Raw genomic sequence first — 54,981 nt, 5'->3', positions numbered from 1 at the left:
GCCACGATCGCCGAAGCACAGCGTTTTCCCGAGTTGAGCCGCAACGTCCACGACGCCGCGCGCGATCGCTCAGTCAACGCCGTTTCCCAACTCTTGAATGAAGCGACGCAGAAGTTGGCGCGCGCTCCCAAGGGGCCCTTCAGCGGCAAGCGAAGCCTTGCCACCGCTCAGATCTTCCTGGATCTGATCCTGTTGCCGATGCTGTTTCGTTCGTTGGTCGGGGAGACACCGAAGGAGCTGAGACGGGAGCTGCCATCCTTCATGCGCGAACGTGTCGGCTTCTTCCTTGCGGCCTGTGAGGCAGACTGGACGCCGTGAGCCGTCGAGCTCCGGGCTCAACAGGTGGATTTGTGGCGCAAACCGGTCTGAACGTTGATGAGTTGAGGAGGCACCGGGCCAGCGAACGCCTTGTTGCCAAGCGCCCCCCCGCAAAAGCGCATCATCTCGTCGAACGCAGGCCGAAGCGCGGTCGCCCTGACACGGGAGGGATTGAGGTAAGCGTCCATCGCGTCCAGCAGACAGCAGGCGAGCGCCATCGGGCTGCCGCCCCGGAACTCCCCGTTCACCTGCCCGGCCGCGATGATCGACCGCACGACGCCGCGAAGCCGATCCGCATGAGACAGGCAGGCCAGCCAGTTCGCCTGTCCTGCGGCCACCACCAGTTCGTGCAATCGGACATCGTTTGCCAGCCGGTGTTCATGCATCCGGGAGATCGCACCAAACGCTGCATTCAGACGGTCCAGGCCCGAGCGGCCGCCTCGCGCTGCACTTGCGGCCGCCGCCGACACCTCCTCGAGCAACTCCGTCACGACGGCCTCTTCGAGCGCTCGGCGGGAGGGATAGAACCGGTAGAGATTTGCGGAGGACATTGCTGCGTCGCGAGCGACGTCGGCAACCGTGGTCTTTCGGTACCCGATCTCCCGGTACAAGCGGATTGCAGCCTGCACAATTCGTTCACGCGTGCACGACAATCCAGCCTGGCGGGTCGTCTGCGCCTTCTGCATGCTCGGCCTCAACGCAACGGAATCGCGTGCATTTCACGCCGACAGGCCTCGCCGAATTCACGCAACGGATCCATCTCCTCGAGGAAGCCCGGCAGGTCGACGAACGACGTGTTCGGCGCGAGGTAGGTCTCGATGATCAGCCGGCCTGCCCGCTCCGCGGCATGGACCACCTCATCCTCGGACAGAATCCGCATGCGCCCGATAAGCGCATACAAATTCACCAATGCCGGGATCTCGGATTTGTCGCTGGTGAGCGCGTCCGCGTAAAGTCGGGACGCCTCCTCGATAAAGCTTCGATAGAGCTTTTCACGCTTCGACGTCGCGTGCGCGTGATGGCGCTCGCGGAGTCTGCGGCGCCGGGACATCCATCCCGTCACGATCGTTGAAATCGCTCCGAAGGCCGAACCTCCGAACGCGGCGAAAGCAGGAGCATATATTGTGTTCATACGATCGGTCCTCATTCCTGGCGTCGCGCTATCGGTGCGATCCCACGGTCCTGACCGAAACCGCGGCGGCTGCGTGGTCGAAGACGGCTCTGCAAGCTTCGCTCAGGTCCGACTTTCTTTGCCTGAGGCAGGCTTCCACATTGGTGGGATCGGGGATGTAGCCGGCGCACAGGCGAAACGCGTCAGACGTGCACGCCGCTCTCTGCTCGGCTGTGCCGCGGTCCTCCTGCGCGAACGCAGCGGTGCCCAACGCAACGAGCACCGGGACTGCGAGCACCAACCGGTTCTTGAACATATCGAATCCTTTCTCAGGTTGAGGCATCTGCTTTCAAAGGGACCCTTGGCCTCACTCCGAAGTCTCCCTCGTCCGACCAGGACGAACACGGGCTTGTGAGTCTCGGCTCTTGACACATCCCGCGATCCGCGCTGTATATGAACTATACGGTGTAGTATATTTAGGAGACCGAAGATGTCAAGCTTGTTCCTGGCGCTCGTGCGGGAAAATCCCTGGCCTGCGATTGCCGTCGCGTCGCTCAATCTGATGGTGGCCGTGTCGCTCGTGGGCCTGAGCCTGCTGCTGGGTCTCACCATTTCGGTGCTCGCCTGGGTGCACGCGCTCGCCGGCGGCGAAGCCGCGCCGGTGCGGCATGCGGCCAGCCGGAGGAGCCTCGCATGACGTCGGGGCTGTTGCTTGCTCGCAATTGCATCATCTGCTGGGTCACGGTGTGGCTCGCGCCGGTCGAATCCATCTTCGACGCGATCGAATCCGAACTCGTCCGCAGAGGTGTCGCGCTTGAAGGCGTCGAGCCCCCTTCCCCGCCCGCCGCGTGAGCATCCCGGAAGTCCGACATGCTCAACTTCATCGAAGTGTTCGACGTCATGAACGTGGAGCCGGCCACCGGCTCTTCAGTCTGGACCGGACTCACCGGCACGCGAACGGCCCTCGAGCGCGACGGGCACATGGTCGACCCGAAGGCGATGGTCTATTGCCCGATCGAATGGCTCGACGAGCGCGGCTATCTCGACGCCGAACGCGCGTCCCGGCACCCGCGGCCCACGAGCTTCTGAAAATGAGACGGAATCATTTCATGTCCGGGAGCTGGCGACCGTGAGCAGGAGATCCGTACTGTCGCGACGTGCGCGCGGCGGCGAGCCCGAGCTGCCTCTGCGGGTGTATTTTCTCTCGGTTGGAGGCGCGCTGCTCCTGCTGCTTCTGGCGGCCGACTGGGTGTTGCCCGCACCTTCGCCGAGCCGGCTCACGGACTCGCATTCCGCGTTGCCGCCGATCCGGATTCACTCGGACCGGAGGGGACCCGAAGCGGCCGTCATCGACACCAGCGGGTTCGGACCGCATCCCGCGCCCGCCGAGCACGATATCGCCCAGGCGCAGCTGCCCGAGACTGAAGTCGGCGACGCCATTGTGCACGACGATGACGGTAACCCGGCGGTCGCGGCGGCCGACCCGCGCCTTCGCGAAAGCCTGGCCCAGTTGCAGCCCGCCGTTCACGATCAAGCGGGGCGGAGGAGCCCGCACGAGATCGCGGCGCGACGGCGCAAGCTCGCTCCGGCGCGGAAGACGCCGAACCGTCCAGAGTGAGTCCTCATGAACGGGACGCAGCGGACCTCATATGCGCCTTGACTGCTGCGCGGTTGTTTCCGGGAACGGCGCAAGGGCAGGCTGCGGCGCCGACAATTCCTGACAATACATCCGATCGATCTTGTCCTGCATGAGCGCATAACAATCGCATGCAACGCGCTCGAGCCGCACCCGGTCGATCTCGACAAACCCGCGCCGGTCGGACGGGACGGCGCCGGCCGCGCGCAGCTTGCTCATCGTTAGGGTCGCCGTTGTCCGCCGCACCCCAAGCAACTGCGCAAGCGCCTCCTGCGTCACCGGCAGGAGGTCATTGGGGACGCGGTCGTGGAGCTGCAGGAGCCACCGCGCCATGCGGCCATCCACCAGGTGCAGCGCGTTGCAGGCCGCAACGTGCTGGAGCTGCAACAGCAACGCGCGGACGTGGACCTGCACGACATTCCTGATGGCCTCGCTTCGCGCATAGGCAGCCCGAAACCTGGCGGCGGAGATCTGCGATGCCGTGCCGGCCACGCGAGCAACCGCGGTCACGGATGAGAGCGACGGGCCGAGCGCGGAGAACGAGGCCAGAGCGCCTTCCCGTCCGATCAACGTGGTTGCAACCGTTTGCCCGTCCGGCATATCGAGCATGAAGGCGATTGCGCCGCTATGGGGAAAGTAAACCGGGTCGAGCTCATCGCCCGACCGCACCAGGACGGTATCGGGTTCGAACGAGACCTTCTGGAAGTGGGGCGTGAGCAAGGCGAGATCCGCCGGCGGCAACGCCGCCAGCAACCGGTTGCCGACGCCAGTGCGGGGGACGGTCGCGATGCTTTCCGGTGCACGAGCAGTCATGAACAACGGTATCCACTTCTCTTATTCATTTCGATTACCCGAAATTCGAATTGGCGAACGAAAATATCCAAACAGAGCCCTGAGGGGAGATCAAGTACGGACTATTGCGGTCCCAACCGGCATTCTTCCCGCGCAAACAGGATCTTGAACGCATCATACGGTTAACGACCTCTTGCATCCGTAGGCTTTCGACGAGATGATTAACCAGCAAGGGTTGCGACGGCGCGGGCGTGGGCGATTGGCCCAATGCGGGAAGCCCCGCGCCGCCTATAAGGGTATAAGGGCATGGCGACGTCGAACGTACGCCGCTATCCCACGGCCGCCGCTCTCGCCGGCGCGACGTTGATCGCGAGCTTGCCGTAGCGGTCGGTGAAGGCCTGGGTGTCGATCTCCTCGAGCTTGATCTCGCCGCTCATGACGCTCCTCTTCCAGGCCGCCTGCGCCGGATCGTTCTGGAACTCCGGCATCACCTCGCGGCCGAACAATTCGAGCGACTCGCAGATGTGCTCGTGGCTGTTCTTGCCGGCCTGGTTGAGCAGGATGACCTGGTCGATATGCGAGCTCTGGAAGCGCTTGAGCTTCCTGCGGATCGTCTCCGGCGAGCCGATCAGGCCGCCGCGCAGCGCCGCCTCCTGGGCCTCGGGATTGTCGCGCTTCCACTTGTTGTACTCGTCCCACATGTTGACGGTGTAGGGCGCCGGGCGCTGGCGGTTCTGTGCGGCGCCGTAGAAGCGCAGCGCGAACTGGAAGAAGGTGGCGCCGTCGGCGCGCGCCCGCGCCTCTTCATCCGTCTTCGCGCACATGAAGAACGAGACCAGCGCCATGTTCGGGTTGATCTCGTAGTCGGCGAGCTTGTGCAGCCGCTTGGTCATGGCGTTGTAATAGGCGTGGACCCAGGCGTGGGCGGCGTCGGCGCTGACGAACTGGAAGCCGAGCGCGCCGAAGCCGTGGCGGCCGGCGCGCTCGATGGTCGGCAGCTGCGAGCAGGCCATCCACAGCGGCGGATGCGGCTTCTGCACCGGCTTCGGCACGACGTTGCGCAAGGGGATGTCGAAATACCTGCCGTGGTGCTCGCTGCCGGCGTCCCTGAACATCGGGAAGATCGCGGCGACGGCCTCCTCGAACACTTCCTTCTTTATCTCCATGTCGCGGCCGAACGGTTCGAGCTCGGTGATGGAGGCGCTCTCACCCATGCCGAATTCGCAGCGGCCGTTGGAGAGCAGGTCGAGCACCGCGACGCGTTCGGCGACGCGCGCGGGATGATTGGTGGTGAGCTGGAGGATGCCGTGGCCGAGCCGGATGTTCTTGGTTCGCTGGCTCGCCGCGGCCAGGAACGATTCCGGCGAAGGCGAGTGCGAATATTCCTCGAGGAAGTGATGCTCGACCACCCAGGCATGGTCGTAGCCGAGCTTGTCGGCGAGTTCCATCTGCGAGAGGGCGTTCTGGTAGAGCTTGAGCTCATCGCCCGCCACCCAGGGCCGTGGCAGTTGCAGCTCGTAGAAGATGCCGAACTTCATGACGCCTCTCCCGCTTATTTTTTGTTGCACTCATCTTAGTGAGCGGGACGGCGCTGTCTACGGAATCACAATTCCGCCATGCGGGAGAACGATCTCCTTCGGTAATCCGAACTACTTCAACCTGAGCTCTTTGCGGACCCCAAGTCCGAACGAAGATGATAGCGGCGCAGCTTCGCGTAAACCGTGCTCTTGGCGAGACCGAGCGCAGACGCGGTCGCGGCCACATTCTCGTTGCACGAGCGGAGCGTCCGCGAGATCAGGTCCCGCTCGGCAGACTCGGCAAGCGAAAGGTGCGGTATATGTTCACACAACGGCTCGTGGGGGCGGATCGTGTCAAGCAAATCAGTTGCTTCGATCGCAACACCGACACTCGTCAGCAAGAGGCTTTCGACGAGGTTGCGCAATTCGCGCACATTGCCGGGCCAATCGTAGCCCTGCAGGCGCGCCAGCACCTCCGGCGCAAAGCGACGGGGCGCAAGACCATAGCGCGCCGTTGCCTGCGCGGCGAAATGCTCGACCAGCCGCCGGATATCGCTCGATCGCTCCCGCAGCGGCGGGATGACAACCGGGACGACAGCCAGCCTATAATACAGATCCTTGCGGAAGCGTCCTTCGTCAACCTCGACCCGCAGATCGCGGTTGGTTGCTGCGACGAGGCGGAAATCCACCTTGCGCGCGACCGCCTCTCCGACTCGACTGATCTCCCCACTCTCCAGCGCTCGCAGGAACATGGGCTGGAGATCGAGCGGCAATTCGCCGATCTCGTCGAGAAACAGCGTGCCGCCGGAAGCAGCTTCGATCTTTCCCGCCATGCCGCCGCGGCGTGCGCCGGTGAACGCGCCGTCGATGTAGCCGAAAAGTTCGCTGGCAAGCAAGTCCCGGGAGACACAGCCGCAATTGACGACAACGAATGGACTGTCCCGACGCGGCGATGCCGCATGGATGCCTTGCGCGAACACCTCCTTGCCTACGCCGGTTTCACCGAGCAGCAAGACCGGAGCCGAGGTTGCAGCGACGCGGCGGCTCTTCACAACCAACGCCTGCATCTTGGGATCGCTGTAGATGACGTTTGAGAAAGCGCGGGCCTCGTGTCGGTCCGGAACCGGAAGCGCCTTGTCGGAGGCCGCACGCTTTGGCGCCACCATCACGGTGCCCAGATGCTCGCCATGATGCACGACTGGTCTCAGCCATTCCTTCTTGATCCAGGGCGGGCATGATGCGCCATCACGCTGATCGTCGTGGCTTCCGAGTTGGGGGACGTCGAACTGGCCTCGCGGCGCACCCAAATCATGCATGATCTGCGACATATCGCCATTCGCCTTGAACGGACGTCCGGCGCTGTCGAACAGCACGGCGTGATGCCGGTTCAACGGAGGCAGCATCCAGAAGCATTGATCGAGCAGCCGGTAGCGGGCGTCCAGCTCCATCTGCAGCAGTTGAGCCTCGATGCGCGCCGCCGCTGAAATCGCCAGTGCGAGCGCCGGCCGCCCGTAGGACGAGGACAATCCGGAGATGTCGATCGCGCCGATGACGGCGCCGTCGATCGGATCGCGGATAACGCTGGCCGAGCAAGTCCAGCGGTGGATGCCGGAACAGAAATGCTCCGTGGCGTGTACCTGGATCGGCTGCCCGGTTTCCAGGGCGGTGCCGATCGCGTTCGTCCCGCAGGTCGTCTCGCTCCAGTTGCTGCCTGGCAGCAAATGCGTCTTTTCAACGGCATCGCGCAGCGCGAGCTTGGTGTCGCCTTCGAGACGCAAGACAACGCCGTCAACATCGGTCAGCACCATCACGGTGCCGGTCTCCAGCATGTAGTCGCGCGCCAGCGCCATCGTCGAAGCGCCGGCCAGCACAAGACGGCTGCGCTTGTCGAGCAGGCGCTGCAGCCTGTCATCCCTGATCGGCATCGGGGCCTGACCGCGCCGGTAGTCGACAGCCGATTGCTGGCAGCGCTGCCAGGAATCGGTAATAGCTGATCGTACGACCTGCTGACGCGTGCTGTCGCTTCCGGACAGAAAGCGTTCCCAACTGGTCAGAACGTCGTGTTCGATACCTGGATTGGCGAAAGCATCCTCTGGCGTCTGACCCAACACGTTCCCTCCTTTGACGCGCTGAGTGGTCCAAATGATCTGCCGGACCCCGAGCTTTATCTCCTGATTGTGAAGCCATCCACGGAAACGCGCAACGGGGTATCCCGCCCTTGGTGCTATCAGGCTCGCCTCCGGCTGCACCGCAACACGGTGAGGTCGGAGGCGGATTGAAGGCCTCAAGCCGGCCGAACCTAGGCGGCCTTGCGCCGGCTCAAGCTGTCGTAGAAGGCAGTTTCGAAGCGCATGTATCCCGTAAACGAGGCTACATCGGCAAAGGGCAGGATTTGGGTGGCCCAATAGCCTCCAAAGCCGTTCTGACGGTCGATCCAATAGAACAGGTTCGCCAGCCCGGCCCAGCCGAGCGCGCCGGCGGGCCGTCCGGTCGGAGCCATCTCGTCATTGACCATGAAGGTGAACGCCCAGGACTTCGACAGGCCAGGGAAGAACTCCGCATCGTTCGAGAGCGATTTGATAACGCCCGGCAGCGCCGTGACCTTGAGATCGCCGAGCTGGTTCTTCTCGGCCATCGCCACAGTCTCCGGCTTCAGCACCCGGCCGTGCGGGCCGGCTCCGTCGTTCAACCACATGCGGATGAAGCGCATGTAGTCGCCGACCGTGCTGTAGAGGCCGTGGCCTCCCATATGGACCTCGGGATTAGCAGGCAATTCGAAGTCCATCGGGGTCAGTGAGCCGTCGGCGTTGCGCGCGTGCACGCCGGCCAGCTTGCTGCGCACCGCATCGTTGATCTCGAATGTCGTGTTGGTCATGCCGAGTGGCTTGAAGATGCGCTCGGCGAAGACCTCGCCCAGCCGCTTGCCGGTGATGCCTTCGACGACTTGCCCGACCCAATCGATGTTCGTCCCATATTCCCATTTCGAGCCGGGATCGAACAGCAGCGGCGTCATGATGGCGGCCTTCGACGAGGTGATCACGCTCGGCTGTCCGTGGTCGGTCGCCAGGCGCAGATAGTTCTCGTTGAAGAAGTCGTAGCCGAACCCGCCGGTGTGCAGCAGCAGCATGCGCGTGGTCACCTCACGCTTCGGGGCGCGAAGCCTGGGCTGGCCCTTCGCATCGAAGCCGTCGATCACCTGCAGCTTGCCTATATCAGGCGCGTAGGTCCTTGCCGGCGCATCGAGGTCGAGCTCGCCTTCCTCGATCAGTTGAAGCGCAGCCGTGCCGGTGATCGCCTTGGTCGTCGAGAAGATGGCAAAGCTGCTATCGGTCGTCATCGCCGCCGACTGGTCGATGCGACGCTTGCCCACGGCTCCCTCGTAGATGTTGCCGGTGCGATCTGTCACCATCGCCACCACGCCCGGGACGCCCTGGCCGGTCGTGACGGTTTCATTGAGGACGGCATCAGCCGCCGCCTTGAAGTTCTTCGTCATGTGTTCCTCCGAATTGTTGTGATGATGCGGGATGCGGGGCCGCGCCCGCCAAGAAGCTGGTTGCGCGGCCCCGTGTGTCGTTACTGCTTGGCAAAGCCGGGATAGGCCGAAGAGGCGACCGCATCGCACTTCTGGCGATAGGTTCCGACGCCTCCGATATAGGAGAGCAGACGGCGCGGCTTGCCCTCGACGTTCGAGCCCATGTACCAGGAGTTCGTTTTGGTCACGAGGGTCGTGTTCGCGATCTCATCGTGATGCGCAACCCAGGCGTCCTGCGTATCCTTGGTCGGCTCGATGACGCTCAGATGGTTCTTCTTGAGATAAGCGATGCAATCGCTGATCCACTCGACCTGCTGCTGAAGGCATGTCGTCATGTTGCAGAGCGCCGTCGACGGCGCCAGCGGCGCGCCTGTGGTGAAGAGGTTCGGGTAGCCGTGGACCTGAAGCCCCATCGTGGTCCTGATGTCGCGGCTCCACTCGTCCTTCAGCGAGCGACCGTCGCGGCCCCGGATATCGATGCGGGTCAGCGCACCCGAGCCGGCGTCGAAGCCGGTCGCCAGGATGATCACGTCCAGGTCGTACGCCGTTCCGTCGGTGAGCTCGATACCCTGCGGCGTGATCCGCTTGATCGGGTTGTTCTTGACGCTGACCAGCTCGACGTTCGACTGGTGGTAAGTCTCCAGGTAGTTGGTTTCGAGCGGGACGCGATGCGTGCCGAAGCCGTAGTCGGTCGGGATCAGCGTCTCGCAGAGCTTGGGATCCTTGAGGCGCGCGCGCATCTTGTTGCGGACGAACTCGGATATCTCCTCGCTGACGTCCTCCTCGAAGAACATCTCGACGAATGAGGCGAGCCACAGCCGCAGCGAGCCTTCATCCCAGATCTTCTCCAGAACGGCGTGACGCTGCTCCGGACTGAGATCCTTCCAATTGCCGTTGGTGAAGTCGTATTCGAATCCGGTGAACGAGTGGGGCAGGGTTTTGCGGAATTCCTCGAACCGCGCCTTGTAGCCCTCGACCTCCTTCGGCCCGTATTTCGGGTTCTTCATCGGGATGATGTATTGCGGCGTGCGCACAAACACCTTCATGCTTCCGACCTCGCCGGCGATCGTCTGGATCACCTGGATGCCGGTGGCGCCATTGCCGACGACGCCGACGCGCTTGCCGGCGAGATCGAGCTTCTCCTTCGGATAGCGGCCGGTGTGGACGAGGGTGCCCTTGAACGTGTCCTGTCCGGGAAATACCGACGTCAACGGCGCCGACAGCATGCCGCAACACGTGATCAGGAACTGCGCGTCGATCGTGTCGCCCTTGTCGGTCGTGATCGTCCAACGCTGTGTCGCCTCATTGAAGACGGCGCTTGCAACCGTCGTGCTGAAGCGGATGTCTTTGCGCAAGTCGAGCCTATCGGCGACGTAGTTGAGCCACTTTTCGATCTCCGGCTGACCGGGGAAGCGCTCGCTCCAGCTCCAGCCTTTGTAGAGCTCCTCCGAAAAGAGGTACTGATAGATGTAGGCCTCGGAGTCGAAGCGCGCTCCCGGATAGCGATTCCAGTACCAGGTGCCGCCGACTCCGGTCGCCGTATCGACAGCCTTGACCTTGAGGCCTTGCTCGTCGCGCAGCTTGTGGAGCTGGTAAAGTCCGGCAACCCCTGTGCCGATGACGACCGCGTCCAGGCTTTCATGTTGGCGCACGCCGTTGGTCTTGTGCTCACTCATGCATTCCCTCCCAAGGTTTGTTTTCCTCCCCGCCGCCAGGCGCAGGAGACAATTCGGAGTTACGCATGTTGCGTGCCAGAGCACGTCTCAGGCTCTAAGCGCTTGCAATACTTGAGTTGTCAGGCGCAGTGGCAAGGATGCGCGCGTTCGAAATTCGAACTGCATGGACTCGGCGAGACCGGATTTCGATCTTTCGTGACGAACCGGCCGCTGCATTCCGATGTTGCCGAGAAGGCGCCTCTCCAGTCGCGCCACACTCGGCACCCGCAAGCTACTGGAGCCCGCGGTTTCCGCACGAGTTCGCCGCAACTGGTCCGCGTTGCGTCAAAATGGTACTTTACGGAATGTCGGCCTGTGGCAGGTCAACGACACGATCGGACTAGCTCAACTCGCGCGCGTTAGCACCGCAGCGCCGTCCACGGGGCGTGCTGCGACATCCCTGCAAGTCGACCGCTTGATCCAGATCAACGCATTGACGCCGCGGTTGCAGCACAAGCAGGGCAAGGCAACGGCCCGGATGCCGTCCCAATTCCCAAAATTTCAAAGAGACCGAATATGTCGGCCCCTGACGACACGACTTCGCGCGTGCGCCGTAAGCGCATGGAGATCTTCGCTTTCCTGTTCCTGACCGCGGTCGTGATGCCCGTCCTCGCCGTCGGAACGGTCGGCTCCTACGGGCTTGGCGTCTGGATCTACCAGATGTTTGCCGGTCCTCCCGGCCCACCAGCCTCCCCGCATTGATCCCCAGAGCGAAAGACAGGCATCATGGCCCAAGCCTCACTCAACAAAGCCACGCTCAACCGCCGCGCCTTGATCACCGGCCGGGTGCTCAGCACCGACCGCATCGTGCCGCCGCCGGGCGCCGAGATCGCCAGCATCATCGTGCAGGCGCGCCCCGAGCGGCTCGCCGAGCTCGAAGCCGAGATCACCGCGCTGCCCGGCTGCGAGATCCACGGCCGCGACCCGCGCGGCAAGCTCGTCGTCGTGACCGAAGCGCCTGACGCCGGCAGCCTCGGCACCCTGCTCAACACCATCCAGTCGCTGCCGAACGTCTATTCCGCGGCGCTCGTCTTCCACGCCATCGAAACCGCCTGAGTCAGGAAGAGCCATCATGACATCGCCGAAGCTCGACCGCCGCCAGATGCTCAAGCTCGAGGCCGCCGCCATCGCGGCGGCTGCCGCCGGGCTGCCGGTGCCGGCGCTCGCCGCCAACCTCGCCACCGAACGCGAGGCGAGCGAATTGAAATGGGACAAGGCCGCCTGCCGATTCTGCGGCACCGGCTGCTCCGTGATGGTCGCGACCAAGGAGAACCGCGTCGTCGCGACGCACGGCGACATCAAGGCCGAGGTCAATCGCGGCCTCAATTGCGTCAAGGGCTACTTCCTCTCCAAGATCATGTACGGCCACGACCGCCTGACGCAGCCGATGCTGCGCAAGGCGAACGGCAAATACGACAAGAACGGCGACTTCACGCCCGTGTCCTGGACCGAAGCCTTCGACATCATGGAGGTGAAGTGGAAGGAGGCGATGAAGAAGCGCGGTCCCAACGGCGTCGCCATGTTCGGCTCCGGCCAGTGGACGATCTGGGAAGGCTATGCCGCCTCGAAACTGTTCAAGGCCGGCTTCCGCACCAACAACATCGACCCCAATGCGCGGCACTGCATGGCATCGGCCGTCGCCGGCATGATGCGCACCTTCGGCATCGACGAGCCGCCCGGCTGCTATGACGACATCGAGGCCACCGATGCCTTCGTGCTGTGGGGCTCCAACATGGCGGAGATGCACCCGATCCTGTGGACGCGCCTGGCCGACCGCCGGCTGTCCGCCCCGCATGTCCGCGTCGCCGTGCTCTCGACCTTCGAGCACCGCTCGTTCGACCTCGCCGACATCGGCATGGTGTTCAAGCCGCAGACCGACCTCTATCTGCTCAACGCCATCGCCAACCACATCATCAAGACCGGCCGGGTCAACAAGGACTTCGTCGCCGCGCACACCATTTTCAGGCGCGGACAAACCGACATCGGCTATGGCCTGCGGCCCGAGCATCCGCTGCAGAAGAAGGCGACGGGCGCGGCCAAGGCCAACGACTCCACCGACATGAGCTACGACGAGTACGCGAAGTTCGTGTCCGAATACACGCTGGAGAAGGCGGCCGAGATGTCCGGCGTGCCGCTGAACCGGCTGGAGGCGCTCGCCGAGCTCTACGCCGATCCCAAGACCAAGGTGGTCTCGTTCTGGACCATGGGTTTCAACCAGCACACCCGCGGCGTCTGGTGCAACAACCTCGTCTACAACATCCATCTTCTGACCGGAAAGATCTCCTCGCCCGGCAACAGCCCGTTCTCGCTGACCGGCCAGCCCTCGGCCTGCGGCACCGCGCGCGAGGTCGGCACCTTCTCGCACCGCCTGCCGGCCGACATGGTCGTGACCAACAAGGCGCACCGCGATCATGCCGAGCACATCTGGCAGTTGCCTGAAGGCACCATTCCCGACAAGCCCGGCGCGCACGCCGTGCTGCAAAGCCGGATGCTGAAGGACGGTCTGATCAACGCCTATTGGGTGCAGGTCAACAACAACCTCCAGGCCGGTCCCAACTCCAACGAGGAGACCTATCCGGGTTTCCGCAATCCCGACAATTTCATCGTGGTCTCCGACGCCTATCCCTCGGTGACGGCGCTCGCCGCCGATTTGATCCTGCCGACCGCGATGTGGGTGGAGAAGGAAGGCGCCTATGGCAATGCCGAGCGGCGCACGCAGTTCTGGCATCAGCTCGTCGCGGCGCCCGGCGAGGCCAAGTCCGATCTCTGGCAGCTCATGGAATTCTCCAAGCGCTTCAAGATCGAGGAAGTCTGGACCGAGGAGCTGATCGCCAAGAAGCCGGAGGTTCGCGGCAAGACGCTGTTCGACGTGCTCTACAAGAACGGCCAGGTCGACAAGTTCCCGGTCTCCGACATCGAGCAGGGCTATCTCAACGACGAGTCCAAGGCGTTCGGCTTCTACGTTCACAAGGGCCTGTTCGAGGAATACGCCAGCTTCGGCCGCGGCCACGGCCATGACCTCGCGCCGTTCGACACCTATCACCGCGAGCGCGGCCTGCGCTGGCCCGTCGTCAACGGCCAGGAAACCAAATGGCGTTTCCGCGAGGGCAGCGATCCCTACGTCAAGCAGGGCACGGGCGTGCAGTTCTACGGCTATCCGGACGGCAAGGCGCGCATCTTCGCCCTGCCCTACGAGCCGCCGGCGGAATCGCCCGACGGCGAATATCCGTTCTGGCTCTCGACCGGCCGCGTGCTGGAGCACTGGCATTCCGGCACCATGACGCGCCGCGTGCCTGAGCTCTACAAGGCGTTCCCCGAAGCCGTCTGCTTCATGCATCCGGACGACGCGCAGGAAGCGAAGATCCGGCGCGGCGACGAGGTGAAGGTGGTGTCCCGCCGCGGCTTCATCCGCGCCCGCGTCGAGACGCGCGGCCGCGACCGGCCGCCGCGTGGCCTCGTGTTCGTGCCGTGGTTCGACGAATCCAAGATGATCAACAAGGTGACGCTGGACGCCACCGATCCGATCTCGCTGCAAACCGACTACAAGAAATGCGCCGTGCGCATCGAGCGGGTGAACCTCTCATGATGAAACGATTTGGCATAGCCCTGCTCGCGGTCGCGATCGCCGCGGGCGCGAGCTCTCTGACCGCGCAGACGGTGACGTCGGGCCTGCGTGGCCCGGCCCCGCTCAATGACGAGGGGCCGGCGCCGCCGATGCTGCCGAACCGCAATACGTCCGAGCGGGAGGTGCGCAACTACCCGGAGCAGCCGCCGGTGATCCCGCACACGATCGACGGCTACCAGATCGACCTCAACGGCAACAAATGCCTGTCCTGCCATGCGCGGGCACGCACCGCGGAATCGCAGGCGCCGATGGTCTCGATCACGCATTTCATGGACCGCGACGGCCAGTTCCTGGCCTCGATCTCGCCGCGGCGCTTCTTCTGCACGGAATGCCACGTGCCGCAGAACACCGCCACCCCGCCCGTCAGCAACGACTTCACCGACATCGACACGCTGCTGTCGCGCGCCAGCCCCGGTGGCCGCCGATGACGACGACCGCTGACGAGCCAAAAGCCAAGCGCGGCTTCATCACACGAAGCTGGGATTTCGCGCTCGAGCTCTGGCAGGTGCTGATCCGGCCGAGCTCGGTGTTCGGGCTCGGCGTGCTGGTGCTGGCCGGCTTTGCCGCCGGCGTGATCTTCTGGGGCGGCTTCAACACCGCGCTGGAATTGACCAACACCGAGAAGTTCTGCACCGGCTGCCACGAGATGAAGGACAACGTCTATGCCGAGCTGAAGTCGACCATCCACTTCAGCAACCGCTCCGGCGTACGCGCGACCTGCCCGGACTGCCACGTGCCGCACAACTGGACCGACAAGATCGCGCGCAAGATGCAGGCCTCCAAGGAGGTCTGGGGCAAGATCTTCGGCACGATCGACACGAGGGAGAAATTCCAGGATCACCGGCTCGAGCTCGCCGCTCATGAATGGGCCCGCTTCAAGGCCAACGATTCCCTGGAATGCCGCAACTGCCACAGCGCCGATTCCATGGACATCACGAAGCAGTCGCCGCGGGCCTCGGTGGCGCACCAGCGCTTCCTGTTCACGGGGGAAAAGACCTGCATCGACTGCCATAAGGGCATCGCCCACCATCTGCCCGACATGCGCGGCGTTCCCGGCTGGCAATAGGGTAGTCCACCAGGCTTGAACCCTTGGTGCGAATGGTTAGTTTTGAGGGATGGCGAATCGGTCGGTTTCGCCCCTCCTCAAGACAGATATGGCCACCTTCACCCCGCATCAGGACGCCGCGCTCAAAGCCGTTGGCGACTGGCTGAAAGCAAAACCCGGACGCAACGGCACGCCGCCGGTGTTCCGCCTGTTCGGCTTTGCCGGCACCGGCAAGACCACGCTGGCGCGGCACATCGCCGAGGGCGTCGACGGCGAGGTGAAGTTCGCCGCCTTCACCGGCAAGGCCGCGCTGGTGATGCGCAACAAGGGTTGCGACGAGGCCTCCACCATCCACTCGCTGATCTACCGCGCCCGCGAATCCGGCGAGGAGCAGCCGAGCTTCGAATTGTGGGATGACGCCCCCGCGTCCAAGGCCAAGCTGATCGTGATCGACGAATGCTCGATGGTCGATGCCGAACTGGGACGCGACCTGATGTCGTTCGACTGTCCGCTGCTGGTGCTGGGCGATCCCGCGCAGCTGCCGCCGATCCAGGGCGGCGGCTTCTTCACCAACACCGAGCCCGACGCGATGCTGACCGAGGTGCACCGCCAGGCCCAGGACGATCCGATCGTGCGGATGTCGATGGACGTCCGCGAAGGCCGCGAGCTCGACATCGGCCGCTATGGCGAGAGCGAGGTGGTGTCGCGCAAGGAGCTCGATCCTGATCGCGTCATGGGTGCCGACCAGGTGCTGGTCGGCCGCAACAACACGCGACGCGCCTACAACATGCGGGTGCGGCAGCGCCAGAACATCGAGGACGCCTTTCCGGTCGCCGGCGACAAGCTGGTGTGCCTGCGCAACAACCGCAAGAAGGGCCTGTTCAACGGCGGCCTCTGGCGCGTGAAGTCGCGCAACACCTCGCGCTCGAAATCGCGCATCCTCAGCATGCGGCTGTCGCCGGACGAGGATCTTGGCCACAAGGTGACGAAGGTCTCGGTGCGCGCCGACTGCTTCGAGGGCGGCGTCGAGCAGATCGCCTGGGAGCAGCGCAAGCCCTATGACGAGTTCGACTACGGCTACGTGCTGACCGTGCACAAGTCGCAGGGCTCGCAATGGGACGACGTCGTGCTGTTCGACGAGAGCTTTGCGTTCCAGGACTCCAGGGCGCGGTGGCTGTACACGGGGATCACGCGCGCGGCGAAAAGGTTGAGCATTGTGGTGTGACGCTGCCGTAGCCCGGATGAGCGAAGCGATATCCGGGATAGAAAGACCCGCATGTCGCTACGCTCATGCGGGCTACGATTTCCAATCGTCGTCCCGGCGAAGGCCGGGACCCATACCGCGGAATCTATCCGTGGTCGGCGGTATGAGTACCAAGGAAAGCTCGATCACTGCGAGTCTTCGCCAAACTTCTCCCTGTGGTTATGGGTCCCGGCCCCCCGTGCGCAATTGCGCACTAGGCCGGGACGACACTGGTTATGAGGGAGCGCCGTCGCATCCCACGCGCCGCCCCTCACTTCCCCGCCACAAAATAAAAATCCTCGCGCCCCGGCGGCGAGCCGTAGGTGAACGGCTGCTGCCCGTGCCTGGTCGCGGACCAGACGTCGTCGCGGACGATGTCGAACAGCTTTCTGATCTCGACGCGCGGCTCCTTGATCTCGCGGGCGAGCGCGGTGGCGAACGGGCTGTCGGCGCCGCCGTCACCGTCCATCGCGGTCTCGCCGTGCTTGGCGGCGTAGACCACCATGAAGCCGGCGCCGGGCTCGATGTTGGAAAAGCCCTTGTCGACCAGCTTGAGTGACAGCGTCCGCTGCATGGTCGGCGCGAACGGATTGTCGCGGCATGCATCCAGCATCACCAGACGCACTTTTCGCGCAGCGCCCACCGCTGCGATCACCTGCTCCAGGGCGACGGCCTGAGCCTCGGCATCCTTGTCGGCGGCCAGCTTGGCGTCGATAGGAACGAGATAGTTCACCCCGCCGATCTCGAATCCGTGGCCGGCGTAATAGACCACCGCCCAGTCGGCCTTCTCCGCTTCGGCAGCGAACGTCTGCAGCGCTTCGAAGAACTTGTCGCGGGTCAGGTCGCTGACGGATATCACGGTCTGGAAGCCGACCTCGCGCAGCACGTCTGCGATCAGCTTCGAGTCGCGTGGCGGATTGGGCAAGGCGTGGACGTTCTTGTAGGCGCCGTTGCCGATCACGAGCGCAACGCGGCGCCCGGTCACCCCGGCGGGCGCCTGCGGCGTCAGCGCGGCGAGCCGCTCCTGCGCGATGGCGCGGGCGCGCGCGACCTCGGTCTCGTCGAACTTGGTCAGCGAATAGGCCGCGGCGCGATAGTCGGCGCGGGCCTGGGCGAGATCCTTCTTCCGCTCGTAGATCTGGCCGCGGCCTGAATGGGCCCGGACGTTGTTCGGATTGATCTGGATCGCCGTGTTGTAGTCCTTCAGCGCGGCGTCGAGATCGCCCTTCATCATGTTGACGTCGGCGCGATTGTTGATCGCGAACACGTTTTTCGGCTGCTTCTCGATCAGGCCGTTGCAATCGGCAAGGGCCCGGTCGAACTTGCCCATCATGCCCCAGGTGATGCAGCGGTTGCCGGCGATCTGCGGCGCGGTCGGATCGATCTTCTCGGCCTCCGCGAAATCGGCGATCGCACCGTCGAAATCCTTCATCAGCGTGCGCACGCGGGCGCGATTGGTCCAGCCGAGCAGGAATTTGGGCGTGTATTTGATCGACAGGTTGAAATCGTCGAGCGCGCTTTGCAGCGCGCCCCGGCGCGCCTGGATGATGCCGCGGTTGTTGTAGGGGACACCGTAGGCCGGGCGCTTCTGGAGCGCGAGGTTGTAGTCGGCCATCGCGAGGTCGTCCTGCCCGCTGCGCTCATAGGCGAGACCGCGCAGGTTGAGCGCAATGACGTAGTCCGGATCGAGGTCGACGGCCATGGACAGGGTCTCGATCGCGTGGACGTAGTCGCGCTTGTTGATCATGGTGTTGCCGCGCACGGACAGCGCGATCGCCTTGTCCTTGCCGGCGAGCCGGTCGGCGTTGAGCAGATTGTCGCAGGCCGCCGCGCGGGCCTGCGCCTCCGCCTGGCGGTCGCGGCAAACGGCGAGGTCGTCGCCGGCTTGCGGATCGGCCGCGGCGATCGCGGCGGCGGAGATCAGGATGACGAGGGTCAGGGAAACGACGCGCAGCATGTTGTCAGGCCAGCTCCAGCCACCACTTTTTTTAGGTCGATCGTCGATCGCGCGGGTTCATCTAGCGCAGAGTTCCTCACCGCGCCAAGCCGGGCTGTCTCGGGCCGCGTGTTTCACAGAGTCGTGTCCGCCGCGGCGTAACAATCGGCACCTGTCCCCGTATCTCAGGTGACCGAATGCCGCCGGGCAGGCTGTTCGCCCGGCGCCAACCGACCTAGAGTATCCACCTTCCGGAAAAAGGATCCGCCATGCGCCGTCCCGCCCTCCTGTCCCTGCTGGCTGCCACGACCGCCCTGACGCTGGCCTTTGCCGTGCCGTCCCGGGCCGCCGAGGATGCGGTCGTGATCCCCGCCCCGACCATCGACGCGGCACCGGCGAGCGGCATCCAGACCGCCGTGATCGCCGGCGGCTGCTTCTGGGGCGTGCAGGGCGTGTTCCAGCACACCGCGGGCGTCGTCAACGCGGTCTCCGGCTATGCCGGCGGCACCAAGGCGACCGCCGACTACCAGACCGTCTCGAGCGGCCGGACCGGCCACGCGGAATCGGTCGAGATCAAGTACGACCCGAAGAAGATCAGTTACGGAAAGATCCTCCAGATCTACTTCTCGGTGGCGCACGACCCGACCCAGCTCAACCGCCAGGGTCCCGACACCGGCACGCAATATCGCTCGGCGATCTTCACCACCTCCGACGAGCAGAAGAAAGTGGCCGAGGCCTATATCGCCCAGCTCAACGGCGCCAAGGTGTTCGGCAAGCCGATCGTGACCAAGGTCGGCGGATTGGAGGCGTTCTATCCGGCGGAGGCCTATCATCAGGACTATCTGACGCTGCATCCGAACCAGCCCTACATCGCCTATAACGACCTCCCCAAGATCGAGAACCTGAAAAAGCTGTTCGCGGATAACTACATCGAGAAGCCGACGCTGGTGAATGCCAGCAAGGCCACCAACTGATCGCGAGATCACCAAGAAACGGGAGACCCATGCCCGACGCCAAGACGAAAACCACGGACGACAAAGTCATCAAGAGCGAAGAGCAGTGGCGGCGCGAGCTGTCGCCGATGCAGTACGCGGTGCTGCGCGAGAAGGCGACCGAGCGTCCCTTCTCCGGGGAATATGAGCACGACCACCGTGCCGGCACCTATGTCTGCGCCGGCTGCGGCAACGTCCTGTTCGAGTCCGACGCCAAGTTCGATTCCGGCTGCGGCTGGCCGAGCTTCACCCAGCCCGCCGTCGACAGCCATGTCGACGAGGAAAGGGACGTGAGCCACGGCATGATCCGCACCGAGGTGCTCTGCGCCAAGTGCAGCGGCCATCTCGGCCATGTCTTCCCCGACGGCCCCGGGCTGACGGGCCTGCGCTACTGCATCAACTCGGCGGCGCTGAAGCTCGAGCCGAAATAAACGTTGCGCGCCGCCGGGTTCCGCCATGGAACCCGTGGGCGCGATGTGCTTTTCTCCTCTGGCGGTGCGGCTGATCATCGCGTTTTGGCGGCCGCCAGGGAGGATGCCATGACACTCGGGACCATCCTGATCATCCTGGTGATCATCTACCTGCTCGGCGGCCTGTCCGGCCGTGTCGGCGGTTATGGCTACGGCATGGGCCATTCCGGCATGGGGATCGGCGGCGTCGTGCTCGTGGTGCTGATCGTGCTGCTGCTTCTCGGCAAACTGTAAACCATTTAACATATTGAAATTACTTGGTTTACAGCCCTTGCGGGGCAGCCATGCGCGGATTCATCATCTCCCATCGCAGGGGTCGCAATTTTGTCAAAACGGCCTATATTAGAGGGCGAAAATGACATGTGCGGCGGGCCCACGCGCTTGTGGCCTCCGCCCTCCCAAACCCCACGCGCTTAAAGCCCCAGAGAAGATCACGAGGTCTTTGACCATGCGTCCACTGCGTCCGTTCAACTTCAACACCTCCGCCGAGCTCTTCCCCGCCGCGATCCGCAAGAAGAAGCGTGCCGGCTTCACCTATCGCCGGTTCGGCACCGCGGCCGAGGCCGTGCAGTTCGCGATGGAGCAGTTGCCGACGGATTCGCTGAACGGCGCCTATCTCCAGGTCGAGGAAGCGCGCTTCGACCAGAACGGCATCCGCTCGCTCTATGAGAGCGAAGCCTTCCCGTTGCCCCGTCGCCGCAAGCCCGAACCCGCGGCCGCGGAGACCGACGCCGACGCGGCGTAAGTTTTTCGCAAGCCTCCGATGTGCGCAGAAGGCGCGATGGCCGAAAGGCTATCGCGCTTTTTGCGTTTGCGGGCCGTGCTCTTTCTTCTCCCTCGCCCCGCTTGCGGGGAGAGGGTCGGGGTGAGGGGGAGTCTCCACAGGGACGGTAGCAGTTGGACTCGCGGAGACTCCCCCTCACCCGAAATTTGCTGACGCAAATTCCGGCCTCTCCCCGCACGCGGGGAGAGGCGAAGAAAGAAAGCCTCCACTTCTACAAGCGCGGCTGCTTGTCGAGCCAGCGCCGGAGCAGGCGCATGTTGCGCATGTTGGCGCGGAACATGACGTCGAAGGCGTCGCCTGCAAGCGGCACCATGCCGACCACGCCGTCGACCGCGACATTGCCGAGCATGCGCGCGGTGAGGTACCAGGGCGCGCCCAGCGCGCGGGCCTCGCGCACCAGCCACAGCGAGATCGCCGTGGTGATGATGTCGCCGACGACGGGGATCAGTCCGATCAGGCCGTCGATGCCGTAGCGAATGTTGGTGCCGGGCAGGATGAAGGCGACGTCGAGCAGCTTTGCGATCGCCTCGAGCCGCGCGATGCGCTGCTCGCGCGTCAGGTTGCCGAACGGATTTGCTCCGAGCGGACCTTGGCCGAACTCGGAACGAAACTCGCGAAAGCCCTGCTCCAGCGTCTCGGGCCGGATCTCGCGGCCGTCCTGGTCGATGATCGGCCCGCGTGCTTCCGTGCCTGAGAAGGTGGCGCGCGAACGGCTCCCGGAACGGGATTTGCGCGGAGCAAGAATATCGTCGTCGGACATGGTCATGGCCCAGGGAAACTCGCCGACGCGGCGGAGGTTGCTGCACCGCGTCCGAACGTCGCGCGGTCAGGTCGGCGCCGCCGCCGCTTGCGGCTCCTCGACATATCTATGCACGAGCCAGGAGGAAATCACCGACGGCACGAAGCCGACCAGGCCGTACAGGATGAACTGAACCGCGCCCGAATCCGGCCCGCGCGAGCTGTAGGTCAGCGAGGCCAGGACGAAGGCGAACAGGCCGACCAGCAGCATCCGCAGCACCGGGCCGACCCGGCGGATGTGGACCAGGATGTCATCGACCGCGCCGATCATCAGCGACGGCAGGAAGCCGAACAGATAGCTGTATTGCAGGGACTTGAAGAACACTGCGAACAGCTTGCCGACCTCGCCGAGGCTGGTCTGGGTCCAGTAGCCGGACTGGTAGGTCGTCGTCAGCAGCAGCAGGAACCCGCCGACGAACGGCCCGACCAGCGCAAACACCAGATAGCGTTTCATCAAAGACCCTCACAATTCGCCCCTGTTATAGCAGCGCCTCGGGAACCTTGAATAGCGGGCGCCGGCGCCTCCCCCGGGGGGAACAAGTGGCAAGGCGACGAGTTCAGACAGGACCTCAATCACCCCTCTTGGACTGGAGCCGCCGATGTCCCGCAAATTTCTTCTGGCGACGATCACGCTTGCAACCCTCGGTGGCCTGTCGAGCACGCCCGCTCTCGCGCAAGGCCACATGGGCACGCCGCAGGAGCAGAACGCCTGCTCGCGCGATGCCTCGCGGTTGTGCCGCAAGGACCTCGGCAATGACGGCGCGGTGCAGAGCTGCCTGCAGGCCAACCGGGCCAAGCTGTCGAAGTCATGCAGCAAGGTGTTTGCCAGTCACGGCATGTGAGGATCGGAAACAGTCCCTGTCAACGGAGAGGTGAAGCCATGTTGCGCGACGAACAGCTCTCGATCCTCAGGGACATCTGTCAATCCATCGCCTTTGCCGACGACCGTCAGGGCAAGATGGGACAATTGATCGCCGACGGCTACGTGATGAAGGACGGCGATCTGTTCGAGCTCACCGCGAAGGGCATCACCGCGGTCGAGGAACACGCCGCCGCACTTGGCGAGAGCGACGCCACAAGCACGCCATCCTATCGCCTCATCTGACGCAACGCGTCGCTTTCTGCGTGACGTCTGCGCAACAATTGCGAATTCGTTCGCGCGGCCCATTGCAGCCATACGACAATGGCGCATACTCGGCTCGGGCGGCGCAGCACTTTTCGATTCGAACATCACGAGATCGAGCAACCACATGCGGGATTGAGTTCCCGGCGTGATGGCTGCGACATGCGGCAGGTCAAGCCGCGTGCGGCGCCCCAAAACCAAGCGGCTCAAGCCCACGGACCTCGGGGACGCATTCGACATGACACGCAACCAGACCATCGCAACTCTCTTCGCCCTCGCCCTCGCCACCACCGCCGTCGCATTCCAGACATCGCCCGGCTTCGCCTTCTCGCCCGAAGCGCAGCAGATGTGCTCGGGCGATGCGATGCGGCTGTGCTCCAGTGAAATCCCCGACATCCCGCGGATCACCGCCTGCATGGTGCGGAACAAGGCGCAGGTCAGCCCCGGCTGCCGCGCCGTGATGGACCGCGAGCACGCAGCCACCGCGGCATCGCGCAAGCGGGAAGCCGCCGCGCAGTAGGTCTGCAGGTCATTCCGGGGCGACGCGTAGCGTCGAGCCCGGAATCCATTTCTCTATGTCACGTGCTGCACAATGGATTCCGGGCTCGTGCTGCGCACGCCCCGGAATGACAGGGTATCCTAATCGCCCCACTGCGCGAACGCGTCGTTGAAGGCGCGCTCGCCGGGGGCGCCCTTCTCGATCGCGATGATGGCGCGGCGCTGGTTGGCGTAGACCAGGGGCACGTCGAACCAGGAACGCTCCTTCAGGAGCTGGACGTTGCGGGCGCGGTCGGCGTCGACATTGGACAGGCCGACCAGAAAGAAGCCGTCGGTGACCTTGACCGCGAGGCCCGCGAGCGGCGTGCCGCGCGCCTGCTCGTTCGACTTCATCAGGATGCCGGGCACGTTGGAGACGCTGCCGCCCGGGAAATCCTGCGGCAGGATGAAGGTCAATTCCGCGGTGTGGCTCGCCGGCAGCGAGGAGTCGGTGTTGCGGCGGAACGACATCGTCATCTTGAACTTGCGGTCGGGAATCTCGATGTCGGCGCGCACGGCGACGTCGGCCTTCTGGTTGCCCGACGCCTTGATCGGCTCGAGCCGCCACACCACCGAGCCGACATATTGCTTGCCCTTCGGATCGGACGGATCCTCGTCATAGAGCACGACCTTCTGCGCCACCGGCGCGACCGGCTGGTCGCTGGCCGAGGGCTGGCCGACCCGATCGGGGATCTTCGGCTTGCTCTGCGGCTGGGACGGATCCTTCGGCGCCTCAACCACCTGGGTCGGCGAGGACTTGAGCAGGCCGTTCGCGATCTGGACCAGCTGTTTGCCCCAGAGAATGCCGGCACCGACCAGGATCAGCACGATGCCGACGGCGATCGCACTCTTGAACGGGAAGACGGAGCGGGCGCGCTTGGGCTTCTTGGTGTCGCGATCGAGGACGGGGATGTGCGGGCGCGTCGACGCGGCCCGCGGCGCATAGCGCTCGGCCTCCTCGATCGACTCGTCATAGGAATAGGGCGCATCGCCCTCGCCGGCGCGGTTCTCCAGGCTCGGCTCAAGCCGGTCGAATTCCGGCGAGGGCGAGGGCACGTTGGCATAGGTGCGGCGCGCGGCGCGATTGGCCTGCGCGGCGGCGCCGCCGAGATCGTTGACGTCGGCGGTGATGTCGCGGAAGCCGCGAACGCCCGGTGCGGACGGCAGCGGCGGCGGAGGTCCGATGTCCGGCGGGCGGCGCCCAGGCGCGCGATCGCGTCCGGCAGGTGGAGGGGCCGGCGGCTCCGGCATCGCCGGCGGACCCGGCTGGCGCGGCGCGTCGAAACGGGGCGCGCGCGACGGACGCTGGGCGTCGCCCTGGTCATCGACGTTGAAGGACGGGCGGTCGGCGCGCGGCGGCGTCGGCGCCGGACGGGCACGCGGCGGAGCAGCCGGAGGAGCTGCGGCCGGGTTGCCCTCGGTGGCACGGGTGCTGGCCCGGCGGAAGGCATCGCCGCTGCCGCTGCTGCGGGTGCCGCCACCGGGGCGCGAGGCCTCGCGGGCACGCTGGGCGGCCTCCGATTCGACCTTGCGGACGGCCTCTTCCAGCGACAGCCGTTCGCGCGTGATCTCGGATTCGGAGAGCGGCGGCTGCACGCTGCGGAGCTGTGCGATCAGCGCCGTGCGCGCCCGCTCATAGAGCGCGCGACGGCTTTCGCCGGGAGCGTTGGGGTCCAGGGCGGCAATAGCGCGGGCGATCAGCGGATAGTAATCAGCCATTTCTACTCAACTATGCGCGCGTCCCGGTAAGATATCGTTAAGCCTCAAACGGATTTTGCACCAGGATAGTATCTTCGCGTTCGGGGCTGGTGGAAAGCAGCGCGACGGGACACCCCACCAATTCCTCGATCCGGCGGACATATTTGATGGCCTGGGCCGGCAGGTCGGCCCAGGAGCGCGCACTGGCGGTCGGCTCCTTCCAGCCCTCGATGGTCTCGTAGATCGGCTCGACCCGGGCCTGGGCGCCTTCGCCGGCCGGGAAGTGGTCGATCTCCTTGCCGTCGAGCTTGTAGCCGGTGCAGACCTCGATCGAATCGAAGCCGTCGAGGATGTCGAGCTTGGTCAGCGCGAGACCGTTGATGCCGCAGGTGCGGACCGCCTGGCGGACCAGCACGGCGTCGAACCAGCCGCAGCGCCGGGGCCGCCCGGTATTGGTGCCGAACTCGCGGCCACGCTCGCCGATCTTCCGGCCGATCGCGTTGTCCTGCTCGGTCGGGAACGGGCCCTGGCCGACGCGTGTCGTATAGGCCTTGCACAGGCCGAGCACGTAGCCGACCGCGCCGGGGCCGAGGCCCGAGCCGGTCGCGGCCTGCGCCGCCACCGTGTTGGACGAGGTGACGTAGGGATAGGTGCCGTGGTCGACGTCGAGCAGCGCGCCTTGCGCGCCCTCGAACAGCATGCGCTTGCCTTCGCGCCGCTTGATGTCGAGCAGCCGCCACACCGTCTCGGCATAGGGCAGCAGCTGCGGCGCCAGCGCGGTCAATTCCTTCAGGATATCCTTGCCGTCGAACTCCGGCAGATTGAGGCCGCGGCGCAAGGCGTTGTGGTGAGCCAGGAGCCGGTCGATCTTGTGCGGCAGAGTGTCGAGGTCGGCGAGGTCCATCAGGCGGATGGCGCGGCGGCCGACCTTGTCTTCATAGGCAGGCCCAATGCCGCGGCGGGTGGTGCCGATCGCGGTCGCCGCGTTGGAGGACTCGCGCAGGGCATCGAGCTCGCGGTGCAGCGGCAGGATCAGGGTGACGTTCTCGGCGACGCGCAGATTTTCCGGGGAGACGGCAACGCCCTGCGAGCGCAGCTTGGTGACCTCGTCGAGGAAGGCGGCGGGATCGAACACCACGCCGTTGCCGATCACCGACAGCTTGTGCTCGCGCAGTACACCCGAGGGCAGCAGCGCGAGCTTGTAGGTCTTGCCGTTGATCACCAGCGTGTGGCCGGCGTTATGGCCGCCCTGGAAACGGACGACGATGTCCGCCTGCTCCGACAACCAGTCGACGATCTTGCCCTTCCCTTCGTCGCCCCACTGGGCGCCGACGACGACAACATTGGCCATTCGCGGGTAATCCCTGTTCAATCTGTCTCTAGGAGGCATGATCCTCGCGGAAAACCGGTGCCCACTTCTCCGGGATCATGCCTGCGCCAAGCCCTCTCTGCGGCCCAGGGCCGCTCGCACGCAAGGCAGCCAACCGGATAAAGGAAGCAGCCTCTCTAGGCAAGCAAGAACGGGGCTTTTTCGAGGTCGGGAAGGCACTCCAAGCCTTTGATATCCCCTTAAAATCCTGAAAGGTTGGCGGCCCGGCGGCAGCGGAATTGACACGCATCAACCGTTCCGGCCCGCGATTGCGCCAAGGGATGGCTGTCACCTCCCCAGCTTACCCTTCCCGGGCCTGGAAGCCTTCATGTCGGATACGCCGTGACCAAGCCACCGAACAGCCAAGCGAACCAGTTCTGGCGCCTGCCGCCGGATGCACTCTGCACCGAGCTCGGCTGCTCCTTGCAGGGCCTGACCGCGACCGAGGCCGCCGCACGGCTCGGCCGTTTCGGGCCGAACAGCGACGCGCCGCCGCGCATCGAGGGGGCCGCGCGTGCGATCCTGCGCCGGCTGCTGGAGCCGCTGTCGCTGATCCTGCTGGTCGCCGGCATCGTCTCGATGCTGACCGGCGACGACATCGGCGGGCTCATCATTGTCCTGATTCTCGTGCTCTCGATCGGGCTCGACACCATCCAGGAGGGCCACGCGGTCCGCGCCGCCGAGATCCTCCGCCGTTCGGTGGCGCTCAAGGCCGAGGTCAGGCGTGACGGCGCCTTCCGCGAGATCGACGTCGACCACGTCGTTCCGGGCGACCTCCTGCGCGTTCGCGCCGGGGACATCATCCCGGCGGATGCGTTGATCCTGGAGAGCACCGCCTTCACGGCCGGAGAAGCCGCGCTCACCGGCGAGCCCTATCCGGTGCAGAAGCGCGCCGGCGCCGCGACCGACCCCGACGACACGTCGAATGCCCTGTTCCGCGGCGCCGTGGCGCAGACCGGCGAGGCGATCGCGCTCGTCGTCAGGACCGGCCGCGACACCGTGTTCGGCGCGGCGGCCTCCGCGCTCGCCGAGACGCAGGCGCCCTCCCCCTTCGAGCGCGATTTGCGCGAGTTCGGCCTCGTGATCGCGCGGGCCACGCTCGCGCTGGTGCTGGTCGTGCTCACCGTCCGCGTCGTGTTCGGCCGCGAGGTGCTCGATTCGCTGCTGTTCGCGGTCGCGCTCGCGGTCGGGCTGACGCCGGAGCTGCTGCCGATGATCACCACGGTGACGCTGTCGCGCGGCGCACTGCGGATGGCCGGCCGCAAGGTGATCGTGAAGCGGCTGGCCGCGATCCACGATCTCGGCGCCATGACGGTCCTGTGCACCGACAAGACGGGCACGCTGACCTCGGCCGAGATCACGCTCGCCAGAAGCCTCGACGCCGAGGGCAAGGACAATGCCCGCGCCGCGCAGCTCGGCGCCATCGCGGCATCGCTCGGCGGCGACCGCGGTACGCTCGATGCAGCCCTCGTCGCCGGCCGGCCGGACGCCGCGCAGGGCCGGACCCTGGCCGGGCGGCAGGCCTTCGACTTCTCGCGCCGGCTGGGATCGGTGCTCGCCACCGGCCCCGAAGGCACGCTGCTCATCGTCAAGGGTGCGCCGGAAGCCGTGCTCGCATTGTGCAGGATGGACGAGAGCGCGCGCACTGCTGCGACGGCGCGCGTGCGCGAGCTCGCGAGCGAGGGCCTGCGCACCGTGGCGATCGCCTCGCGGGCGTGGAGCGGGGCGGTACGCGAGGTCGAGACGGAGGACGAGACCGATCTCGTCTTCGAGGGCTTCTGCGCTTTCGCCGATCCGCCGAAGCCGACGGCCGCAGCCGCAATCGCGCGGCTCGCGGCAAGCGGCGTGGGCCTGAAGATCCTCTCGGGCGACGACCCCGTGGTGGTGAAGCGGCTCGCGAGCCTGGTCGGGCTGAATCCCGCGCGCGTGCTGTCGGGGGCCGACATTGCACAGCTCAGCGACGAAGCGCTCGCCGTGAAGGTGCGTTCCACCGACGCGTTCGGCCGCCTCGCGCCGGACCAGAAATCGCGCATCGTGAAGGCGCTTCAGGCGGGTGGCGAAGTGGTCGGCTTCCTTGGCGACGGCATCAACGACGCACCGGCCCTGAAGGTTGCCGACGTCGGATTGTCGGTCGACGGCGCGACCGGCGTGGCGCAGGCCGCCGCCGACATGATCCTGCTCGCTTCGGATCTCGAGGTCGTCGCCGACGGCGTCGAGGAAGGACGGCGCACCTTCGCCAACATCATGAAATATGTCCGCATGGGCGCGAGCTCGAATTTCGGCAACATGCTGTCGATGGCGATCGCCTCGATGGTGCTGCCGTTCCTGCCGATGCTGCCGACGCAGATCCTGCTCAACAACCTGCTCTACGATCTCTCCGAGCTCGGCATTCCCTTCGACCGGGTCTCGCGCGCGGCCACCGCGCAGCCGCAGGTCTGGAGCATGACGCGGCTGGCGCGCTTCGCCGCGATCATGGGACCGCTGTCCTCGGTGTTCGACTTCCTGACCTTCGGCGCCCTTATCATGCTGTTTCACGCATCGCCCGGCGAATTCCGCACCGCCTGGTTCATCGAATCCATGGCGACGCAGATCCTGGTGATCTTCGTCATCCGCACCAACGGCCGACCGTGGCGCAACTGGCCCGATCCAGTGCTGTCGGCCTCGTCGCTGATTGCCTTGCTGGTCGCGATGGTCGTGCCGTTCACGCCGGTCGGCACCTGGTTCGGCTTTGTCGCGCCGCCGCCACTGATGATGGTCGGCATCGCGCTTCTGGTGGTGGCCTATCTTGCCTGTGCCGAACTGGTGAAGCCGTTTGCGATCCGCAGCAAACGCAAGCGATAGAGATTTGTGACCGCGATATTTCAGATCAGTTCGGACCCGCACAAATTTCCACCGACAGCGATTGACGCAGGTCAATCGCGCCCCCCGCTGCGCGCTACTAGTATGGAACCGGGAGCCATGGAGGCGACTAGGCGTCTGCCGCCATGTTGCAGCGAGGTCACCCGAGATGTCACGCAGCTTTGACGCCATCACCATCGGATCGGGGCTCGGCGGCCTGACCGCGGCGGCCCTGCTCGCCCGCGCAGGCCACAAGGTTCTGGTGCTCGAGCGCAACCAGAATTTCGGGGGAGCGGCCACGGTCTATCGTCACGGCCAGCTCGCGATCGAGGCCTCGCTGCACGAGATCGACGGCCTGGACGCCTCCGATCCCAAGCTTCCGATCCTGCGTGCGCTCGGCATCGATCGCGATCTGCCCTTCGTGGATGTCGGCGCGCTGCACGAGGTGCGAAGCCCTCTGTTCGAGCGCCCCTTCGTGATGCCGCACGGCATCGAAGCCGCCACGGCCGCGGCGAAGGCGCAGTTTCCGGCGCACGCCAAGGGCATCGCCCAATATTTCGAGCGCATCGACGCCGTCCGGCAGGCGGTCGCGCTGATGAGCGAGCATCAGGACGACCGCGACTGGTGGCTCTGGAACGCGCCGACATTGCCGTGGCGCCTGTGGCCGCTGATCCGCGACCGGCATGCGACCTTGAGCGAAGTGCTCACCCGCCTGTTCGGTGACAGCGAGGCGATCAAACTCGCGCTTGCCTCCAACCTCAGCTACTACACCGACGATCCCGACACGATGCCTTTCATCCAGTTTGCGATTCCGCAGGCCTCCTATCTCGTCGGCGGCGGACACTATGTCCGCGGCGGATCGCAGGCGCTCAGCGATCGCCTGATCGCGATCATTCGCGACGCCGGCGGTGCGGTGGAGGCGGGGCGCGAGGTCGAGGCCATTCTGGTCGACGGCACCCGCGCCCGCGGCGTGCGTCATCGCGCGACGGGGGCCGACGACGTGCGCGAGGAGCTGGCGCCGGTTCTGCTCGGCAACGCGGCGCCCTCCGTGCTGGCCTCGATGCTGCCGCAGGACAAGCGCGCCGCGTTCCTGTCGCGCTACGAGGACCGGCAACCATCGATCTCACTTTGGAGCATCGCGATCGGTCTCAGCCGGCCGTCCGGCGATTTCGGCGTCAGGCACTATTCGACCAGCGTGCTGCCGGGGTGGTTGACGAAACTCTCCGGATTCCGCGAGGCCGGCGCACTGCTGGGCGAGGATTCGCCGGCACGTCTCCCCCCCTACGGCTTCGTCGCCTACGATCGGATCGATACGGGCCTGAACGAGAGACCGCCTTATCTCGGCGCGCTCGTCGGCGTCGACCGGCTCGCGAACTGGACCGGTCTGCCCGCCGAAGCAAAGCGCTGCCGCAAGGAGCGCTGGATGGACCTCGTCATTGCCGATCTGGACCGGAATTATCCCGGAATCGCCGACGCGGTCGTGCAGCGCGAGATGTCGACGTCCGAAACCTTCGCGCATTACCTCAACACGCCCGGCGGCGCGATCTACGGCTTCGCACCGCAGACGCGCGGATTCAAGCCAATGCCGACGACCGCCATCGACGGCCTTTATCTCGCCTCGGCGTTCACGGGCGGCGGCGGCTTTACCGGCGCGATTCTCGGCGGAGGTTGGGCCGCACGGGCAGCGATGCTCCCCAATGCGGGGCCACGCGGCGCGCAGGCGGCCTCGTGAAGTTCCGCCGCTTCGCGCGGCGCATGATGGCGATGCATCTGCCCCATTGATATCAGGCATATTTCCGTGTCTTTGGACGGTGCCGGGCGATGAGCCGGCCCGGGTGCCGCCGGGCCGGGGCCTCGGCGCATGACGCGGGGCCATAACAATCACAATGTCCGCCACCGGCCAGACCACCAGCGCCGCAACGCCCGGCCACAACTGGATCGCCAACCAGCCTTATCTGCTGCTCAGCATCACCGCGCTGTGCTGGGCCGGCAACGCCATCGTCGGGCGGCTTGCCGCCGGCCACATCCCGCCGGTCACGCTGTCGTTCCTGCGCTGGCTCTTCGCCTTCCTCCTCGTGCTGCCGTTCGCCTGGAAACATCTCGCGCAGGACTGGCCCGCGATCCGCGGCAAGCTCGGCCTGATGGTCACGCTCTCGATCACCGGCATCGGCGCCTTCAACACGCTGCAATACTGGGCGCTGGAGCACACCCAGGCGCTCAACACGCTGCTGCTCCAGTCGGCCGCGCCGCTGCTCGTGGCGCTGTGGTCGCTGGCGATCCTCGGCATCCGGCTCACCGCGGCACAGGCCTTCGGCGTGCTGCTGTCGATGTGCGGCGTGCTGACGATCCTGCTGCATGGCGATTTCACCACGCTGTCGAACATCGAGTTCAACAAGGGCGACCTCATCTTCCTCCTCGCGCTGCTGATCTTCGCGCTCTATTCGGTGCTGAGCCTGAAGCGGCCGGCGATGCACGGCCTGTCGTTCCTCGCCTTCACCTTCGGTGCCGGCGCCGCCTGCCTCATTCCGCTGGAGATCTGGGAATTGGCCGCGCGGCCGGTGATGAAGCTCGACGGGCCGAACCTGCTCACCCTGTTCTATGTCGCGGTATTCCCCTCGACGCTCGCCTATCTCTGCTTCAATCGCGGCGTGCGCCTGATCGGCGCCAACCGCGCCGCGCCGTTCTTCCACGTCGTGCCGGTGTTCGGCTCGATCATGGCGATGGTCTTCCTCGGCGAACGTCCGCAGGCGTTCCACTTCATCGGTTTCGCCCTGGTGCTGTCGGGCGTGTTCGCGGCGTCGAGGAAGCAGGCGAGTTAGACTCGCCTCGTAAGCTCGTCGCGCAATCGTCTGCGCTCAGGTGCTCGCCGATGGGTTCATCCATACGATTTCCCAGACATAGCCGTCCGGATCTTCAACGTGGCGGTTATACATGAAGCCGAGATCCTGAGCCGGATTGGGATCGGCGCGACCGCCCGCCGCCACCGCGCGAGTCAGCGTTGCATCGACGGCGTCGCGGTCATCGACCGTGAGAGCGATCAGGACCTGACTGTCGCGGCGCGGATCACCAATCGGACGTTTGGTGAATTGGCGGTAGTGATCGTGGGTCAGCAGCATCACGCCGATCGCGTCCGTGACCATGAGCGAGGTCGAATTCTCGCCCGAAAACTGGGGGTTCACCGTGCCGCCGAGCGCCACATAGAACGCCGTCGATGCGGCGAGATCGCGCACGGGCAGGTTCAACAGAATCATCCTGGACATTGCTTTTCCTTCTTCAGCGGCGGGATGCCGCGCTCTTGCAAGGCTCTGCTTGCGAATTGCCTACCGGCCTCGAGGCCGTTGCGGCGCTTCGCCGTCAGCTGTTACCTTGAATGAATGAGACCCTAGACGTAGCGCGCCGCGCCCATGCAGAGGGCGGTGATGGCGAGCAGAGCGGCGGCCACGCGCTGGGCGGTCGCGATGCGCGAACGCACATCCGCCGCCTCACGCGTGCCACGGCGCAAGCTCAGCAGCGCACGGGGACCGATCGCGGCCTGGATGCCGGCGGCGATCAGCGCACAAACCGCACCAAGCGCGAGCACCTGCTCGGCCGCGCCAAAACTGCCGGAATGAACGAGATGCCCGAGATAGCCGCCGGTGAGGATCGCAATCGTCGCCGCGCCGAGCTGCGGACCGACGAGCTGCTCGCCCCCCGCTGCTCCGGTTCGCGCCAGCGCAAAGCTTGATCCGGCCCAGAACACGGACGACAACACATGAAGCGACAGCGCGATCACGAGGGCAGTCTGCATGGCAAGCTCCAAACCGGCTTCTAAATTGGATATACAATATGTATAATCAATACGTCAAGACAATGGCAGGGCGATGCCGAAGCGCAGCTATGTGAGCTCGGTCCGCGCCTCCGCGACCGCGGAGACGCGCGAACGCATCATCGCGGCCGGTGCGCGCCTGCTGCGCAAGGATGCGAGCATCGCGAACTTCTCGCTCGACGTGGTGGCGAAGGAGGCCGGCGTCACGCGGCTGACCGTCTACAACCAGTTCGGATCGCGGCGCGGACTGCTGGAGGCCGTGTTCGACGACATCGCGCGGCAGGGCGGGCTGTTCGAGCTGGCCGAGGCGATGGCGTTGCCGGACCCCCGCGCCGCGCTCGATCGCGTCGTCGCGATTTTCTGTACCTTCTGGGCGCACGACCCTGCGATCGGCGGCCTCAACCAGGCGATCGCAACCGATCCCGAATTCGGCACTGCGCTGGTCGCGCGCAACGAGCGGCGGCGTGAGCTTGTGACGGGACTGGTGACACGCATCACGGAGAGCCGTGCCGCAAAGCGAGCCGTGCAGGATGCCGTCGACCTGATCTTCGTCCTGACGAGCTATCCGACCTTCGCGGCGCTGAGCCCGCGGCGGTCGACGGAGGAGGTCTGCCGCCTGTTGCAGACGGCCTGCCACGCCGCTGTCGATGCGTCGATGCCGGATGCGCCTGCCGGGCGGAAGAAGAAGTAGGCTGCGGCGGCTCTTCGTCTCACTGCCTCGTCGCGACGATCACGCGCCGGGCGCAGCGATGTTCAACATATTGACCGCCAAAGGCACCTCCTCAGGTCATGCCTGCATTGTAGCATTGCGGTCGCGTGGCTTGTGTCACGACGGCAATCCGGCGCAAGTTGCATCCGACCCCAATGACGATCGCTTCGCCAGCGCCACCAGCCTCGAATCCGGCCAGTTGGCTCAACAACCAGCCCTATCTGCTGCTCAGCCTGAGCTCGCTGTTCTGGGCCGCCAACATCGTGCTCGCGCGCCATGTCGGCGCGCATGTGCCGCCGTTGACGGTGACCACGATCCGCTGGTTCGGCGTGTTCCTCATCCTGTTGCCGTTCGCCTGGCCGCATCTGAAGCGCGACTGGCCGGCTCTGCGCAAGAGCCTGCCCCTGATGCTGTTCCTGTCGCTGGTGGGTTTTGCCTTCAACAACGCGATCTCGTACTGGGCGCTGCAATACACGGAAGCGCTGAACGCGCTGCTGATCCAGTCGGCCGGGCCGCTGTTCGTGGCGCTGTGGTCGCTGGCGCTGTTCGGCGTGCGGCTGACCGGTGCTCAGCTCGCCGGCATCGCGATCTCGCTTCTCGGCGTGCTGACCATCATCCTGCGCGGCGACCTCGCGGCGCTGGCAAGCATCAGCTTCAACAGGGGCGACATCATGTTCGCGTCCTCGCTGGTGGCATTCGGACTCTACTCCGCCTTCATCCCGCGCCGGCCGAAGGTCCATCAGCTCTCCTTCCTGTCCTTCACCACCTGCTGTGGCGCGATCATGCTGCTGCCCACCGCCGTCTGGGAGGCCTGGCGCGGCAACGTCATGCAATTCGACGGGGTGACGCTGGCGACGCTCGGCTACATCCTGGTCTTCCCCTCGACGCTCGCCTACCTCTTCTTCAACCGCGGCGTGGCGCTGATCGGGCCGAACCGGGCCGCGCCGTTCTTCCATCTCGTGCCAGTGTTCGGTTCGGCGATGGCGATCCTGCTGCTCGGCGAAAAGCTCCGGCCGTTTCACCTGATCGGCTACGCGCTGGTGCTCGCCGGCGTCGTCATCGCCTCGCGCCGGGGCTCGGCGGCGACGTAATTCCGCGCCGCGGATGCAACGCGACAAACTCGAGCCTTCCGATTCCAATAAAGAGAAGCTAGGTTCCCCGCCAACGAAAATGAGGGAACGACCAGACATGCTTTCAGCGTTGATTCGAAACCTGCGCACCATCGGCACGGCCGCGCTCTGCCTTGCCGCCTCGACCACCGCACAGGCCGACAATTACCCCAGCCGCAACATCACGCTGGTGTTGCCGTTTGCGGCCGGCAGCGGCACCGACACCACGACGCGGCTGATCTCGCAGCATTTGTCGCAGGCGCTCGGCGTCGGCATCGTGATCGAGAACAAGGCGGGCGCCAACGGCATGATCGCGGCGACCTTTGTCGCGCGCGCCGCCCCCGACGGCTACACGCTGCTGGTGACGACCAACACCACGCATTCGGCCAATCCCTACCTGCTCAAGAGCCTGACTTACGATCCGGTCAAGGATTTCACCCCGATCGCGCGCACGGGCGATCTGCCCTTCATGCTGGTCGTTCACCCCGAGGTGCCGGCCAAGACCGTCGGCGAGCTGGTCGCCTATGGCAAGGCCAATCCCGGCAAGCTGAGCTATGCCTCGGGCTCGTCCTCGGCGATCGTGTCGGGTGCGACGTTCGCGCACAATGCCGGGCTCGACCTGCTGCACGTGCCCTACAAGAGCTCGCCGCCGGCGCTCAACGACGTCATGGGCGGCCGCGTCTCGATGATGTTCGTGGACATCCTGACCGGCCTGCCGCACGTCAACGGCAACGCGCTGCGCGCGCTCGCGGTCACCACGAAGGACCGCTCCCCGCTGGTGCCGAACCTGCCCTCGATGCAGGAGGCCGGCGTGCCGGACTTCGACATCTCCTCCTGGCAGGGCTATTTCGGCCCGGCCGGCATGCCGAAGGAGATCGTGACGCGGCTCAACGCCGAGATCAGGAAGATCGTCGAGAAGCCGGAGATCAAGGCGCAACTCGCCACCCTCGGCATGGATGCCTTCTCAGGCACGCCGGAGCAGCTCGGCACCTTTGTGAACGAGCAGCTGGTGCTGTGGGAGAAGCTGATCACGAACGCGAAGATCGAGAAGCAGTGACGCGCTCGTGTCCCGGACGCGGCGCGGCATGACATGACGCGACGCAGAGCCGGGACCCAGACTGCCGCAAGCGTGGGCCCCGGCTCTGCAGCGCACCGCTGAAGAAGCGCTGCGCCGCGTCCGGGGCACGAGAGCTGCGCGCTCCGCATTCGCCGTCATGCCCGGGCCTGTCCCGGCCATCCACGCGCATCCGCACATAAGGTGCCCAAGAACGTGGATGCCCGGGACAGGCCCGGGCATGACGTCGCTGTTGATGGCAGCCTTGTGCGACGGCTTACGCCGCACGCACCTTGGCGAGGAAGCCGTCCACCGCGCTGCGCAGCGCGCCGGACTGGCTGTCCAGCTCGCGGGCGTTGGTGAGCACATCGGTGGCCGCGGTGCCGGTCGCTTCCGCGGCCGAGGTGACGCTGCCGATATTGGCATTGATCTCGTTCGATCCGGCCGCGACCGACTGGATGTTGCGGGCGATCTCGCGGGTCGCCTCGCCCTGCTGCTCGATCGAGGCGGAAATGCCCGCCGTGATCTCGCTCATCTCGGCGATAGTCTGGGTGATGCCGCCGATCGCCGCGACCGCATCGCTGGTCGAGGTCTGCATCGCCGCGACCTGGGCGGAGATTTCCTCGGTGGCTTTCGCGGTCTGGTTGGCGAGCGCCTTGACCTCGGAGGCGACGACGGCGAAGCCGCGGCCGGACTCGCCGGCGCGCGCCGCCTCGATGGTGGCGTTGAGCGCGAGCAGGTTGGTCTGCGCCGCGATCGAGTGAATGAGCTTGACCACCTCGCCGATCTTCTCCGCGCCGGTGGAGAGCTCCTGCACCGTGGCGTTGGTGCGCTCCGCATCGTTGACCGCGCGGCTCGCCACTTCGGTCGAGCGCGTCACCTGGCGGGAGATTTCCGCAACCGAGCTCGACAGCTCTTCGGCGGCGGCGGCAACCGTGCCGACATTGCCGGAGGCCTTCTGCGAGGCCGCGCCGACGGTCGCCGCGCGCGACGAGGCGTCGCTCGCGGTCGCCGTCATCGACTGCGCCGTGCTCTGCATGCCGGCCGCGGCCGAGGAGACCGAGCGGACGATGCCGTTGACGCTGCGCTCGAAGTCGTTGGCGATCTCTTCCATCGCACTGCGACGATCCGCCGCGGCGCGTTCCTTGGCGTCCGCCTCGGTCTTCTCGAGGTCGCGAATACGGACCGCGTTGTCCTTGAAGGTCTGAACGGTCGCGGCCATCGCGCCGACCTCGTCGCCGCGGCCGACGCCGGGAATGTCGCCCTCGAGCTTGCCGTCGGCGAGATCCTTCATGCGGGCGCCGAGCAGCGCCAGCGGACGGCTGATGCTGCGGCCGATCAGCCAGGCGACGCTGCCGGCGACGATGACGATGCCGAGCATGGCGAGACCGAGCAGCCAGTAGATCGGCCCCATCTTGGCGTCGATATCCTCGAGATAGGCGCCGGTGCCGAGATACATGTCGAAGCCGGGGACGGCGACCGCGTAGCCGAGCTTGCGGATCGGCTTGTCCTGGCCGGGCTTCATGTATTCATAGAACAGCAGGATCTCGCCGCTGGCCTTGACCCCGTCCATGATCTCGCGGGACAGCTTGCGTCCGTTCGTCTCCACGTCCATGCGGTTCTGGCCGATCACCTTCGGATCCGGCGCAAGCTGCGTGATGCCGTCATAGGTGGTCCCGAACAGATAACCGGAGTTCTTGTCATACGTCATGGAGTTGCCGTAGCGGCGGAGGTCCGCGAGCGCGGCATCCTTGGTCATCTCGCCGGCGCTGACGCGCTTCATCAAGGCAGCCGCATAATTGCGGGCCATCTCCACGATCGCCTTGGTCTGGTCGATGCGTGCATTCACCATCTCGCGCTTCATCAGATATCCGGCGAGAACTCCGGAGATGCACAGGCCGAACAGGGTAACACCGACAAGGATGCCAAGCTTGGGGGCGATCTTCAGATTGCTCAACTTCACGATGGGCTCCTCGGGTGGCGCGGACTGAAGCGCAGACCTTTTTAATTTGAATCAACTTTTAGTGTGCGACCCCTTAGCAAGTTACTTACGTGCCTCCGTAGAAGGCCGGACGGTGCCGCGAAAAGCTGCGAATAATGGTCAAGCAGGCAACCGGCGATTGTACGCATGCACCCCGATTTCGCGTAAAAGACGCAAAGGCCCGCCTAGAAGGCCGGGCCGCAACAAGAACCGACAAACCAAATCGGGAGCAGGCAATGCCGAAATACAGGGTGGTGACGCCGAAGGGCGCGAGCTTCACGGTCGCGGGCAGCGATTATTCCTACGAGCGCGAGGCGCTCGATCCGATCGACGCCGAGATCGTCGAGGCTCCGGCCAACGAGGCCGAGTTCATCGCCGCAGCGAAGAACGCCGACGCCATCTATGCCAAGGGCATCCCGATCACCAAGACCATCATCGACGCACTGGAGAGCTGCAAGGTCATCACGCTCGGCTCGGTCGGCGTGGACAGCGTCGACGTGAAGGCCGCCACCGCACGCGGCATTCCCGTCACCAACATCCCCGACACCTTCATCGAGGAGGTCGCCGACCATGCCATGATGCTGCTGCTTGCCGGCTTCCGCCGCCTGGTCGAGCAGGACAGGATGGTGCGCGACGGACGCTGGGCCGAGGGCCGACCGGCGCTGCTGAAGATCCCGCGGCTGATGGGCCAGACCCTCGGCTTCATCTCGTTCGGACGCGTCGCGCGTGCAGTTGCGAAGCGCGCCGCGCCGTTCGGCCTGCGCATGATGGCCTACGATCCCTTCATCCAGGAAACGCTGATGTACGACCACGGCGTCATCCCCGCGACGCTGAACGAGGTGCTGTCGCAATCCGACTTCGTCTCGATGCACGCGCCCGCGCGGCCCGAGGTGCATCACATGCTGACCGAGAAGCACTTCCGGCAGATGAAGAAGGGCTCGATCTTCATCAACACCGGCCGCGGCGCCACGGTGGACGAGGAGAGCCTGATCAAGGCGCTGCAAGAGGGCTGGATCGCGCACGCCGCCCTCGACGTGCTGGAGAAGGAGCCGCCCTCGCACAACAATCCCATCCTCAGCATGGAGAACGTGACCCTGACCGCGCATGTCGCCTCGGCCTCGGCACGGTTCGACGAGGCACGCAAGCGCCGCGTGGGCTACGAATTGTCACTGGTGCTTCAGGGCATGTGGCCGGTAAGCTGCGTCAATCCGTCGGTGTTGCAAAGCACCGCGCTCCGCCGCTGGCAGCCCGTCAGCATGGATCGCGGGCCGAACAGCTAGGCGGCCGGCCGCACGACGCGCCGGAAACCGGAAAGACCCTTCACCGGCGATCAACGCCGGGAAGGGAGACAACAGGGAGGAACTGATGAGGAACGACCTCACACGTCGTGACGCCTTGGCGCTCGGCCTGTCCGCTGCGACGCTCGCGGCAACCGGTGTTGCAGCGCACGCGCAATCCACGATCAAGGCCGCGGACGTCCCCGCACCGAAACTGCCGATCGAGAAGGGCGCAACCCTGCGCATGCTGCGGCCGGTGCGCTTCGTCCAGGCCGACGAAGACGTATTCCGCGCCAATGCAGCCAAATTCACCAAGGAGACCGGGGTCGAGGTCAAGGTCGACTTCGTCGGCTGGGAGGACATCAACCAGCAGACCGCGGTGACCGCCAATTCCGGTGCCGGTCCCGACATCATCATCGGCTTCTCCGATGCACCGCACATCTACATCGACAAGCTGATCGAGCTGACCGACGTCGCCGACTATGTCGGCAAGCGTTACGGCGGCTGGCTGCCGCTGGCGCAGCGCTACGGCAAGAGGAACAAGAGCGACGCCTGGATCGGACTGCCGTTCGGCGCCACCGCGGGTCCGCTGATCTACCGCAAATCGATCCTGCAATCGGTCGGCTTCGACAAGGTGCCGGAAGACCATGCCGGGATCCTCGATTTGTGCCAGAAGCTTCAGAAGGCCGGCAAGCCGGCGGGCTTCGCACTCGGCAACGCCAAGGGCGACGGCAACGGCTTCGCGAACTGGGCACTGTGGTCACACAACGCCGCCCTGCTCGACGACGAGGGCAACGTCATCATCAACAGCAAGGAGACGATCGCCGCACTGAACTGGGTCAAGCAGCTCTACCCGACCTTCATCGCCGGCACGACCTCGTGGAACGACGTCAGCAACAACCGCGCCTACTCCTCGCAGGAGATCGCGCTGACCGCCAACGGCGTCTCGCTGTACTTCTCGCTGAAGAACGATCCGGCGACCAAGGCGATCGCCGACGACAGCGAGCATCAGCTGCTGCCGAAGGGCGTGGCCAAGATCTCGCCGATGGCGGGCCTGACGCTGAACGCGATGCTGTTCAAGCACAGCCAGTATCCCAACGCCGCAAAGGCCTTCCTGCAATTCATGCTGGAAAAGGACCAGTACGAGCCGTGGCTCAATGCCAATTCCGGCTACTGGTCCCAGCCACTGGCCGCCTATGCCGATGCCGCCGTGTGGTCGCAGGACCCCAAGGTGAAGCTGTTCAAGGACACCATGAACAGCACCTATTATGACGGCTACAGAGGCCCGATCTCGACGGCGACCGGTGCCGTCAGCGCCGACTACGTGCTGATTCAGATGTGCGCGTCGGTCGCGACCGGCGCTGCCACGCCGGAGGCCGCGGCCGCGGAAGCCGAACAGCGCTGCAAGCGGTACTTCCGGCGGCAGAAGTAACGCCCGGCGGCGCGGCCGTCATTGCGAAGAGCCCGCGACAAAATTGCGAAGCAATTTTGCGCTGGCGACGAAGCAATCCAGACTATGACCGCGGAGACAAACTGGATTGCTTCCGCCTTCGCCAAGGCTTCGGCGGACCGGTCGCTTCGCTCGCAATGACGGTGTGGTGAACTTCAACGACAGGACAACAAACTGATGTCCGTGACCACCCTCTCCTCCCCCGAATTGACACAGCGGCAGCCGGGCTGGATCGTACGCCTGTTCGACTACAAGCCGTTCCTGATCGTGATGTGCCTTGCACCCGCGATCGGACTGCTCGCGGTGTTCCTGACCTATCCGCTCGGCCTCGGCATCTGGCTCGCCTTCACCGACACCACGATCGGCCGCAAGGGCGTCTTCGTAGGTCTTGAGAACTTCCAGTATCTGCTCACCGACCCCCTGTGGTGGAACGCGGTGTTCTACAGCGTCATTTACACCGGAATCGCAACCTTCGGGAAATTCGCGCTCGGCTTCTGGCTCGCGCTGCTGCTCAACAACCATTTTCCGTTCAAGAGCCTGCTACGGGCGATCATCCTCCTGCCCTGGATCGTGCCGACGGTGCTCTCGGCGCTGGCGTTCTGGTGGATCTACGATCCGCAATTCTCGATCATCTCCTATCTGCTGGTGGACGTGCTGCATTGGCGGTCGAGCAATGTCGACTTCCTCGGTTCGCCCTGGCCGGCGCGGTTTTCGCTGATCGCCGCCAACATCTGGCGCGGCATTCCCTTCGTCGCGATCTCGCTGCTGGCGGGCCTGCAGACCATCTCGCCGTCGCTCTACGAGGCCGCGATGCTCGACGGCGCCAGCGCCTGGCAGCGCTTCCGCTACATCACCTTCCCGATGATGATGCCGATCCTTGCCATCGTGATGACCTTCTCGATCATCTTCACCTTCACCGACTTCCAGCTGGTCTACGCCATCACCCGCGGCGGCCCCGGCAACTCCACCCACCTGCTGGCGACGCTGGCCTTCCAGCGCGGCATCGCCGGCGGCGAGCTCGGCGAAGGTGCCGCGATCGCGGTGTCGATGATCCCGTTCCTGGTGTTCGCGACACTGTTCTCCTATTTCGGCCTGGCGCGCCGCAAATGGCAGCAGGGAGAGAGCAATGACTGATACCGTCGCGCAAGCCACCGCCGACGCGAAAGCGGCACCCGACACCATGGCCTGGGATTCCGGGCTGCGGCGGCTGATGATGATCTACCTGCCGCTCGGCTGCTTCGTGCTGATCCTCTTGTTTCCGTTCTACTGGATGGCGATCACGTCGTTCAAGCCGAACGCGGAACTGATGAACTACAAGGCGCACAATCCGTTCTGGATCTCCTCGCCGACCCTTGCGCACATCAAGCATCTCCTGTTCGACACCGCCTATCCGCGCTGGCTGTGGACCACGATGCTGGTTGCGATCGGCTCGACCACGTTGTCGCTGGTCGCGAGCACGCTTGCCGCCTATGCAATCGAGCGCCTGCGCTTCCGTGGCAGTCCCTATGTCGGCCTCGGCATCTATCTCGCCTATCTCGTGCCGCCCTCGATCCTGTTCATACCGCTCGCCACCGTGGTGGTGCAGTTCGGCCTGTTCGACAGCCCGATGGCGCTGATCCTGGTCTATCCGACCTTCCTGGTGCCGTTCTGCACCTGGCTCCTGATCGGCTATTTCAAGTCGATCCCCTACGAGCTCGAGGAATGCGCGCTGGTCGACGGCGCGACGCGGCTCCAGATCCTGCGCCGGATCACGCTGCCGCTCGCGGTGCCCGGCCTGATCTCGGCCGGCATCTTCTCGTTCACGCTGTCCTGGAACGAGTTCATCTATGCGCTCGCCTTCATCCAGAGCGGCGCCAACAAGACCGTGCCGGTCGCCATCCTGACCGAGCTCGTCACCGGCGACGTCTACCAGTGGGGCGCGCTGATGGCGGGCTCGCTGCTCGGCTCGCTGCCGGTTGCGGTCTTCTACTCGCTGTTCGTGGACTATTACGTGTCCTCGCTGACCGGCGCGGTCAAGGAGTAATCCCGCTCTCTCGTCCCCCTCTCCCCGTTCTTACGGGACCGCGACGAGCTTCGCTCGCGCTGAGAGGGCGGGGTGAGGGGCTCTGTCCGCGCAGACAGTGAGAGACGGACTCGCGGAGAGTCCCCCTCACCCGGAATTTGCTAGCGCAAATTCCGGCCTCTCCCCGCAAGCGGGGAGAGGCGAAGATGCCTGCGGCGTTTGGCCCGGTTTCACAAAACTGCAACAAGCGATCCGCATAACGCGTGCGTCCGCCAACAGGAGACGCACATGCGCGCGACTTTTCTCAGCACCGTCGCAACGATCATTCTCATCGCCAGCCCAGCGCTCGCGCAGAGCGAAGGTGAATTCCCGGCCAAGCTCGCCGGCCACGTGGTGATGCCGGCCGAGTCGTTCATCGAAGCCCCCGCCGATGCCCCGGCCGATCTCAAGACCTCGGGCAAATACACCACCGGCAAGCGCGTGGACGCGCTCGGCACCGTGATGGGCAAGTCCTTCGAGCGGACCACCGGCGTCTCGCTACCGTTCAAGGGCCAGCCGCTCCAGGGCCATTCCGGCATCAAGCATATGCCCGACGGCAGCTTCTGGGTCATCACCGACAACGGCATGGGCGCGCGCGCCAACTCGCCGGATTCGATGCTGTATCTCAACCGCTACAAGATGGATTGGGCGAGCGGTAAGATCGAGCGGCAGGAGACGATCTTCCTGCACGATCCCGACAAGAAGGTCCCCTTCCGCATCGTGCACGAGGATACCCAGAAGCGCTACCTCACCGGCTCAGACTTCGACACCGAAGGTTTCCAGATCATCGGCGACACGTTCTGGATCGGCGACGAGTTCGGCCCCTACATCCTGAAGGCCGACAAATCGGGCAAGATCCTCGGTGTGTTCGAGACGGTTGCCGACGGCAAGCCGGTACGCTCGCCCGATCATTGGGCGGTGGCGACGCCGGGCGCGCCGGGCGCGACCTACACCAACGTCAACCTCCGCCGCTCCAAGGGCTTTGAGGGCTTTGCCTCGTCCAAGGACGGCAAGTTCCTCTACGGCCTGCTCGAGGGCCCGCTGTGGGACACGGAGAAGAAGGACTGGGAGAAGGTCGACGGCAAGGAAGCCTCCCGCATCCTCGAGTTCGACGTCGCTGCTGAAAAGTTCACCGGCCGCTACTGGCAATACGTGTTCGAGCAAAACGGCAATGCCATCGGCGATTTCAACATGATCGATCCCACGGCCGGCCTCGTCATCGAGCGCGACAATGGCGAAGGCACGGCCGACAAGGCCTGCCCGCAAGGCCAGCGCGGCGAGAACTGCTTCCCCGATCTCGCCAAGTTCAAGCGCGTCTACAAGATCGAGCTCTCGGACGCCAATGTCGGCAAGCCCGTGCGCAAGATCGGCTATATCGACCTCATGAAGATCCGGGATCCCGACAAGAAGGCGAAGAAGCCGCTCAACGACGGCGTCTACACTTTCCCGTTCTTCACCATCGAGAACGTCGATCGCGTCGACGACACCCACATCATCGTCGGCAACGACAACAACCTGCCGTTCTCGTCCAGCCGCGATCCCAACAAGGCCGACGACGACGAGTTCATGCTGCTCGAGGTCGCGGATTTCCTGAAGGCGAAGTGAGTCGCCGTCCGGTCTCTCCTCTCCTGCATCAAGCGGGAGAGGAGGTCGTCGCCAATCACCGGTCCCCGAACTTCACCCCGACCTTGATGAGCATTGTCGCATAGGTGATCTCGGGCGGCACGGGTGGGAATGGCTGGGCCTGACGCACCATGGCCATGGCCTGAGCATCGAGGACCGCGACGCCCGAAGAGCCGCCGACGCGGCTGGACAAGACTTGACCACCGCGACCGAGGGTAAGGTTCAGCGTGACCACGCCCTTCTGTCCGTTGGCGCTCGTCGGGTACTGATGGAAGCGCATGAGATGCGCGCGGACGCGCTGGTTGTAGGTCGCCATCGTCGATGCCACTGAGCCCGCATTCACGGCGGAGGCCAGCGGCGCTTCGCGCTCCGCACGCGGCGGCGCGCTGGTGCGGGGGGCGGGCGACGCCTCCGACGGCTTCCGGGCGTCAGGGCGCACCACCTTGGGCTTCGCCGGGGCTGGCTTCTCCACCGGCGTAACCTTCATTGGCTCCGGCTTCGGCGGGCTTGGCTCGAACTTCTGCTCCGGCGGCGCGACCACGTCCGGCTTTTCCTGCGGTGGTGTCGGCGGAATCATCTCCTCGACCGCCTGCTGCTGCACCGGCTCGGGCGGCGACGCATCCGCCTGCTCCATCACAGGTCCCGGTGCGATATCCAGCGGCGTCGACTGCGGCGCCGACGTCTCCGGCGTCATGTCGACGAGGATCGCCGGCATGTTGACACCCTGGTCCGGCATCTGCTTCAGCCAATTCATCGCGAGCAATGCAGCGGCAATATGGAGCGCCACGATCACCGCCGCCGATCCGCCCCAGCGCGCGGTTTCGCGTTCGCCGAGCGGCTCGTGCAGCGCAAAAGCGTTCGCGGTCATCAGTTGCGTCCGTCAAGGCCGACCAGGGCGACCTTGAGGTAACCGGCGTTGCGCAAGGTGTTCATCACCTCCATCAAGTCGCCGTAGGAGACGGTCTTGTCGGCGCGCAGGTAAATGCGCTCGTCCTTGCGGCGCTTGGTGGCGGCATCGAGCGCGGTGACAAGACCATCGCGGGCCATTGTGTCCTCGCCGACAGCAACGGTGAGATCGGGCTTCACCGTCACGAAGGTCGGCTTGTCCGGCCGCGGCTGTGGCTCGGCCGCGGTCGCCGGCAGCTCGACACCGATGTCGACGGTCGCGAGTGGGGCTGCCACCATGAAGATGATCAGCAGCACCAGCATCACGTCGATGAACGGCGTGACATTGATCTCATGGGTGACATCGAGATCGTCAGGGACGCCGCGCTTGAGCGGCGATCCGGAACGTGCGCCGAGCTTGGCAGCCATGGCCTACTCCGCTGCCCGTGCCAGACGGAACTCTCGGTTGTCGCGCTGCCGGCTGACCAGCAGCATGAGCTGCGCCGAGGCATCGCCGAGCAGCGCACGGTAGTTGGCGATGCCGCGGACGAGATGATTGTAGATGACCACCGCCGGAATCGCGGCGACGAGGTCGAGCGCGGTCGCGAGCAATGCTTCCGCAATGCCGGGCGCCACCACCGCAAGGCTCGTGGTGTGGCTCTCGGAGATGCCGATGAAGGAATTCATGATGCCCCAGACCGTGCCGAACAGGCCGACGAACGGCGCGGTGGCGCCGATGGTCGCGAGCACGCCGGTGCCGCGCGCGATCTGCCTGGACATCGCGGCCTCGACCCGCTCCAGCCGCAGCGCCACACGCTCTTGAAGACCGTCATCGATAATGCCGCAGGAGAGCTCCGCCTCCTTCGCGCAGGACTGGATGAGCTGGGCGACCGCATCGTGCGCGCCTGAGGTCCGCTCCGCCGCCTCCGCCAGCTTCATCTTGCCCTCGAGCGCACGCGTCCGCTGCACGGCGAGCGCGCTCTTGCGGCGCAGCTCGATGGTCTTGGCGAGCCACACCGTCCACGTCACCAGCGAGGCACAGGCCAGTCCGACCATCACCGCCTTCACGATGATGTCGGCTCCCATGAACATGCCCCAGGGCGACAGATTGCGCGGCAACAGCGCTTCGTCGATCGCGAAGGCCGGCGCCGGCGCGAGCGCCAGCCCGATTGTTAGGATCACGTGCCGAAGCCTGGACTTGCCTTGCATCCTGATCTCCCGACAGACAGAGGGAAGCTATGCCGCGATCCGGTCCGCAAGCTGGCGGAACCGCGCCAACTGGTCTCCACGCAGCGCCCGGATCTCATCGCGGCCGACGAAGACCTTGAACATGATGCCGCCGTCGGCATTGACGAAGGCGACGAAGGCCGAATTCTTGCCCATGAACGGACGTTCGACGAAGGCAACACCCGCGCAGCGCTCGTGGCGGAGATGTCCGTGCAATCCCTTCGGCTGCATCAGGTTGAAATAGCCACGGCCGATCTCACCCGCGGGGATTGATCCGGTAAATTCGAAGATCGCGTCATCCGTGTGCACGATCAGCGTGACCTCGCCCCATTGTGCGACGTCCTGCATGGCGGCGGCAAAATGCTCGCCGCCTCCCATGCGCACCATCGACGAGGGCAGCGCCTCGATCACCGCACGCGGGGTGACCTTGCGCTCCCGCGCGACGTCCTCGATCACCGCACCGGGATTGTCGGCCATGTACGCCTTGAGATCGGCGAGATCGGTGCTCAACATGTCCAGCTCCTCTCCTGCGTCGCCACCTCAGGCGGCCGCGGCCTTGCCTTCGCTCTGGATCACCTCGAAGCCCTCGAACTTGGGATGGCCGAGATAGAGGCTGTCGCCGGTCCGGTTGTCGGCGCGGGCATGGGCGCGGCGGAATTCCTCGGAGCGAGTCCAGGCCTCGAACGCCGCCTTGTCGACCCAGGTGGTGTGCGACGAGTAGAGCGTGTGGTCCTCGGCCTCCGGGCCCTTCAAGAGATGAAACTCGACGAAGCCCGGCATGCTGCCGAGATAGGATTCGCGCGTAGCCCAGACCGTTTCGAACGCAGTCTCCGCGCCCTTCTTTACCTGGAACCGGTTCATGGCGATGAACATAAGAGTCTCTCCTTCTGATCAAGACGAAAACGCGCCGAAGCCGCGCTGGAGCATCAGCGCGGCCCGGCGGGAGTTGCTGGTGTTGCGGCGCCTCTCGGCTTACGCACCTCCAAAGTGGATCTTCATGCCGGCCTTGTAGACCCTGCCCGGTCCCGGGCTCGACCACAGCACGTCGTTCTGCGTGGTGCCGTCGGTCGAGGTACCGGGGATGGCGTAGGGCCGGTAATACTGGTTCAAGAGGTTGTCGATCGAGGCCGAGAACACGATGTCCCTGGTCGCGTTGTAAGTCAGGTAAAGATTGACCAGCTCGTACCCGGTCGCAGGCAGATAGCCGGCGGGCACGTCGTTGTTGGGACCGAACGAGGCCCACTGCGCCGTCAAGATCAGCGTGCGATCGAGCAGTCGAACACCGCCGGTCGTGACGACCTTGCGCGGCGTGATGGTCGCGAGCCCGATATTGGTCGCGGCATTCTTGCCCTGGATGTAGTGACCGGCGACACCGATGAACCAGTTGCCGGCGTCATACATCGTCTCCGCCTCGAAGCCCTGAATGCGGGCCTGCGAGATGTTTTGATACTGGTAGTATTGGCTGAACGAGCCGAATGGCGGCACCGCGACCGGCGTCGAAGCGACGAGGTCGATGTAGTCGCTGACGTCATTGCGGAACAGGTTGATCTTGCCGCGGAACGAGTCGTTGGCGCTGAAGATGTTGTCGTACTTCAGGTTGAAGCCGACTTCCTTGTTCTTGCCGACCTCGGGACGAAGGTTCGGGTTGGGCAGGAAGCAGAACAAACCGCTGGTGCCGTCCGGACAGGGGAAGAAGGCCGGGCTGCCGCCGGTCGCGTGCGCGCCGGAGATCACCGTCTCGGTGATCGACGGAGCGCGATAGCCCTCGGCATAGCTGACATAGGGCTGGAAGCCCGGAACCGGCGTGACGCCGATCGTGATCTTCGGCGAGAAGCGGTCGCCACCGGCATGCGTGCTGCCCGAGTCGAGATCGTAGCGGTCGTAGCGGATGGCACTCACCGCCTCGAACCAGGTGCCGTAGTTCTGCTTCAACTGGAGAAAGCCGCCAGAGACAGTGCGGATACCACTCGGCGTGGTGATATTGGAGTTTCCGCGGCTGTCGGTCGTCTTTACATCGTCCTGGAACGCATCGACGCCCCAGGTAAACGCGTTGCGCCAGTCGCCGACGTTGAAGCGCGTGGTGTTGTTGGCATCGATGCCGACGGTATCCAGCACATAGCCGCGCTTGTCGCCGACGCAGCCGGAGATGTTGTTGCCGAAATTGCCGGTGCCGCAATAGGCGGCACCGGACGTCGAGTAATGATAGGTCTTGGTCTGGTCGTTGTCGGTTCGGTTGCCGTAGACCGACATGTGCCAGTCGAACAGATCGTCGCTCGGAAGGGCGTAGTTCCAGGTGATCGTGCCGGCATAGTTCTTGACGTCGGAAGCGTAGACAGACGTGCCCTGATAGAGCGCACGCTGCGCTGCCGTGGCCACCGGACCCCGATTGAACTGGCCGATGTCGTATTTGTCGTCCTGGAAGATCGCACCGAACTTGACCTCGTGCCCGACGGCCGGTCGCACCGTCAGTTTCATCAGGCCGCTGGTGATCTCGTTGCCGGTGTTGCCGATCTCGGTGCCGTTACCGTCCTTGTAGTTGCCTTGGGTGCGGTAGACCGCGCCGCCGAAGATGTCGACGTCGGGCGTGGCGCGCACACCGCCGAAGATCGAGCCGAGGCCGCGATCCTTGTTGGTGCCGTAGGAGCCGCTCATGTCGACGCCCCAGCGCTCGCCGGGCCGCAACACGTCCTCGATATCCTTGGTACGGAACGACACCACGCCGCCGATCGCGCCGGAGCCGTAGATATTGGCGGTCGGGCCACGCACGACGTCGACGCCACCGACGAGCTCTGGATCGAGATAGAAGGAGCCGTTGGCGTTGTGGCCGGTGCGCTGATAGTTCTGCCGCGCGCCGTCGACGACGACCGCAACGCGTCCGAACTCCTGCAAGCCGCGGATATTGATGACGGTCGCGGGATCGTCGCCGCGCTCCTGGAACGACACGCCGGGAATGGCGTAGAAGACATCCGACAGCCGGTTCGGTTGAAGACCCTGGATCTGGTCGAGCGAAATGGAGCTGACGGGCGCGAGCGCATCGACCGCGCGTTCCGGGGTCTTGGTCGCGGCAACCGTGATGGTGTCGAGCGTTTGCACAGGCGACGCGCCGCCCGCCTGGGCGCGGGCGTTCATCACCTCGGGCGCTGCCTGCTGCGCGGCCAGCGGCTTCGCCGGCTTGCGCCTGGCCTGCTTCGGCCGTTCCGAGGGCGCGTTTTCGGCCTGCGGCGATGCGGTCTGCGCGAGACTGCTCTCCGTCATCACTGCCGCGATTGAAACCACCGACGCGCCCAAAATCAGGGCGCGCGAATACCTAGCCCCGTCAGCCATATCAGCCCCAGCCTGCACTTCACTTTAGTTTTGATGTCTTTTGGCTGGCGTGCGCCGCACGACGCAGCGACTGGCTGGCTGATTTTTCGAGACGCGGGCATTTTGCCTGCTGTCATGACTGGTAACGTGGCAACACTCTGACGGTCAATGACATCAGGTTACAGTTTATATCGATTGTAAATTGCCGCCGTTGGAAAGCGCCGGATGCCGCCTATACAAACAGGCAGCATCTGAAATTTCGAAGGCGCCTCACACCAAAATGTCAGCAATCTCCGGAGACACCGGCAGCGGCGCGGCAGGGCCGGCGGAAAGCCCTTCCGCAACAACGAGAACCCTCACCATGCGAGGGAGCCGGATCGATAGCCGCGAGCTCTTTGCGCACGAGCGCGAGATCATCATCGCGCATGGCGAGGACGCCTATCGCCTGCGTTTGACCTCGCAGAACAAGCTGATCCTGACGAAGTAACATGCAATGACATTTTGCCGCACCCTCACAAAGCTTCTGTTCACCGGCACGATCGCACTCGCGTCCACCGCGCACGCCGCCGGCATCACGGTGCATGACGCCCGCAATCGCGACGTCACTGTCGCCGACGTCGCACGCACGGTCTCGATCGGCGGCGCCATCACCGAGATCCTCTATGCGCTCGGGCTCGAGAGCCGGCTGGTCGGCGTGGACACCACGAGCCTTTATCCGGCGGCGGCGCTGCACGACAAACCCAATGTCGGCTACATGCGCCAGATCTCGGCCGAGGGCGTGCTCGGCCTCAATCCCACGCTGATCCTGGCGATCCAGGGGTCGGGCCCGCGCGAGACCATGGACATCCTCGAGACGGCGAAGGTGCCGCTGGTGCTGGTGCCCGAGACCTTTTCCGAGGACGGGCTGATCGAGAAGATCAGGCTGGTCGGCCACGCCATGGGCGTCGATGCACGCGCCGAATGCCTCAGCGCCGCAGTCGGCGCCGATCTCGCCCAGCTCCGCGCGCTGCGCGCCAAGGTGAAGAAGCCCGTGCGCGTCATGTTCGTGATGTCGCTCCAGAACGGGCGCGCCATGGTCGCCGGTCACAAGACCGCTGCCGACGAGATCATCCAGCTCGCCGGTGCCGCCAATGCGGTCGACGATTACGACGGCTACAAGATCATCAGCGACGAGGCGATCGTGGCGGCCAGGCCCGAATTCGTGCTGTCGATCGAGCGCGGCAGGGAGTCGCTCCAGGCCGACGCGGTCTATGCTCATCCCGGCTTTGCGCTGACGCCGGTCGCGGCCAACAAGAGTTTCATCACCATGGACGGCCTCTATCTGCTCGGCTTCGGGCCGCGCACGGCGGCGGCGGCGCGCGATCTCTCCGTCAAACTCTATCCGGCATTGGCCGACCAGGGCGGCGCATTCCCGTCGGCTCTGTCGGCGGCGAATTGCCGGCAATGAGCGTGGCGATCGGGACCGAGGCGCGACGCCCGCAGCGACACGCTGGCGCGAGACGGCGGTCCGCATCGGTTGCTCTTCCCCTTCTGATCGCCGTGCTCACGGCCACCGCGATCGTCGCGCTGACGGTCGGCGCCGCCGGCATTCCCCTTTCCCGCCTGCCGGCCGCACTCGGCTTATGGCGGGACGGCGCCGCCGATGCGATGACGGCCCGCGACCAGCTCGTGCTGTGGTCGATCCGCATTCCCCGGATTGCGGCGACCGCGATGGTCGGCGGGCTGCTCGCCGCGGCCGGCGCGATCATGCAGGGCCTGTTTCGGAACCCCCTCGCCGACCCCGCGCTCGCCGGTGTCTCCAGCGGCGGCGCGCTCGCCGCCGCTGGCGCGATCGTCTTCACCGATTCGCGCTTCGGCGCGGCGCTCCATTTCCTCCAGACCGAGCTACTGCCGCTCGCGGCCTTTGCTGGATCGTTGCTGACCACTGCGATCCTCTACGGCATCTCCAGCCGCTCGGGGCGCACCTCGATCGGGATATTCTTGCTCGCGGGGATCGCCATCACCGCGATCGCCAATGCCGGCATCGGCCTGCTCGCCTTCATCGCCGACGACCGCCAGCTCCGCGACATCGAGTTCTGGCTGCTCGGCTCGATGAGCGGCGCGACCTGGACCAAGGCCGCCGTGCTCGCGCCAGTTCTCGCGGTCGGGCTTTGGGCCTGCGCCTACATTTCGCGTGGACTCGATCTGCTCGTGCTCGGCGAGGCCGACGCCTTCCACGGCGGCGTCGATGTCGAGCGCCTCAAGCGAATCTCGATCGTCCTGGTCTCGGCCATGGCCGGGGTCGCGGTGTCGATCAGCGGCGTCATCAGCTTCGTCGGCATCGTCGTGCCGCATCTGCTCCGCCTCATCATCGGACCGGCGCATCGCCTGCTGCTGCCGGCCTCGGTCCTGCTCGGCGCGATCCTGATGGTCGGCGCCGACACGCTCGCACGCACCATCGTGGCACCGGCGGAGATGCCGGTCGGCATCTTGACCGCGGCCGTCGGTGCACCGGTCTTCCTGGGGATCCTGCTGCGGCAGCGCGGGCTCGCCTCACTATGAGCGCGGTGATCGAGGCGCGACACTTAAGCAAGCGCGCCGGCCGCGCGAGGCTGCTGGATGGCGTGAGTCTCACGGTTGCAGCCGGCGAGATGGTCGCGATCATCGGTCCGAACGGCGCCGGCAAGTCGACGCTGCTGCGGCTATTGTCCGGCGACCTCCGCCCGAGCGAGGGCGAGATACGCCTCAAGCAGCGCGACATCCACAGCTTCACCCCGCGCGAGCTCGCCGCCCGACGCGCGATGCTGTCCCAGCACATCAACGTCACCTTCCCCTTCACCGTCGAGGAGATCGTGCTGATGGGCGCCGGCGACCGCAGCCGGCGCGAGGCCGGCACGCTCGTCGATGCCGCGCTGGACGAGGTCGGCCTTGCGCATTTTCGCGAACGGCAACTGCCCACATTGTCCGGCGGCGAGCAGCAGCGCGCGCATTTCGCCCGCGTGCTGGTGCAGCTTGCCTGCGGCGAGGCCGAGCATGGACCTGGACTTCTGCTGCTGGACGAGCCGACCTCGAGCCTCGACCTGCGCCACCAGATCGACCTGGTCGAGGCCGCGCGCCGCCGCGCGGCCGGCGGCACCGCCGTGATCGCGATCCTGCACGACCTCAACCTGGCGATCCGCTTTGCCGACCGACTTGTGGTACTGAGCGGCGGCAAGCTCGCCGCCGACGGCCCGCGCGCCGATGTCGTCACGCGCGAGACCATCCGCGACATCTTCGAGATCGACGCCGTCGTCCATCGGGCCGACGACGGCGCGCCTTACGTGCTGCCGCAATCGATGCGGGCGAGCTCGACGCCGCCACGATGAAGGTGCGCCCCCTCACCCGGATTGCATCTTCGATGCAATCCGACCTCTCCCCGCAAGCGGGGCGAGGTAAGAGGGCATCGCGCCTCAGGCTCCTACCCCGCCGGCACGATCACCATGCTCTTGTCCTTCGGCCAGCGAATGCGCCAGGCGAAGTTGATGTCGCGGGCCTCGCCGGGCTTGGCGTCGAACGACCATTCCAGCACGCCGCGCTTGTCGCGGATGTTGCTCGCGGTCGGCGGCGTGGTCGACGGCAGCATCTCGACGACGATGTCCTCGTTCTCGCTGACCGGCAACTGGTCCTCGATCGCAACCTTGATCGGAAAGTCGTGACCGTTGCGGACAGTGGTCTTGAACGAACGCTCGTCGGTCTTCGACGTCGTCACGAGCAAGCCGGCCGAGCCCTCGTTGCGCTTGAGCACGGCGCGCTCGATCTTGATCTTGTCGTCAGCGCCAAAGCCGAGCCGCACGATGTCGTCCTTGGCCGACGCCGAGAGCTTGCCGCGGCCGACGAAGACGCCGTCGCGATAGATCGCGACCTTGCCCGGCAACAATGTCGTATCGTCGGTTTGCCTGAAGCTCGCTTCGAGGAAGGCGGTCGGGTCCATTACCGGCGCGGCTCGGACGGCGAGATCGGCGGGCACGGTCATCGAGGCGATGCGCAACGCCTTGGCGCCCTCGGTAGCGCCGAGGCTGACGCGGCCGGGAATCCTGAAGGTGGCCTGGAAATCGCCGATCTCGGCAACCGCCTGCTGCTCGTCGGCGCGCTCGCGCGGCTCGGCCGCCTCGGCCATTTTCGAAAGTTGGAGTTGCATCTGACGTGCGACCGGAGCGGGCCTCGCCAGATCAGAGGCAGTGCCAAGCGCCAGCGGCTTCGGCACCTGCGGATATTGCGCCACCAGCGAATTCAGCTCCGGCGCGCTGCCGCCGCGGCCGATGCGGACCGTGGAGACGCCGAGCGTGACGTTGGACCAGTCCTCGCCAGTCGATTGCGTGACCTCGGCGCGGCGGACCAGTTCGAGCTGCGGCTTGCGGTCCTTCGCGCCGGTGTCGAGCCGGGCGTCATAGAGCGGCATCCATCGCGCATTGCGCACCGCATAGGTCACCCGCAGCGTCGCCTTCGCCGCCGCCGCGGAGGCGACGTCGATCCGCACCTCCAGCTTGCTCGGCGGCTTGGCGGAGCGCTCGGCTTCAAGCTGCGCGATCTGGCGATCGATCTCGCGCTGCTTTCGCGTGGCATCGCGGATCGCGGTGTCGGCGGTCGCGATCTCCTCGGCGACCGCGGCAAAAGCCGCGCGCCATTCGGTGATCGGCCGGGCCTCGCCCTTGTCGCCAAGCCCGGCGGGAGAGGCTTCGGCAAAATGCTGCGCGAATTTGCGCCGCGCGGCGGCTGAATCGATCGTGCCTTGCAGATCAGCGCGCTGATCCTTCAGTGCCTCGATGCGCTTGTCGAGCTCGGACAGATTGACCGGCGGCGCCGCGCGCGGCGGCCGCGCGTCGATCGTGCCGATGGTGAGCTTGGCGCCCGCCTCGCCCTCGACGCGGAGGGAGGACGGATCGAGCGAGAGCGGAAAGTCCCTGGCGACCAGCGTGCTGTCGCCGGAGGCGAGATCCAGCGCAATGATGCGGGTGACGGTGGCGCCGTCGGGATAGACGGTGACGGTGTCGATGGCCGATGTGGCGTCCACATCGGCGGCCCACGACGGCAGCGCGAATGCCGTGGTCACCAGAACCAGGCTCGTCGTTGCCAAACACTTTGCGGTGATGCGCATAAATTCCCTCCTGCCGGTATCGCCGCGCCGCCAGCCGGACGCGCGATCAAATGCCTCGCCATCGTGGTGAGACGCGGCAGGGAAGGAACTGGTTCGATTGGGGTTTCCGTGGGGCGCCGCTGCGGCGGCACCATGGCCGCGGAACGCGTCGTACGCCGCGGCGGAGCCGTTAAACCCAAGTTTGGGTCGGCGAACCCTGACCAAAGATGCGGCGGAGCAGGTCCGTCACGTTGCGTGCGCCAGCCTTCTTCAGAACGCTGGCACGGTAGCCCTCGACCGTCCGTGCGCTCAGATGCATGCGCCGGGCGATCTCCTTGTTGGTGCG

57 protein-coding genes (2 of these 57 running past the window's edge) are annotated in these 54,981 nt (G+C 65.3%); 33 read left to right on the top strand and 24 right to left on the bottom strand.

From position 1 onward, the window contains the following. Positions 1–318, top strand: the 3' end of a protein-coding gene (locus BM118_RS18640) for a TetR/AcrR family transcriptional regulator (RefSeq protein ID WP_092186933.1). The gene continues 345 nt to the left of window position 1, outside the view; the window shows 318 of its 663 coding nt (coding positions 346–663); the start codon falls outside the window, past its left edge; it ends in the stop codon at positions 316–318. Positions 319–335: 17 nt separating this feature from the next. On the opposite strand, the gene BM118_RS18635 is transcribed toward BM118_RS18640, so the two are convergent. Genes BM118_RS18635 through BM118_RS18625 form a run of 3 tightly spaced genes read right to left on the bottom strand, consistent with a single transcriptional unit; the run spans position 336 to position 1,745 of the window. Next, positions 336–1,004 (bottom strand): TetR/AcrR family transcriptional regulator, encoded by a 669-nt coding sequence (locus BM118_RS18635; protein ID WP_092186932.1) that lies wholly within the window; start codon positions 1,002–1,004, stop codon positions 336–338. A gap of 8 nt (positions 1,005–1,012) precedes the next feature. Then, positions 1,013–1,450 carry a hypothetical protein gene (locus BM118_RS18630; RefSeq protein ID WP_244550170.1) on the bottom strand — a complete coding sequence of 146 codons (438 nt, stop codon included), beginning with the start codon at positions 1,448–1,450 and terminating at the stop codon, positions 1,013–1,015. Positions 1,451–1,478: 28 nt separating this feature from the next. Next, entirely contained in the window at positions 1,479–1,745 is a 267-nt protein-coding gene (locus BM118_RS18625; protein WP_092186930.1) for a hypothetical protein, read from the bottom strand. Between the two features lie 174 nt (positions 1,746–1,919). Between BM118_RS18625 and BM118_RS18620 the strand changes: the two genes are divergently transcribed. The 4 genes from BM118_RS18620 to BM118_RS18610 are packed head-to-tail and all read left to right on the top strand — an operon-like array spanning position 1,920 to position 3,047. After that, positions 1,920–2,126 (top strand): hypothetical protein, encoded by a 207-nt coding sequence (locus BM118_RS18620; RefSeq protein ID WP_092186929.1) that lies wholly within the window; start codon positions 1,920–1,922, stop codon positions 2,124–2,126. Then, entirely contained in the window at positions 2,123–2,281 is a 159-nt protein-coding gene (locus BM118_RS41470) for a hypothetical protein (protein WP_177234423.1), read from the top strand. The genes BM118_RS18620 and BM118_RS41470 overlap by 4 nt, the downstream gene beginning before the upstream one ends. 18 nt (positions 2,282–2,299) lie before the next feature. Further along, the gene (locus tag BM118_RS18615) at positions 2,300–2,518 is read left to right on the top strand and encodes a hypothetical protein (protein WP_092186928.1); all 219 of its coding nucleotides are present in this window, start codon (positions 2,300–2,302) and stop codon (positions 2,516–2,518) included. Positions 2,519–2,558: 40 nt separating this feature from the next. Further along, positions 2,559–3,047, top strand: a complete 489-nt coding sequence (locus tag BM118_RS18610) for a hypothetical protein (RefSeq protein ID WP_177234422.1) — start codon at positions 2,559–2,561, stop codon at positions 3,045–3,047. Positions 3,048–3,074: 27 nt separating this feature from the next. Here BM118_RS18610 and BM118_RS18605 read toward each other — a convergent pair whose 3' ends face one another. From BM118_RS18605 to BM118_RS18585, 5 genes are all read right to left on the bottom strand, one after another. Beyond that, positions 3,075–3,878 carry a Crp/Fnr family transcriptional regulator gene (locus BM118_RS18605; protein ID WP_092187058.1) on the bottom strand — a complete coding sequence of 268 codons (804 nt, stop codon included), beginning with the start codon at positions 3,876–3,878 and terminating at the stop codon, positions 3,075–3,077. Positions 3,879–4,186: 308 nt separating this feature from the next. Next, positions 4,187–5,395 carry an LLM class flavin-dependent oxidoreductase gene (locus BM118_RS18600; RefSeq protein ID WP_177234421.1) on the bottom strand — a complete coding sequence of 403 codons (1,209 nt, stop codon included), beginning with the start codon at positions 5,393–5,395 and terminating at the stop codon, positions 4,187–4,189. Positions 5,396–5,511: 116 nt separating this feature from the next. Then, complete coding sequence (locus BM118_RS18595; protein WP_092186927.1) at positions 5,512–7,485, bottom strand: sigma-54-dependent Fis family transcriptional regulator; 1,974 nt, start codon at positions 7,483–7,485, stop codon at positions 5,512–5,514. Between the two features lie 188 nt (positions 7,486–7,673). Continuing rightward, positions 7,674–8,867 (bottom strand): methyl acetate hydrolase AcmB, encoded by a 1,194-nt coding sequence (locus tag BM118_RS18590; RefSeq protein ID WP_092186926.1) that lies wholly within the window; start codon positions 8,865–8,867, stop codon positions 7,674–7,676. A gap of 80 nt (positions 8,868–8,947) precedes the next feature. Continuing rightward, a complete protein-coding gene (locus tag BM118_RS18585) occupies positions 8,948–10,582 on the bottom strand; it encodes a flavin-containing monooxygenase (RefSeq protein WP_092186925.1) in 1,635 nt (544 codons plus the stop codon). 555 nt (positions 10,583–11,137) lie between these two features. Here BM118_RS18585 and napE point away from each other — a divergent pair. The 6 genes from napE to BM118_RS18555 all read left to right on the top strand — a co-directional run bounded on the left by napE (position 11,138) and on the right by BM118_RS18555 (position 16,516). Beyond that, the gene (napE, locus tag BM118_RS18580) at positions 11,138–11,323 is read left to right on the top strand and encodes a periplasmic nitrate reductase, NapE protein (RefSeq protein WP_092186924.1); all 186 of its coding nucleotides are present in this window, start codon (positions 11,138–11,140) and stop codon (positions 11,321–11,323) included. Between the two features lie 24 nt (positions 11,324–11,347). Further along, entirely contained in the window at positions 11,348–11,677 is a 330-nt protein-coding gene (locus BM118_RS18575; RefSeq protein ID WP_092186923.1) for a chaperone NapD, read from the top strand. Positions 11,678–11,693: 16 nt separating this feature from the next. Continuing rightward, on the top strand, positions 11,694–14,207 hold the full coding sequence (gene napA / locus BM118_RS18570) for a nitrate reductase catalytic subunit NapA (protein ID WP_092186922.1): 2,514 nt from the start codon (positions 11,694–11,696) through the stop codon (positions 14,205–14,207). Then, positions 14,204–14,674: a nitrate reductase cytochrome c-type subunit gene (locus BM118_RS18565; protein WP_027544935.1), complete on the top strand. Its 471-nt coding sequence runs from the start codon at positions 14,204–14,206 to the stop codon at positions 14,672–14,674. Before napA ends, BM118_RS18565 begins: the two co-directional genes overlap by 4 nt. Then, positions 14,671–15,312, top strand: a complete 642-nt coding sequence (locus BM118_RS18560) for a NapC/NirT family cytochrome c (protein ID WP_092186920.1) — start codon at positions 14,671–14,673, stop codon at positions 15,310–15,312. Before BM118_RS18565 ends, BM118_RS18560 begins: the two co-directional genes overlap by 4 nt. A gap of 88 nt (positions 15,313–15,400) precedes the next feature. Beyond that, positions 15,401–16,516 (top strand): ATP-dependent DNA helicase, encoded by a 1,116-nt coding sequence (locus tag BM118_RS18555; RefSeq protein ID WP_177234420.1) that lies wholly within the window; start codon positions 15,401–15,403, stop codon positions 16,514–16,516. 289 nt (positions 16,517–16,805) lie between these two features. Here BM118_RS18555 and BM118_RS18550 read toward each other — a convergent pair whose 3' ends face one another. Further along, a complete protein-coding gene (locus BM118_RS18550; RefSeq protein WP_092186918.1) occupies positions 16,806–18,491 on the bottom strand; it encodes a caspase family protein in 1,686 nt (561 codons plus the stop codon). Between the two features lie 248 nt (positions 18,492–18,739). On the opposite strand from BM118_RS18550, the gene msrA reads away from it, so the two are divergent. The 4 genes from msrA (at position 18,740) to BM118_RS18530 (ending at position 20,677) form a co-directional block, all read left to right on the top strand. Next, positions 18,740–19,444, top strand: coding sequence for a peptide-methionine (S)-S-oxide reductase MsrA (gene msrA, locus BM118_RS18545; protein WP_092186917.1), 705 nt, complete (start codon positions 18,740–18,742; stop codon positions 19,442–19,444). 29 nt (positions 19,445–19,473) lie between these two features. After that, positions 19,474–19,893 carry a peptide-methionine (R)-S-oxide reductase MsrB gene (msrB, locus tag BM118_RS18540; RefSeq protein WP_092186916.1) on the top strand — a complete coding sequence of 140 codons (420 nt, stop codon included), beginning with the start codon at positions 19,474–19,476 and terminating at the stop codon, positions 19,891–19,893. A gap of 108 nt (positions 19,894–20,001) precedes the next feature. Then, positions 20,002–20,166 carry a DUF3309 family protein gene (locus BM118_RS18535; protein WP_177234419.1) on the top strand — a complete coding sequence of 55 codons (165 nt, stop codon included), beginning with the start codon at positions 20,002–20,004 and terminating at the stop codon, positions 20,164–20,166. Between the two features lie 214 nt (positions 20,167–20,380). Continuing rightward, positions 20,381–20,677 (top strand): hypothetical protein, encoded by a 297-nt coding sequence (locus tag BM118_RS18530; RefSeq protein WP_092186915.1) that lies wholly within the window; start codon positions 20,381–20,383, stop codon positions 20,675–20,677. A 250-nt stretch (positions 20,678–20,927) separates the two neighbouring features. Here BM118_RS18530 and BM118_RS18525 read toward each other — a convergent pair whose 3' ends face one another. Both BM118_RS18525 and BM118_RS18520 read right to left on the bottom strand, forming a co-directional pair. Continuing rightward, positions 20,928–21,482 carry a DUF4112 domain-containing protein gene (locus tag BM118_RS18525; protein WP_092186914.1) on the bottom strand — a complete coding sequence of 185 codons (555 nt, stop codon included), beginning with the start codon at positions 21,480–21,482 and terminating at the stop codon, positions 20,928–20,930. Positions 21,483–21,542: 60 nt separating this feature from the next. Beyond that, complete coding sequence (locus BM118_RS18520; protein WP_092186913.1) at positions 21,543–21,968, bottom strand: DUF5413 family protein; 426 nt, start codon at positions 21,966–21,968, stop codon at positions 21,543–21,545. Between the two features lie 145 nt (positions 21,969–22,113). On the opposite strand from BM118_RS18520, the gene BM118_RS18515 reads away from it, so the two are divergent. The 3 genes from BM118_RS18515 (at position 22,114) to BM118_RS18505 (ending at position 23,157) form a co-directional block, all read left to right on the top strand. Then, positions 22,114–22,356: a hypothetical protein gene (locus BM118_RS18515; protein WP_177234418.1), complete on the top strand. Its 243-nt coding sequence runs from the start codon at positions 22,114–22,116 to the stop codon at positions 22,354–22,356. A gap of 38 nt (positions 22,357–22,394) precedes the next feature. Further along, entirely contained in the window at positions 22,395–22,619 is a 225-nt protein-coding gene (locus tag BM118_RS18510; RefSeq protein WP_027544925.1) for a hypothetical protein, read from the top strand. Between the two features lie 256 nt (positions 22,620–22,875). Beyond that, positions 22,876–23,157, top strand: coding sequence for a hypothetical protein (locus BM118_RS18505; RefSeq protein WP_349528744.1), 282 nt, complete (start codon positions 22,876–22,878; stop codon positions 23,155–23,157). Positions 23,158–23,276: 119 nt separating this feature from the next. Here the strand turns inward: BM118_RS18505 and BM118_RS18500 are convergent, their stop codons facing one another. Both BM118_RS18500 and BM118_RS18495 read right to left on the bottom strand, forming a co-directional pair. Beyond that, positions 23,277–24,893, bottom strand: a complete 1,617-nt coding sequence (locus BM118_RS18500; protein WP_092186909.1) for a hypothetical protein — start codon at positions 24,891–24,893, stop codon at positions 23,277–23,279. Positions 24,894–24,930: 37 nt separating this feature from the next. Next, the gene (locus tag BM118_RS18495; RefSeq protein WP_092186908.1) at positions 24,931–26,223 is read right to left on the bottom strand and encodes an adenylosuccinate synthase; all 1,293 of its coding nucleotides are present in this window, start codon (positions 26,221–26,223) and stop codon (positions 24,931–24,933) included. A gap of 360 nt (positions 26,224–26,583) precedes the next feature. On the opposite strand from BM118_RS18495, the gene mgtA reads away from it, so the two are divergent. The 3 genes from mgtA (at position 26,584) to BM118_RS18480 (ending at position 31,898) form a co-directional block, all read left to right on the top strand. After that, positions 26,584–29,082 carry a magnesium-translocating P-type ATPase gene (gene mgtA, locus BM118_RS18490; protein WP_092186907.1) on the top strand — a complete coding sequence of 833 codons (2,499 nt, stop codon included), beginning with the start codon at positions 26,584–26,586 and terminating at the stop codon, positions 29,080–29,082. 166 nt (positions 29,083–29,248) lie between these two features. Next, on the top strand, positions 29,249–30,811 hold the full coding sequence (locus BM118_RS18485; protein WP_143099485.1) for a phytoene desaturase family protein: 1,563 nt from the start codon (positions 29,249–29,251) through the stop codon (positions 30,809–30,811). A 154-nt stretch (positions 30,812–30,965) separates the two neighbouring features. Continuing rightward, positions 30,966–31,898, top strand: a complete 933-nt coding sequence (locus BM118_RS18480) for a DMT family transporter (protein WP_092186906.1) — start codon at positions 30,966–30,968, stop codon at positions 31,896–31,898. A gap of 36 nt (positions 31,899–31,934) precedes the next feature. Here BM118_RS18480 and BM118_RS18475 read toward each other — a convergent pair whose 3' ends face one another. Beyond that, on the bottom strand, positions 31,935–32,339 hold the full coding sequence (locus tag BM118_RS18475) for a VOC family protein (protein WP_092186905.1): 405 nt from the start codon (positions 32,337–32,339) through the stop codon (positions 31,935–31,937). A gap of 122 nt (positions 32,340–32,461) precedes the next feature. Next, entirely contained in the window at positions 32,462–32,866 is a 405-nt protein-coding gene (locus BM118_RS18470; RefSeq protein WP_092187055.1) for a hypothetical protein, read from the bottom strand. A gap of 73 nt (positions 32,867–32,939) precedes the next feature. Between BM118_RS18470 and BM118_RS18465 the strand changes: the two genes are divergently transcribed. From BM118_RS18465 to BM118_RS18455, 3 genes are all read left to right on the top strand, one after another. Then, a complete protein-coding gene (locus BM118_RS18465) occupies positions 32,940–33,575 on the top strand; it encodes a TetR/AcrR family transcriptional regulator (RefSeq protein ID WP_092186904.1) in 636 nt (211 codons plus the stop codon). Positions 33,576–33,748: 173 nt separating this feature from the next. After that, on the top strand, positions 33,749–34,684 hold the full coding sequence (locus BM118_RS18460) for a DMT family transporter (protein ID WP_092186903.1): 936 nt from the start codon (positions 33,749–33,751) through the stop codon (positions 34,682–34,684). Positions 34,685–34,781: 97 nt separating this feature from the next. Next, positions 34,782–35,759, top strand: coding sequence for a Bug family tripartite tricarboxylate transporter substrate binding protein (locus BM118_RS18455; protein ID WP_092186902.1), 978 nt, complete (start codon positions 34,782–34,784; stop codon positions 35,757–35,759). A gap of 274 nt (positions 35,760–36,033) precedes the next feature. Here BM118_RS18455 and BM118_RS18450 read toward each other — a convergent pair whose 3' ends face one another. Continuing rightward, the gene (locus BM118_RS18450; RefSeq protein WP_092186901.1) at positions 36,034–37,719 is read right to left on the bottom strand and encodes a methyl-accepting chemotaxis protein; all 1,686 of its coding nucleotides are present in this window, start codon (positions 37,717–37,719) and stop codon (positions 36,034–36,036) included. A gap of 254 nt (positions 37,720–37,973) precedes the next feature. On the opposite strand from BM118_RS18450, the gene BM118_RS18445 reads away from it, so the two are divergent. The 5 genes from BM118_RS18445 to BM118_RS18420 all read left to right on the top strand — a co-directional run bounded on the left by BM118_RS18445 (position 37,974) and on the right by BM118_RS18420 (position 44,110). Continuing rightward, on the top strand, positions 37,974–39,017 hold the full coding sequence (locus BM118_RS18445) for a C-terminal binding protein (RefSeq protein ID WP_177234417.1): 1,044 nt from the start codon (positions 37,974–37,976) through the stop codon (positions 39,015–39,017). Positions 39,018–39,102: 85 nt separating this feature from the next. Then, entirely contained in the window at positions 39,103–40,446 is a 1,344-nt protein-coding gene (locus BM118_RS18440) for an ABC transporter substrate-binding protein (protein ID WP_092186899.1), read from the top strand. A 195-nt stretch (positions 40,447–40,641) separates the two neighbouring features. After that, complete coding sequence (locus tag BM118_RS18435; RefSeq protein WP_092186898.1) at positions 40,642–41,598, top strand: carbohydrate ABC transporter permease; 957 nt, start codon at positions 40,642–40,644, stop codon at positions 41,596–41,598. Further along, entirely contained in the window at positions 41,591–42,487 is an 897-nt protein-coding gene (locus tag BM118_RS18430; protein ID WP_092186897.1) for a carbohydrate ABC transporter permease, read from the top strand. Before BM118_RS18435 ends, BM118_RS18430 begins: the two co-directional genes overlap by 8 nt. 267 nt (positions 42,488–42,754) lie before the next feature. After that, on the top strand, positions 42,755–44,110 hold the full coding sequence (locus BM118_RS18420) for an esterase-like activity of phytase family protein (RefSeq protein WP_092186895.1): 1,356 nt from the start codon (positions 42,755–42,757) through the stop codon (positions 44,108–44,110). 55 nt (positions 44,111–44,165) lie between these two features. On the opposite strand, the gene BM118_RS18415 is transcribed toward BM118_RS18420, so the two are convergent. The 6 genes from BM118_RS18415 to BM118_RS18390 all read right to left on the bottom strand — a co-directional run bounded on the left by BM118_RS18415 (position 44,166) and on the right by BM118_RS18390 (position 49,564). Then, complete coding sequence (locus tag BM118_RS18415) at positions 44,166–44,996, bottom strand: TonB family protein (RefSeq protein WP_092186894.1); 831 nt, start codon at positions 44,994–44,996, stop codon at positions 44,166–44,168. Next, complete coding sequence (gene exbD / locus BM118_RS18410; protein WP_092186893.1) at positions 44,996–45,442, bottom strand: TonB system transport protein ExbD; 447 nt, start codon at positions 45,440–45,442, stop codon at positions 44,996–44,998. The genes BM118_RS18415 and exbD overlap by 1 nt, the downstream gene beginning before the upstream one ends. Before the next feature lie 3 nt (positions 45,443–45,445). After that, positions 45,446–46,222, bottom strand: coding sequence for a tonB-system energizer ExbB (exbB, locus tag BM118_RS18405; RefSeq protein ID WP_092186892.1), 777 nt, complete (start codon positions 46,220–46,222; stop codon positions 45,446–45,448). 27 nt (positions 46,223–46,249) lie between these two features. Beyond that, entirely contained in the window at positions 46,250–46,753 is a 504-nt protein-coding gene (gene hutX, locus BM118_RS18400) for a heme utilization cystosolic carrier protein HutX (RefSeq protein ID WP_092186891.1), read from the bottom strand. Between the two features lie 27 nt (positions 46,754–46,780). Then, positions 46,781–47,113: an antibiotic biosynthesis monooxygenase family protein gene (locus BM118_RS18395; RefSeq protein ID WP_092186890.1), complete on the bottom strand. Its 333-nt coding sequence runs from the start codon at positions 47,111–47,113 to the stop codon at positions 46,781–46,783. A gap of 99 nt (positions 47,114–47,212) precedes the next feature. Then, positions 47,213–49,564: a TonB-dependent hemoglobin/transferrin/lactoferrin family receptor gene (locus tag BM118_RS18390; protein ID WP_177234416.1), complete on the bottom strand. Its 2,352-nt coding sequence runs from the start codon at positions 49,562–49,564 to the stop codon at positions 47,213–47,215. Between the two features lie 259 nt (positions 49,565–49,823). On the opposite strand from BM118_RS18390, the gene BM118_RS42345 reads away from it, so the two are divergent. The 4 genes from BM118_RS42345 to BM118_RS18370 are packed head-to-tail and all read left to right on the top strand — an operon-like array spanning position 49,824 to position 52,887. Further along, on the top strand, positions 49,824–50,030 hold the full coding sequence (locus BM118_RS42345; RefSeq protein ID WP_244550169.1) for a hemin uptake protein HemP: 207 nt from the start codon (positions 49,824–49,826) through the stop codon (positions 50,028–50,030). A 6-nt stretch (positions 50,031–50,036) separates the two neighbouring features. Beyond that, entirely contained in the window at positions 50,037–50,990 is a 954-nt protein-coding gene (locus BM118_RS18380) for a heme/hemin ABC transporter substrate-binding protein (protein ID WP_092186887.1), read from the top strand. Beyond that, positions 50,987–52,084, top strand: coding sequence for a FecCD family ABC transporter permease (locus BM118_RS18375; RefSeq protein ID WP_092186886.1), 1,098 nt, complete (start codon positions 50,987–50,989; stop codon positions 52,082–52,084). Before BM118_RS18380 ends, BM118_RS18375 begins: the two co-directional genes overlap by 4 nt. Next, a complete protein-coding gene (locus BM118_RS18370; protein WP_092186885.1) occupies positions 52,081–52,887 on the top strand; it encodes a heme ABC transporter ATP-binding protein in 807 nt (268 codons plus the stop codon). The genes BM118_RS18375 and BM118_RS18370 overlap by 4 nt, the downstream gene beginning before the upstream one ends. Before the next feature lie 92 nt (positions 52,888–52,979). Here the strand turns inward: BM118_RS18370 and BM118_RS18365 are convergent, their stop codons facing one another. Next, positions 52,980–54,656, bottom strand: a complete 1,677-nt coding sequence (locus BM118_RS18365) for a mucoidy inhibitor MuiA family protein (protein WP_092186884.1) — start codon at positions 54,654–54,656, stop codon at positions 52,980–52,982. Positions 54,657–54,825: 169 nt separating this feature from the next. Next, on the bottom strand, positions 54,826–54,981 hold the final stretch of the coding sequence (locus BM118_RS18360) for a response regulator transcription factor (protein ID WP_092186883.1). 471 nt of this gene lie beyond the right edge of the window; only the last 156 of its 627 coding nucleotides appear in the window; its start codon lies off the right edge, out of view; it ends in the stop codon at positions 54,826–54,828.

It is taken from the genome of Bradyrhizobium sp. cf659, assembly GCF_900113725.1.
Classification (GTDB): Bacteria; Pseudomonadota; Alphaproteobacteria; order Rhizobiales; family Xanthobacteraceae; genus Bradyrhizobium.
This window is presented reverse-complemented; position numbering and strand designations above follow the sequence as displayed.

Coding starts and splice junctions, on each gene's coding strand:
- BM118_RS18635 (WP_092186932.1), bottom strand. CDS start 1,004: ATGCAGAAGGCGCAGACGACCCGCCAGGCTGGATTGTCGTGCACGCGT.
- BM118_RS18630 (WP_244550170.1), bottom strand. CDS start 1,450: ATGAACACAATATATGCTCCTGCTTTCGCCGCGTTCGGAGGTTCGGCC.
- BM118_RS18625 (WP_092186930.1), bottom strand. CDS start 1,745: ATGTTCAAGAACCGGTTGGTGCTCGCAGTCCCGGTGCTCGTTGCGTTG.
- BM118_RS18620 (WP_092186929.1), top strand. CDS start 1,920: ATGTCAAGCTTGTTCCTGGCGCTCGTGCGGGAAAATCCCTGGCCTGCG.
- BM118_RS41470 (WP_177234423.1), top strand. CDS start 2,123: ATGACGTCGGGGCTGTTGCTTGCTCGCAATTGCATCATCTGCTGGGTC.
- BM118_RS18615 (WP_092186928.1), top strand. CDS start 2,300: ATGCTCAACTTCATCGAAGTGTTCGACGTCATGAACGTGGAGCCGGCC.
- BM118_RS18605 (WP_092187058.1), bottom strand. CDS start 3,878: ATGACTGCTCGTGCACCGGAAAGCATCGCGACCGTCCCCCGCACTGGC.
- BM118_RS18600 (WP_177234421.1), bottom strand. CDS start 5,395: ATGAAGTTCGGCATCTTCTACGAGCTGCAACTGCCACGGCCCTGGGTG.
- BM118_RS18590 (WP_092186926.1), bottom strand. CDS start 8,867: ATGACGAAGAACTTCAAGGCGGCGGCTGATGCCGTCCTCAATGAAACC.
- BM118_RS18585 (WP_092186925.1), bottom strand. CDS start 10,582: ATGAGTGAGCACAAGACCAACGGCGTGCGCCAACATGAAAGCCTGGAC.
- napE (WP_092186924.1), top strand. CDS start 11,138: ATGTCGGCCCCTGACGACACGACTTCGCGCGTGCGCCGTAAGCGCATG.
- BM118_RS18575 (WP_092186923.1), top strand. CDS start 11,348: ATGGCCCAAGCCTCACTCAACAAAGCCACGCTCAACCGCCGCGCCTTG.
- napA (WP_092186922.1), top strand. CDS start 11,694: ATGACATCGCCGAAGCTCGACCGCCGCCAGATGCTCAAGCTCGAGGCC.
- BM118_RS18565 (WP_027544935.1), top strand. CDS start 14,204: ATGATGAAACGATTTGGCATAGCCCTGCTCGCGGTCGCGATCGCCGCG.
- BM118_RS18560 (WP_092186920.1), top strand. CDS start 14,671: ATGACGACGACCGCTGACGAGCCAAAAGCCAAGCGCGGCTTCATCACA.
- BM118_RS18555 (WP_177234420.1), top strand. CDS start 15,401: ATGGCCACCTTCACCCCGCATCAGGACGCCGCGCTCAAAGCCGTTGGC.
- BM118_RS18550 (WP_092186918.1), bottom strand. CDS start 18,491: ATGCTGCGCGTCGTTTCCCTGACCCTCGTCATCCTGATCTCCGCCGCC.
- msrA (WP_092186917.1), top strand. CDS start 18,740: ATGCGCCGTCCCGCCCTCCTGTCCCTGCTGGCTGCCACGACCGCCCTG.
- msrB (WP_092186916.1), top strand. CDS start 19,474: ATGCCCGACGCCAAGACGAAAACCACGGACGACAAAGTCATCAAGAGC.
- BM118_RS18535 (WP_177234419.1), top strand. CDS start 20,002: ATGACACTCGGGACCATCCTGATCATCCTGGTGATCATCTACCTGCTC.
- BM118_RS18530 (WP_092186915.1), top strand. CDS start 20,381: ATGCGTCCACTGCGTCCGTTCAACTTCAACACCTCCGCCGAGCTCTTC.
- BM118_RS18525 (WP_092186914.1), bottom strand. CDS start 21,482: ATGACCATGTCCGACGACGATATTCTTGCTCCGCGCAAATCCCGTTCC.
- BM118_RS18520 (WP_092186913.1), bottom strand. CDS start 21,968: ATGAAACGCTATCTGGTGTTTGCGCTGGTCGGGCCGTTCGTCGGCGGG.
- BM118_RS18515 (WP_177234418.1), top strand. CDS start 22,114: ATGTCCCGCAAATTTCTTCTGGCGACGATCACGCTTGCAACCCTCGGT.
- BM118_RS18510 (WP_027544925.1), top strand. CDS start 22,395: ATGTTGCGCGACGAACAGCTCTCGATCCTCAGGGACATCTGTCAATCC.
- BM118_RS18505 (WP_349528744.1), top strand. CDS start 22,876: ATGACACGCAACCAGACCATCGCAACTCTCTTCGCCCTCGCCCTCGCC.
- BM118_RS18500 (WP_092186909.1), bottom strand. CDS start 24,893: ATGGCTGATTACTATCCGCTGATCGCCCGCGCTATTGCCGCCCTGGAC.
- BM118_RS18495 (WP_092186908.1), bottom strand. CDS start 26,223: ATGGCCAATGTTGTCGTCGTCGGCGCCCAGTGGGGCGACGAAGGGAAG.
- BM118_RS18485 (WP_143099485.1), top strand. CDS start 29,249: ATGTCACGCAGCTTTGACGCCATCACCATCGGATCGGGGCTCGGCGGC.
- BM118_RS18480 (WP_092186906.1), top strand. CDS start 30,966: ATGTCCGCCACCGGCCAGACCACCAGCGCCGCAACGCCCGGCCACAAC.
- BM118_RS18475 (WP_092186905.1), bottom strand. CDS start 32,339: ATGTCCAGGATGATTCTGTTGAACCTGCCCGTGCGCGATCTCGCCGCA.
- BM118_RS18470 (WP_092187055.1), bottom strand. CDS start 32,866: ATGCAGACTGCCCTCGTGATCGCGCTGTCGCTTCATGTGTTGTCGTCC.
- BM118_RS18465 (WP_092186904.1), top strand. CDS start 32,940: ATGCCGAAGCGCAGCTATGTGAGCTCGGTCCGCGCCTCCGCGACCGCG.
- BM118_RS18460 (WP_092186903.1), top strand. CDS start 33,749: ATGACGATCGCTTCGCCAGCGCCACCAGCCTCGAATCCGGCCAGTTGG.
- BM118_RS18455 (WP_092186902.1), top strand. CDS start 34,782: ATGCTTTCAGCGTTGATTCGAAACCTGCGCACCATCGGCACGGCCGCG.
- BM118_RS18445 (WP_177234417.1), top strand. CDS start 37,974: ATGCCGAAATACAGGGTGGTGACGCCGAAGGGCGCGAGCTTCACGGTC.
- BM118_RS18440 (WP_092186899.1), top strand. CDS start 39,103: ATGAGGAACGACCTCACACGTCGTGACGCCTTGGCGCTCGGCCTGTCC.
- BM118_RS18435 (WP_092186898.1), top strand. CDS start 40,642: ATGTCCGTGACCACCCTCTCCTCCCCCGAATTGACACAGCGGCAGCCG.
- BM118_RS18430 (WP_092186897.1), top strand. CDS start 41,591: ATGACTGATACCGTCGCGCAAGCCACCGCCGACGCGAAAGCGGCACCC.
- BM118_RS18420 (WP_092186895.1), top strand. CDS start 42,755: ATGCGCGCGACTTTTCTCAGCACCGTCGCAACGATCATTCTCATCGCC.
- BM118_RS18415 (WP_092186894.1), bottom strand. CDS start 44,996: ATGACCGCGAACGCTTTTGCGCTGCACGAGCCGCTCGGCGAACGCGAA.
- exbD (WP_092186893.1), bottom strand. CDS start 45,442: ATGGCTGCCAAGCTCGGCGCACGTTCCGGATCGCCGCTCAAGCGCGGC.
- exbB (WP_092186892.1), bottom strand. CDS start 46,222: ATGCAAGGCAAGTCCAGGCTTCGGCACGTGATCCTAACAATCGGGCTG.
- hutX (WP_092186891.1), bottom strand. CDS start 46,753: ATGTTGAGCACCGATCTCGCCGATCTCAAGGCGTACATGGCCGACAAT.
- BM118_RS18395 (WP_092186890.1), bottom strand. CDS start 47,113: ATGTTCATCGCCATGAACCGGTTCCAGGTAAAGAAGGGCGCGGAGACT.
- BM118_RS18390 (WP_177234416.1), bottom strand. CDS start 49,564: ATGGCTGACGGGGCTAGGTATTCGCGCGCCCTGATTTTGGGCGCGTCG.
- BM118_RS42345 (WP_244550169.1), top strand. CDS start 49,824: ATGTCAGCAATCTCCGGAGACACCGGCAGCGGCGCGGCAGGGCCGGCG.
- BM118_RS18380 (WP_092186887.1), top strand. CDS start 50,037: ATGACATTTTGCCGCACCCTCACAAAGCTTCTGTTCACCGGCACGATC.
- BM118_RS18375 (WP_092186886.1), top strand. CDS start 50,987: ATGAGCGTGGCGATCGGGACCGAGGCGCGACGCCCGCAGCGACACGCT.
- BM118_RS18370 (WP_092186885.1), top strand. CDS start 52,081: ATGAGCGCGGTGATCGAGGCGCGACACTTAAGCAAGCGCGCCGGCCGC.
- BM118_RS18365 (WP_092186884.1), bottom strand. CDS start 54,656: ATGCGCATCACCGCAAAGTGTTTGGCAACGACGAGCCTGGTTCTGGTG.